This is a genomic window from Collinsella sp. LCP19S3_B6, from assembly GCF_052121815.1.
Classification (GTDB): Bacteria; Actinomycetota; Coriobacteriia; order Coriobacteriales; family Coriobacteriaceae; genus Collinsella.
In genome coordinates, this window is the sequence record NZ_JBQKDN010000012.1 from 1 (window position 1) to 57671 (window position 57671).

Consider the following 57671-nt stretch of genomic DNA (forward strand, 5'->3'; position numbering starts at 1 on the left):
GGACATGTCGAAGCTGGAGGAGATGGACGAGCTGAGGGGAAAGGCGGAGGGCTAGAAGAGGACGGGGCCGGAGACGGCTAAATCAATTTGCGAAAGAATCTTGACGGTACCATACACAATCGCATGGCGATTGTCGCGCACGGCCTTATCAATCCACTGCTCGGCGAGGTCGGTTTTTACCTCCTCGATGGGACCGGGCAGCTCGCTTTTGCTTCTCCAGACGATGTCGAAGGAGATGTCGTTACGACGAGGATTGCCCAGGAACGTCTTGCAGTTGCCAAGCTCCAGGTCAGCAATCGTATGCGAAACGACATCATCGCGCCCGCCGTAGACAGCCGTGGCAGTAAGGCAAAAGATTGGAAAGCTCATACCGTTTTTGCGGAGCTTAGACAGATACGGCCCCAGATACCAGTAGTCCGGGCGGAAATCTTTACCCCAAGAGGTAACGGTATGGACCTCGTCAATGACGACAAGACCGAGCTCGCGACCGTTGAGAATCGCCTGGACCGAGGACTCCAGCAAGAGCTCTGGCGACAGGTAGATGATGGAGGCCTCGCCGCTTTTAACACGGTCGAGGGATTCAAGCCGCTCACCATAGGGAATGTCCGAGTTAATGGCAACAACATTCTTAACGCCACGTTTCCGCAAGTTGGCAACTTGGTCGATCATCAGGGCCTTCAGCGGCTCAATAACCAGCGTGACCAGCTGATATTTCCGAGCAAGATACAGCGCCGGAATCTGGAACAGAATGGACTTGCCCGCACCCGTGGGCGCCGTTACAAACACATTCCTGTAATCGACGGAGCCCGCATGGGCAGCCTCGGCCTGCTTTACGACAAACTCAGAGATAGCACCCTGAGATACCGTTTCCATTTCGTTATCAAAGTCGGGGTTCTTATAAAAACGAAGCTTCCTAAACGAGGCCTCCTTGCCCCAGTAATGTTGAAGCACCGGAAGCAGGCGGCCCGATTCCTCAACCTTTTCCTCTTGGTCTTGCTGTACCACAAAGGAAACGGATAGACCCAGCGCATGGGCAACAGAAGCGACCGCCTCCAGAGCGGACCTATAGCCCTCAAGTTCCCGAGCGTTCACCAAAACAGAAGCAGGGCCAGCCGTGCCATTTAGCAAGCCCAGACGGTATTCCAGAAACGCAGTCGACGAAACAGGGACGACGCCCTCAGAAATTGCCGAAGCATCACCCAGCGCAAAAGAAGCACGATCAAACAGATCGACAACTTCCCACTCAGAAAACTCATCCGGAATAATCGGCGTTACAAGGTGCGCACTTCCAACCTTTACGGATTTGGCATAGTACTTAGAAAGCCCCGTCGTATCGGGTGTCATATCGTCAAAAGATGACTCAAAGTCGTTAAGCAGCTCAGGATCAACGGGAGAAGGAACGCCCTCGCTATCAAGGAACAGGTTGTTCCGCACAACAACGACCTTGCCATCGAACAGTTCGTCAATCGTTCCACGCAGCTCAAGCAGCTGTTCAAACAGCATTAAAACTGGACCATCCGCCGAAAGAATCTGAGCCACGGCCATCCTCTTTTGACGAGCAAAGTCAGAAGGAGAAAAGAACGGGGCGACATCGCTGGCTATAACCCCGGGGATCGAGTGCTCATAACGCGCGACGAATTCTGCGAGACGGGACGACAGGCCGCAGAAAGCAAATATTGTCGGTTGCGAACAATTCCACAAGAGTCCGTCGATTTTACTATCGAGCGTCAAACTATTGCCATCGCAGTACTCGGTCATACTCTCCTCCTCCAACCAAACAATGCAATCAACTTAGCCCATCAACCTCGCCATTTGTTGAGCAACAAGTGTGAGCGGTTGATATTGAGCTACGACCGTGACGGCGGAACAAATGGGACATAGATTAGTGCTGCACTCATCGAATGCAATCGGAAGACGCAAACAGACTAGAAGGTCCAAAGCTGATTCAATTAGCTTGATTTGGCATCGATTCGACAATTCCCATGCAAAACTCACAGCGTCGCTACATAAAAATAGAGGGCGTCCCAATACGAGAAGCCCCCTGCAAAACAGTCGAACCGTTTTTCGTTCACCTAAGATTTTACATCAAGAGATTCGGAAGACTAGAGACCTTTGGCGCATCAGAAATAGCAACTGATTGCCTAATGCCAGGAACCTCCTTGGCAAAATCATCATTAGGCCTCCCGTTGCTGTCCAAGAAATACTTCTCAACCACATCCTATCGTCCGAAATTAGTCGCGATCGCGAATCACGAGAAGCCCTTGTCGATCCGGACGAATACTCATGACAATCATTGGTGCCAACCTGGATACTCTGAGAAAAGGGCAGTTCAAAATATCCTATGCGTCGATGAGTTGAAACAGAGAAGAAGGCAGCACTGTTTCAATAACTGCAGCATCAAACTGGCTCAAAAAGCATTGCTCCATGACATATAAACCTCCAAGAGCATGAATGACATTCTTAAGGTTAGCGCTTTCATACTCAGACTTTTCCGGCTTAACGAGCTGCTTCCGTCGATGTTTTACGGAGTTATAGGCACGCCACCATTCAGGACTCTCCCCTTCAGGAGACGAATCCTTCGTATAGCGAAACCTAATTGCATTTTAGCGTCAACATACTGCTCTGTTCTGAATTTGGCCCAGGGACAATATGCATTCTCGATAGGAGTTTGGACTTGGATGCAATTCATATCGGGAATCACTCTTTGAATATAAAATCCCCACTTCTGTATATTGCACTTATCTAGATCGGGACACGCATCTGAAACTTCAGCAATGGCTTTCCCACAAACATCAACCTCGCTGCCAATCAACTGAAGCAACGTCAGCAATTCATTTGAATAAACCAACCCGTTAGATTGCTCAAAGGAAATATAGTGCGAAAGCGAGGCAAGCCGCTTTTCGAGTTCATCATAATAGCCACAGAATTCGCGAACGAAACGTTTCTGGATGCACGGCTGAATGGTCATGACAGTCGCTCCCCTAACAAAGCGGATGACGTTTGAAATCCATCGAGGTTTCAGACGAATCCCAGTCTTGATTTGAAATTGAGATGCATTCATCAACTAGAGGAGAGCCCTCAAGCTGATCGCAGCCGTTCAAAAGAGGCAAGGCCTTAACATCTTTGACCTGAAGATTCAAAGTGGGATTAAGCGCATCGAGACACTGCTGGGCAATCTTTGAATTTAAGAATGCGAGCCAGACGTTTAGGTGTTTTCCCAAACGACAAATTACCGGTCCAGATTTATCCCAGATGCAGCCATCGTCGATATAGCGGAAACAAGCCTTGCCAGAAGTAAGCATCGTATAGGTTATGCCACCCTGGTACCAATATCTCTCAGGCAGCAACGTCGAGGTCTTGTTGTCTAAGTAAAAACGCCTAGCCGGTTCGCTCCAATCAATTACATGAAACAAGTTGCCATACCAGCGTCTAAAATCACCGCCCTTTGAATAGACCTTCCATTTTGAGCCCCTATCCTTCTTGGAAATCTCCCAATGCATACGAAGATACTTATCGTTGTCACCAGTAATATTCGGGCTACCCGTATAGTCGGAATCTTCATCAACAGAACGACCCTCAACAAAGGCATTAAAGAGAGGATGAGGGAACCAGTAGGCGATGGGGGTGCCGGGGATCTGCTTGAAGGTCTCGGCGTCGCGGCGGTAGAACCAGCCGCAGTCGGGGTTTTGGATCGCCTCGAGAAGGGCACCGGCCTTTTCCGGGATACGATGATTCAGTTTGAAATAGCTGCCCTCATACCCATCGAGCCGTCCGTGACGGAGCACCCAGATGGCGTTTGCGTCAAAGACGTCAGGGTGTGCATTGGTTCCGCGCGTGTCAACAAAGGTGAGAATCGTGTTGTTCTCGACAAGTGAGGTCCTCATCGCGACGAACGAGGAGAGATACATGCATGTGTCGGATGTGACTAGGGACGCAAAACCACCCACCTTGGCAAGCGAAAGGTTGCGCTCGATGAAGCACGTGCACAGGTCGCTCTTGACGTCGGGGTAGCTCTTCTTGACCCACTTGGACATGAAGGGGCCGAAGCTGGAGCTGCCCATGTAGGGCGGGTTGGCCACCACGCAGTCGTGGCGGCGGGCCAGGGTCTCGCAGGTGGAAAGGGCGCGCTGGAGCCTCTCCCTCGAGCTGCTGCCGAACAGGCCGTCGGAACCGGTGAGCTCTATCGCCTCGCGGATCGCGGCGAGGTCGCCCTCGCCCGGGGCGAGCAGCGAGCCCGCCTCGTCCAGGTGCGCCAGGGCGTCGAGGAGGTCCTTCCTCTTCTCGAGCGCGCTGCCCTGCGGCACGTCGCCCTCCCCCAGCGCCACCGGGGCGAGCACGGCGATGTCGGCCTGCACGCCGCGGCCGAAGAAGCGGCGGTCCAGCCCGCGGGCGCACATGGCCAGGGCCAGGCGCGCGATCTGGGCGGCGCGGGGGTCGATCTCCATGCCGTGCAGGTTCTTCGACAGGACGAGCCCGGGGATCTCGCGCTCGCGGTAGCCGCGCTCCAGGTACATCTTGGCCAGCAGCTCGAAGGCGTAGACCAGGATGTGGCCCGAGCCGCAGGCCGGGTCGCACAGGGAGATGTCCTCGGGGCCGCCGATCCTGATGAAGTCCTCGTGCGTCTCGTCGGGCTCGATGTAGTACTCCATCTCGTCGCGAAGCGGGCTTCCGGGGTTGTTGAGCATCCATAGGCGCCCCAGCGAGTTCTGCACCATGTAGCGCACGATCCAGTCGGGCGTGAACAGCTGGGTGGCGGGGCCTATGGTGTCGGGGGTCTCCTTGGCCTTGGAGGCGAAGAAGGCGTCCTTGACCTCGGAGTTGTAGTACTGGTACATCCATCCCAGGATCTGGACGTCTTCCCAGTCCTCCTCGGGGATGTCGCCCACCATGCGTCCGATGACGCCGTCGGGGTCCATGAGGTTGGCCGGCAGCAGCAGCGCCATGCAGGCGTCCACGGGCTGGAACACGCCGGGCAGGCACCCTGAGAGCTCGGCGCACTGGGCCAGGAACAGGTAGCGGAACAGCGGCCCGTCCTCGCCGGCCTGCTTGAGCTCGGCGACGCGCACCGGGTCCGCCCCCTCGATCTCCACGTCGAGCGCCTCGTCCGCGGCCTGGCTGCCCAGCTCCCAGGAGCCGTCGGCGGCGGGGCGGGTGAACATGCGCACGCGGGAGGGCAGGAAATCGTGAACCTCCATGTAGCGCACGGCGGCGATGCGGTTGAACCAGGTGTAGGCGGCGCGGTCGCGAAGGTGGTCGAAGCCCTCCTCTGCCGCGGCTCGCAGCAGGGCGTCGCGCCACCCGGTCTCCTCCGGGGACAGGGCGCGCCCTCCCACCGCCGTCGCGCCGGCGGGCTCGGCGCCCTCGGCCACGCCGTAGAGCCTCATGCGGGCCTCGACGCCGGCGATGAGCTCGTTGCGGGCCCAGATGCAGTAGTTCTTGATGGCGGTATCGTTCATGACGGTCTGCCCTTCCCCGGTGGTTCTTGGTTAGCTCAGGCGGATGGCGTCGTTGCCCTGCAGCTCGGCAAGCAAGCGCACGCGGAGCTGGGCAAGATAGGCGTCGATGTCGCTTTCGCTCTGTAGCTTTTTGCGCTCGCCCAGGTCGGCCAGGCGCAGCTTTTTAATCCTCTTGGGAGCAGGAGCGGGTGCAGGCTCGACGGTCGCCGTAGCATCGTTGCCCGGGTCTTTGATCGTAGTAACGGTCTCACCGTTGGGCGTGACTTCTACGAATCGGCTCTCACGCTGCTGGCGGGCCTTCTCCTCATCGATAGCTTTATCGATGTTCTCGCATGCGCGATCGCAATACTCAATCAGCTGCTGCTTCAGCGCGGCAAGCTCGCTCGCCTTGGTGGCAGCGTGAACGCGGCTCTCAAACGACTTAGCCATACGGCCCGCGTCCTCAATGGCGCGCTCGGCCAGCTTGGCATAGCCGTCCTGGCTCTGGGCATATTCGTGCACCTGGGCCATCTGTGCGGTTATGTCGTCCAGCATCTCCTTGCGCTTGGCATCGACCATCTGCTTATGGGCAGCCATGACGGGCTCCATCAGGTCATGGAGCTTGCAGATCTCGCGGTACGGACGCGGACTCTTAAGAATCTGCTCAATACGCTTGTTGGCCTCAACCGCCTGGGCGTTAGAGTCCATGTAGAAGCCCTCGTCCTTCATAAGGCCCATAAACGCAACGGCCTTATCAAAGACGGGCTTTTGGCTCTCAAAGAAGAACACGACCTGGTCGTAGCCCTCTTTCCAATCGTCCAAATCGTCTTGTGCCTTTACGAAAGCATTGAAGAGCGCCTGGGCATCGTTCTGGTTGTCCAGCAGGCGCGTGGTCAGCGTAATGCCATCTTCCAGCACCTTTAGGCCCGGGTACGGGTAGGCTGGGGCCAAGCCCGTAAAGTTGTTGTTCGTGAGCTCCACGCACTCGTTCTTGTAGCCCGTAAGCGTTTCGACCACCGTGGCGGTAAGCTCGTCCTCGTTGGAAATATCACGCTTGGCATCGAAGGTCTCGCGCAGCACCCTGTTGACCTTCTTGATGAGCTCATCGCTCATCTTAACGCGCTCGCGCACCTGGGCCTTGTCAGCATCCTTGCGCAGGAAGGTAACCATACGCAAATCTGCGGGGGCAACATTGGCGCCGGCAGCCGTAATGATCGCACGCTGCGAAACCACCAGCTGTGCCACCACGTTGGCAATGTCGATTTCGCGCCAACCATAGGGGGCACCCTGGAACTTACGCTGCAGGTCACCCATGGTCGTATTCAGCGACAGGCGCGTCTGGGCATGCAAAAAGTCCGCGACCTCCTTCTCGGCGCGGGCGTTCTGGGAGCTCTGACCGTCGAGCGCCACCTGGTTGGCACCGCGCAGCGTGGCGCGAATGTCCTCGTCGGTCTTGGCGGGGTCGGCGATGTAGTCGGCCTTGGTAAAGATGGCATCCGTCAGCTTTGACAGGGCCTGGTCAAACACATCGGCGGGCTTGGTGGCGCGAATGTTAACCATGGAACCATTCACAGCCACACGGGCATGTAGCACGGCCTCCTCCAGCAGTTTGGCTGCCTCTCGCTCAACGAAAGTAGCCTCTTTCATCTTTGCCTGGATAATCTGCTGGGTCGAAGGCGCCAGGGCCTCGGTATTGATGGTCTTGCGATACTTGCGGATCTTAGCCACATTCTGCAGATCGTCGAAGTAGTCGATGTCGTCTGCCAGCACCACCAGCGCGATATTGGCCGACTTGACGGCGAGCTCGGCATCGTCGGCACGCGAGAGGTCATCTGCCACCGTGACTACGTTGAGCTTCATGCCGCCCTGGGCCACACCATAGACCGAGTCGTCTACATAGCGGTCGAAGGGAAAGTCGTTGGCGCCCACGCGCAGCTTGGTAGCCGTATAGATGCCGCTAAAGAGCGATTTTTTAATGCCCTCGATAATCAGGGCAGCATCTACCGGCGTCTCGCTAATAGCGCGCGAGATATCCTGCTCCTCGTCGGTAAGGAAGTTGTATGTGTCGCCCTGACGTGCCACGTAGTTTTCGCGTACCAGACGGTTGAGCGACTCCTTAACGCGGTCCTTAAGGGCGGCCTTGTCCACGTCCATGCCGTCGACCATAAGGATGGAGATGTTCTCGACGTTGGACTTGATGTAGTCGATATAGCGGATCAGGTACAGCAGCTTTAGGACCTTAACGTCCTGGGCCTTAAGGCCACGGCCATCCTCGGCCGCACGCTCGGCACGCGTGACCACCTGGATCACGCCGTGCTCTAGGTCCTTGGCGATGGTATCGAAGAAGCGCCAGAACGGCACCAGGGCGCCTACCTCTTGGTCCTGAATGGCCTGGGCCGATTCCTGGAAGGCCGAGAGCATGGAGCGCTCGCCCGTAGACATGTGCTTGGCCTTGACGCCGTGCTTGCGCACCTCGGTCATAACGTCGGGCAGCACCTTAAACTGGTAGTTCACAAACGGGTAGCTATCCGTAAAGTCCTTGCGGCTGGCATAGCCAATCAGGTCGCCGCGCGAACCGTCAAAGGAGAATACGTTTTTGAGCACGGTGCTCTGGGCCTCATAGTCTTGCTGGAGCTTTGCCGAGGCGGCATCGTTCTTTTGCAGCACGCGGCGCTGGATAACCTCGTCCACGCTGGAGCTGGAGAGCGAAAGGCGCGTGTTAAAGCGACCCTGAATCTTGGAGAAGTCGTCGCCCACGATCATGGCGACCTCGTCGATGGCCTCCTGGCTGGTCACCATAACCCACACGCGGCCACCGCATCGGCTGCCCAGCTCCTCGACGAGCGTCTGCAGCGACAGCATAAGGCTGGTGCTCATGTCGGCATCGGAGCCAATAAACTGACCCACCTCATCGGCCATGAACAGCAGGCGGAACTCGCCGCCGCACTCTTCGGCGCGCTTGTCGGCATACTGCTTGACCATATTGGCAAAGGTATCGGCAGCGATGGCGTCGTCCTCGGTACCGTCGAACCAGTGGCGCGCTGCCTGCTCGCTCATACCCAGCACCTCTTGCAGGGCCTCGACGATGTCGTCCTCAAAGTAGCTATAGCTCTCGCGGTCCTCGAGCCAGTTGCCGCCGCCAATGCGCTCGTAGGCAGCGCGGAACTCCTGCGTCTTACCCTTGCTGTCGATATGCTGCTCCAGGCGCGCGAGCTTAAGGTCCTCGCCAAAAAAGCCCAGGTGCTCAAAGAACACGCGCTCAAAGGCGCGCAGCAGGGCCGTGCGCGAGGTGTCGCCCTCTTTCCACTGGCCACCCTTGCTGTCGATGTTAAACAAGATCGCCTCGGTGGGAACCTCGCAGCAACGACGAACCCTGGCGGCCACGATGGGATCGGAGATCTTGCCATCAAAGTAGTCGACGGCGCGCTTGCCGGCAATCTCATCGTTTTGCAGCAGATACGAGAGCATCTTAAGGAAGTGCGATTTACCGGAGCCAAAGAAGCCGCTGATCCACACTCCCATATTGTCGGTGGGAACGTCGAGGGCCTTGTCGTACGCCTCGAAGAAGTGCGCAAAATGACCCTGCAGCTCGCGCGTCACCACGTACTCGTCAAGCTCCTGGCGCACCGATTCGTCGCTGGCGTCCTGCACCTTAACGACGCCGTTGATGGAACGGTTGATGTCCTTGGAAAACAGGTCTTGGATAATCATCTGTCGCTCCTAAGAAATATCGAACGCGCGGTAGTAGTTGCTGGCGTTCTCTTTGTTGAACAACTTGAGCTGGCGGCCATCAAAGCTGCCGGGATACATGACGACGACGGGCACGGTGCCAAAATCGGCAAGCATGTCGTTGAGCAGGTTGTGCACGCGCAGTAGCGGAAAGACCTCGCCCACACCCGTGAGCAAGATCACGTCGCCGGGCCGATGTGGCTGGGTATGCTCCAAGAGGTACTGGGCAAAGCTCTTGGAGCTACAGGGCTTCTGGAGCTCTTTAATCTGGGCCTCCGAGCCGACCTTTGCCTCGCGCCGGGGAATCGCACGCAAAATACGGCGCTGCTCGCAAATCTCGAGCATCACGTCGTACAGGTTAAAGACCTGCAGATTACACGGCAGTTTGCCGGCCTGGGCATCTGCTTTGAGCTCGTCCACGTAGGCGCGGCACTCAAACTCCAGCGAAGGATCGTAGCAAAACGTGTAGAAGCCAATCTCGTTACCGATGCCCTTGTTGACCAAGAAATCCTGGTCTTGCAGGCGCTCGCGCAGCACCTCGCGGCGATGGTCAAAGTCCTCATGTATGCGCTCGGCGCGGTTGCGCGGGCGAATGTGCGGCTGGTTCATTGCCATGTCTACATCACCTGCCCGGTGAGTGCGGCCAGGGCGTCCCTGTCGCCCAGGTCACGGATGGCCTGTTCCACGTCGGGGTCCAACAGCAGGGGCTGGAGCGTATCGGTTCGCTGCGATGCCTTAAAACCGGCGCTGCGCAGAATCTGGCGCAGGGTGCTTTTTATACGTCCCAGCGTAGCATCGGACCATTTGACGGCCTCGGCGTGCTCAACCTGAAAACGGGTGACAAACGCGTTAAGGTCAACGTCGGTAAAGTTGTAGTCGAAGCTGGCCATGCGCTCGCCAATCTCCACCTGGATGAGCTCGCGGACCATGGTGTAGCGGCACATCATGGCAAACAGGTTGGCTTGGGCCGCCTGGTCGGGCATGCCGTTGGCGATGAGGTCCATGATGCGCGTGACCGCTTGATCGGCGGTGTCTTTGTCGATACCGCGGGCAGCGCACTGCGCCTCGTCGAGCGCTACGGCATCAAAGCGGCGCAGGCACACGCGGGCGCGGTCGGCCAGCATGCGCTCGGTGGGATACTGAAACAGGTTGTCGTGCTTAACGCGCGCAATGATCTCGTCGTCGCTCACGCCATCAAGACGCAACGCGGCGACGATACGCATCTCGGGCAGCAAAAACTGCTCGCGCGTGAGCACGCCTCCCAGTGATATTTTTTCGGTGTTATCCACAGGACACACTCCAAGGGTTCGGGCCTTTTTATTTGCATCGGGGCGATGCAAACATGTTTCCAATCATACCGTTTAAGTACGGGGTCGTGAGGGTTGTTGCTGCCTTACTGACCCAGTTCCTTGAGCGCTTGCAGCGACGCTGCGCGGGTCTCGGCGTAGGCAAGGCGCGCGTCGCGGAGCTGTTCGTCGAGCTGGTCGATCTGGCCGCTCAGCGCATCGATCTGCCTGCCGATTTCTCCCATCTCGACTATCGTATTCCAACCACGCTGATTGGAAAGCTGCTCATGCTTATGGCGCAGCACAAGCAGCTGGTTGAGCAAAGCAACACGTGCCTTGTCGAGCTCTTCCATCTTGTCGCGCGCGGCCTTTACCTCCCTTGCGATGCGCAGCTTTTCTTGCTCTTTTGCAGAGGGCTTGGGAGCAGGTTCCGGTGCAGGCTCTGGCTCTGGCTCAGGCTCGGGCTCGAGCTCCCGTTCAACGTCGAGCGCCTCCTCGGGTTCGGGCTCCGCGGAAACCGCATCACCCATCTCCAAAAACGCGCATATGCCAGGCTCCGTTGCCGGCCTTGCATCGAACACCGTGGCAACCGATCCGTCGCTCAACATAGTGCTCTGCGAGCAAAGCGACTCGACAAAGCTCGCCATAAACAGGCCAAACCCGGAAATCTGCTGCGCCAGACGCTCGTCGTAGGTAACGCGAATCTCGCCCTCATTGCCTTGACGCACCGAAAGCCAGTCGCCCACACATATGAGCTGCACCAGCGTAATCGGCGTCAAGTCGCCCTCAAACAGCAACTGCAAACGGGGCGAAACAACGTCGCGGGGAACAACCGGCTCGGCATGCTTCTCGAGCTCTTCTAGCGTGGCACCGACGTATTGGCACAAATCGATGTTGCTCGGAACATCAGTAAAGTGCTCGCGCACATGGCTCAGGAGCCGCTCACTTTTGTCGGCATTGATACGAATACGCTTAACGGCGTGCGACGATCCATCCCACGTCACATCGGAATGCGTTAAGAACAGCCAGCCGTCACAAAACAGCTCCATAACAAAGATGGGAAAGGCTTTCTGCATCGTTATATCTCCTTGGGTTCTTGCATATCGTCCGCGATGCCTTGATCGCTAACCTCGCTCCGCTGGCCCTCGTCGTCAAACAGGCCCTTAAACACCAGTTCCAGATCGCGCTCGTCGGTATAGCCGGGCTCCAGCGTACCGCGGTCGATCGAGTCGAGCATGACCCGCTCCTTGTACTGCAGGCGCTCGTAAATGTTGCGGTCGAGCGACCAGGTCCCGCCACGGCGCTCGTACACGGCGCGCAGGTAGTGGTACTGCGTGTATTGCTCTTGCGGCAGGCCCAGGCGGTGGATGCGATCCTTGGACTGCAGCAGGTGCACCAGGTTGTAGCTGCACTCAAAGTAGACGGCGTCGTGGCACACGCCGTGGAGTGAGACCGACTCGGCCAGTGTGTGCGGGTTGGTGACCAGCACGCTCGTCTCCCCCGCCTTAAACGAGTCGATGATGCGGGCGCGCGTGGGCATATCGGTCGACCCGCTAATGGCACGAGCCGTAATGCCGCGCTCGTGCAGCTCGTGCACCACATTGCGGATGCTGCGCTTAAAGATGCACCACACGATGACTGACTTGCCCTGGGCTACCAGCGATTCGACCAGGTCCAGGCAGGCGACCATCTTGGCTGTGGGCCGGTCATCCACCTGCAGACCTTCCAGCGCTTTGCCCGCCCCCGTCTGCACCTCGCCATCGAACAGGTCGGCATAGTCGCCGGCGCTCAGGTCCTCGGCCAGCATGCGCGGATCGGACGAAAGCTGCAGCAGGCGAATGATCATCTCGAACGGCTCGCCCGAAAGCGTACGCAGCACCTTTTGGAGCAGCTGCTGCTCCCAGCGTTCCACCGGCACATCGACCAGATGGTCCTCGTTGGCCTGCGGCACGCCCAGCTGATGCTTATTGGTGCGGCAAAAGAACGGCGCGATGGACTCGTTAATATGCTCAACGTCGTCCTCACTCGTCGACTTAAGGGCATTGGCGCTCATGCCAAAGTACCAGTTGTAGTCGCGCGGCCATAGGCAGTGGAGCAGGTTGTATAGGTCCTCAAACGAGTTGGGAATCGGCGTACCGGTAAGCGCGATAAAGTACGGCGCCGCCGCGGCAATCTGCACCGCGCTTGCCGCGCGCTTGCCGCCCACACGCTTCACCTTGTGCACCTCATCAAATACCACCAGGGCGCGATCGGCCGCAATGCGCGCTGCCGCCTCCCCCAGCGCGACCGACTCGTAGTTGAGCAGGATCATGTCGTAGCGCTTGTAGTCAAACAGCAGAGTGCTGTACTTGTCGCGCGTGGAACGACCGCGAAACTCGGGGTCGTGAAAGCACAGCGAACGCAGCGGGCGGTCGGCGCCAAAACAGGCGGCCCACTCGTCGCGCCACGAGCCAAAAGCGTTTTTGGGCGAAAGCACGATGATGCGGTCGACCAGGTCGCGCTCGCGCAGGTAGGCAAAGGTTCCCAGGACCGACGCCGTCTTGCCCGAACCGGGAACGGAGAAGTTGGCACTGCGGCCCATGGCGCTCATAAAGAACGCATCCCACAGCTGACGGTCCTTAAGCGGGCGCTGCATCAGGGTGTCCTCGGCGCGGCGGAACTCATCAAAGCGATCGGCCACCGATTCATCGTGCGCCTTGATCAGCAGGCCCACGCGCGCCTTCTCGCGCAGATAGTCCTCACGCGCCGTAAGGCCTCGCAGCAAGTCCGGGTCCACCTGGCACTCCACGCCAAAGCTTGCCGCCTGCTGCAGCAGCTCGACGATGCGCTTGGCGCCCGGGTCGTCAATCGCCAGCGGAAAGAGCACGTCCGCCTCTCGATAGCTCGGCGCATAGCGGCGCAGTGCCGAAAGCCGAATCTTCCAGACCGGCTCGCGACGCAGCTGCTCAACTGTCATGTCGAGCGGCACGACGGAAATGCCGTCGCTATACGAGAGGCGCAGTTTCATTTAGGCCTCCTCGCCGCCCATCTTGTACGCAATCTTGTCTTTGATCATATGCACCCTTGCCTCGAGCTTGGCGACCTCGGCGGCGATATTGGCAATCTCGTCCGCAGGCAGCAAGCCAAAGGTCGATTCCTCCACCTGATCAAGATCCCTGATGGCGCGAATGATCGAGAGCGAAGGCGACTTGAGGGCCTTGTTCATCTTGGTGGTGTTTTCGGCCGACTCCATAACCTCGCGGAAGGCTGTCGCCAGTTGAACATCGTCGCGAATCTCGGCGATGTCGGTCGAGGTCACGATCTCTTTGTTCTTCAGGCGCTCGGCAACCTCAAAGGCCAGCTCGTTTTCGCGCTCGATAAAGCGATCCGCGTCGGGGCCTTCCAGAATCGGCTTCATCTTGCGGACAAAGCGCACGATGTCGCCCTGCGGCTCGGCAATCATGTTGGCAAAGACGATGTTCTTAACGTCCTCTTCCTGATCGTCGCTCTTGCACTTTTTTAGCACGCCCTGCAGGTCGTTGATAACGCCGGCAACCTTGAGCTCGCGCGCCAGGTGGAACTGGTCCTTGGCGTTGGCAAACTCCAGGAACTCGTTCATATAGCGGGCTTTTACAATCTCCTTCTCGAGCTCCTTGGGCTCAACGCCAATGCACTGGGCGTACTCTTCCTTCGAGAGCAAGTTGGAGCTGATGATGTCGTTGTAGATGCCCACCAGGCGGTCGACCGGGTCGTAGCCGACCTTCTCTTCCTCGCCATGCTGAATCGAAAGCTCCAGCATCTTGATCTTCTTGGAATCGTTACCCAGACTCTCAGGCAAAATGACAGCCTCAAACCAGCCAAAGCTTGGGTTTTCGGCGGCAAGACGACGCAGGCAGGTAAAGCGACGGTTGCCGTCGACGATCAGGCCGTCGGCCAGCACCACACCGGGACGCTCTTGCGAACGCAGGGCAATGCTACGCTGCGTCTTTTCGATAGCATCCTTGTTGCTGTCGACGATAAAACCCTCAATGATGTCGTTGCAGGCCGCGACGTCCAGCTCATTAAACGCACCCTCGCCATGTTCGGCCTTATAGCGGCTAATCCACGAGGCGATGCGGTCGTTTTGCACGTTATAGCGCAGGAACTCAAGCTTAATGCTGTAAACGGGATACATCTCGGGCTTGCCGTCGATCACGATCTTGTGGTTGGCACCGGTCGGCTTAATGTTGACGCCGTCGCCGATCATCTCGAGCAGGTTCATGTTGACTCCTCCTATTGGTTGTTTTTGATATACAGCTCGCGCAGGTATTCTGCGTTCATCCTTTTGCTGAGCATGACCATGTCGAGGTCCTCGTTGTAGAACAGCCCCTTGTCCTGGACGGCTCGGTTAATATCGGCTGCGGTTATTACGACGCCGTAGTCATCCTGGAACGCATCGATCAGGTCCCCCACCTCGATAGGCCCCTTTTGCCTCACGACGTATTCGACCGCGTCGCCCGACGAAAACGCCCCCTCCTTGCGACAGAACATGTAAACTCCGCTAAAGCGGGTACGCCTTATTTGCTCATGAGCCAGGCCGTACAGAACGATTGAGTCATAAAACGTATTGTCAAAACCACATTCATCGACCACGGCATGGAGCTTATGCATAAAGCCCTGCTTACGCAGGCTCGTCACCGTAAACGGCACGTCAGGCTCTGTGCAGGCAAACAGGGAATACGCGTAGCTGCCCAGGTCAATACGTCGAATACCTGTCGATTCGTTCAGCCGCTTGAGCGAAATAAACGAATCGTGGTTGCACTCGATAAAGGTAAAGTTGCGCAGCAGCGGCGTAATGGCATTCCTAAATTCCGGATGGTTGATGACCTCGTCGCCAAAGCCCGGGGAACCGTAGGCAAAGCTGTCGCGTGACATAAGCAGGTTCGTAAACGACTGACGCAGGTCCACGCCTTCCTTGACTATCAGGTCCCTGGAGATTTCCAGACCAAGAGGCGCCAGTGACTGATCGTTAATGAGTCGCCCGGATGCGGTACCAAACTTGGCAGCAAAACTCGCTGCGACATACGGTAGCGAGACGTAGTCCTCGGTCACCATATCTTTGATGAACTGCTGCTGCTCGTCCGTAAGGTTGCTCTCGACATACGAGTAGCGGCCGTTGCGCAGATATGCGTTCATGTCGCGCAGGTAGTTGCCGCGGACCGTCCTCGTTTCCACGCAGTACTTGTCCGCATAGCGCTGGGCAAACTCCTCGCGCGACAGCTCGGTGCCCGCGTCGCGCAGCACATCGAGCATTTGGTTTTTACGGTCCGTTTTGCCGAGGCGAATCAGCGGCATCGAGCCCATTTCCAAGCCGGGCACCGAACCCGGACGCACAAATGAGCGGATAATCTCGTAGAGCTCCTCGTCGTCGCGAACGTCGTAGAGGTCACACAGCTCCTGATTCTCGCGTAGGATGAGGCCCGCGCCGCACTCGATATTGCGCCCCACGGCGAGCGTCAGGATCTGACGCAACTCGGACGTAAAGCGGCTGTCGACCTTGTAGGCGCGGATCTTATTGGCGCGCGCCACCAGGAACATGTGCGTGCCACGCAGCTCGTTAAGACATCTGATGTCCTCGGAAGGCAACGAAAGCATCTGTTTGTAACCGCACTTGTTGTCTTCCAAAAACAGCTGGTACCTGTTGCGGAAATCTTTAAGGTCGTGATACTCATCAACGGCTCCAGACTCGGCAAAGGCACGCAGCGCGACGCTGCGCGTGGAGAAGTTGCCCAGTTTTTTACGCGCGATCTGCTCGAGCTGGGAGGTGTTGTCCCTCTCGACACTTACGGGCGTTCGGAGCACGCCGGCAGAAGAATGACGATTCAGCTGCGCCGCCCTATCACGCCATTCCTGCGGCAACGAGTGATCGTTGGCGGCAAGGCGGAGGCTAAACTTGTTCGATACCTTAACGGCTTTCAGGTAGCCAAAAGTCATCGGGGATGCCTGCGTGATCTTGCAGAACGCATCCTCGGTAAGGTCATAACGCTGGTACAACGGGGCGAATTTGTCCTCGTCGAGGTGCGGCCGATTACACAGCAGGTCGGCACGACGCTGGCGAAGCGGACCAAGACCGGCGGGCTTGTGCGGGTAATCCATAAGCGGCTTATCGCTAAAGATCCAGCGCAACAGGTCGGCATCATCGCTGGGCAGCAACGCCAGCCACGCCTCGATGGACATGGGGCCTTTCTTGGTAAGGTCTTCGATTTTGCTGGTGAAGGGCTTTGCCGGTTGTACCGGAGCCGGGGCGGGAGCGGACTCGGGGGCAGCGGCGATCTTGGGCGACGGCTCGGACTCGGGCACTAGTGAGGGGGTCGGATCAAGCTTAGAAGCCTGCGTCGACACGGCCTTAGGTTCAGGCTTTAGCACTGGCTTGGACTCGAAAACGCGTTTTGTTTTGACCTCTGGCTTGAAAGCCGGAGTTGCAGCGTATCGAGCAAAATTGTCTCTTTGTTCTACATGGCAATTATTCTTTTCGGTTGCCGCAAAAGCTAAATACGCACGAACCACCTGACGAATGGACGGCTCCAGATCGTTATCAACCCCTGCGTATTTAAGCGGAATAACACCCTGCCCGTAGACACGAATCATATACAGGAAAGCAGGCTGAGCAGTCTGCGTTAATTCGTAAAACTCCTCGGCAGACAGTTCGTATGTCTTAAAGAGCGGACCAAATGCATCTATGTCAAATCGCGGACGCCCCGCCATGAGCAAATCAGAACGCTCCCGAATATACTCAGGAGACTTGTTAATGTTACCGACCCATTTTTCGGGCTTATCCTCAATGAGCATGTAAGCGAGAAGAATGCGGTCCTCGTACTGAAGGTCGGAAAACCACCTGTTAAAGTTTACCGCCCTACGGTCAAAGACCTGCTCGAGGGCTTCTTCCACCGTAATGTTCTGAAATTCGAGCTGGCCTGCCTTGCAAGAATGTCCCTCGAAACGGGGCTCGAGAGACCCGGCCGGCACAGTATTGGATTGAGCGCGAGTGCCCGATCCAATGGTAGTATCTCCGGGATTTTCATTCTCGCACGTAGATATTTCATTAGCCATATCAATATCTACGTGCTGGCAAGCCGACGCATAGTCCAGACGCTCAAACGTTTTAATAGCGGCATTATAGGCGGGGTATTCCCCTTTAAATGCCGCAAGCGTTGAGCTCGCAGCAGCCTCTTTATTTCTTCCTTCTGCGAGCTTCCCCGCTAGCCTGGTACAAAAGAGAAGGCGGAACGAGGGAATGTTCACGACCAAGTCTTCCTGCTGCAGGCGCACGATGGCCTCATCGGCAAATCTGTTAACTGTCTCGATGCGGTCGAATGGAGTTTGGGGTGCCGGGTACCATCCACCTATTGCCGACAGACGGGCAAGCTTCATATCGTGCTCGGTTTTCCCTAATTGCAAACGTCCCGATGACCAGTCATTCAAGGCATCGTTAATCGAATGTATCTCCTGTGTGACAAGACCGCCCGCTCGAAGCTCCACCCTGTTGTGCATGAGCAGTTCGGGAAGGTTATTAATCTTCAAATTCCGTTTTAATTTGCGCTGAAGTGTCGGCGTAATTGGAAGGTTCCACAGCGACAACGGTTCGCCCTCACTTGTATAGACCATGCTCAACGCTTCGGTGATCGGACCCTTAACGTTCGCATAGATGCGGCAGTCGCGCCCGATGCTGCGCAGGTTCCCAAATACATCAAACGCAAAATTGTCGTTGCCCGAAAGTTTGCCGAGCTCCGACGCTTGCGCGCGATACTGCGGAGAAAGCGGCAATGCAAATGACTCGAGCCTTTGCTCAAATGCAACGCGAAGACTCGCCCCCGACAGTCCTCCCAACTCTCGCACAAGGCCAAACACATCGCGAATATTCTGTTTATCGAGAAAGGCGACTTGAGTCTCGCTGTCGAACACGCAGCGCGGGTCATCCCAACCGCTCAGGTACTTGGGACGCTCGAGCTTGTTGACGGCGGCTTCAACGGGCTCAGCCTCTGGTTCGGGTTCGGGTTCGGGTTCGGGTTCGGGTTCGGGTTCGGGTTCGGAAACAGGCTCTTCAACAGGCGCAGGCCCTTCAACAGGCGCAGGCCCTTCAACGGACATGCGCCCATTTGCAGGCTCGAGCTCGGGTTCGAGCGAGAGCCCAGGCTGCACGGGCCCAGAGGCGGACTCGGGCTCAGAGACAGCCTTCGCAGCCTCAATGTTGTCAGAGAAGGAAATGACCAGCTGCTGGGGCTCAGAGGACAGCGCAAGCTCGGGACGCTCGACCTGTGCCGACTCCTGCTGCTCGTCCGCCACCTCTGCAGGCTCCGTCGGCAGTTCATATCCCATGAGGGACAAACCATCGGCCGGTTTCTTGTCATACGAAACACCCACGGCAACGGGAATAGGCCAGCTGCGCTCATTAACCTTCAACTGCACAAGGGTCGAATCTGCACGCAACGAGATGGGACCGTAAGCCTTAGGTGCAGAGTCCTCAGGAGTAACGGATTCAACCGCTTCGGGCTCTACAATATCGGCGTCGTCGGCCCACGGCGCAGCCGCCGCGCGCTCAAGTGTCTCAGGCTCTGCGGCTTCGGGCTCTTCGTCATCGCACTCAACGGCCTCAGGCGCAGCCTCTTCAGACTCAACGTTTTCGTCATCAACAACGGTGCCGTCAACATCCTCGTCCCCAGTGTTTTCGCCCTCGGCACCTTCGCTTTTAACAGCCTCAAGCTCAATGGCATCAGCAGCCACCGGCTCCCCTGCGGGTTCCGCCACCTCCTTGGCCGCACCGGGCGCCATGCTGTACTCGCCGTTAGCGTATAAAAGTTCGCCGTTCATAACTAGTTGGGCTAGTGCACGTTCGTATGAGTCATTGATGGTGCGATACACGCTCGAGCGCACCAGCGCATCGTGCAGTGGGGCATCGGCCTGCGCGACCGCATCCAGAATGAGCGACTCGTAGTACGCGTCTACGTCCATTGAAATGTTTATTGCACTCACAGCATTGTTGTCCATACAGAAACGACCCCCGATATTCCCCAAACAACCCACTAGCTGTATTGGAAAAAAAGGAAGAATTATGCCAATGATTACTTCATACGCCACTTGCGAACGTTTTTGTTTAGCAACATTTTGTTGTGCAATAAATCAACTGTGCATATGCAGATGAGCGGCAGCTTTAATCGGTGAACGGCGATCGCGCACGCCTGAAGGACCTTTCATTTTCCTTGGCACCAAGGCAATTAAAATGGACCTGTCGCGCGGACGCGCCACGCATCTCACGCGTCTCAACTTGTCCGCACATCTTCAGGAGTCCGTAATGGCAAGACCGTTTAGCCCCAGCTGACCTTGTCAACGGCCGCATGCGTCCTTGGAAACAAGCAAAAGCAGAGGCAGATCGGATGCGAGCCATCAGGTAAGGTCACCCCTCCCCCATGTAACCATCCTGTAAATCATAGCGGCGCAGTCGAGTTTTACCGTGATGCGGTCGCGCCTGGCGCTCCACTGTGCTAAAGTATCCCGAACGTTCAAACGACTACGAGGGGAACTAGAAGATGGCACGTATGCACAACTTCTCAGCTGGCCCGGCCGCGCTGCCTACAAGCGTGCTCGCCGAGATCGCCGACGAGATGATGGACTACCGCGGTTGCGGCATGTCCGTGCTCGAGATGAGCCATCGATCTAGCATGTACCAGCAGATCATCGACGACGCCGAGGCAACCCTGCGCCGCCTGCTGAGCATCCCCGACAACTACCGTGTCCTGTTTTTGCAGGGCGGCGCCACGCTGCAGTTTGCGGGCATCCCCATGAACCTCATGCGCCGCGGCCGCGCCGGCTACGTCGTGACCGGCAACTTCGCCAACAAGGCGTACAAGGAGGCCGCCAAGTACGGCGAGGCCGTGCTGCTCGCGAGCTCCGAGGACACCAATTTCGACCGCATTCCCGCCATGGCCGACATAAACGCGCGCATTGCCGCCGAGGCCGCGGGCGACGGGCTCGACTACGTCTACATCTGCCAGAACAACACCATCTTTGGCACCATGTACCACGAGCTGCCCGCTTGCGGCGATGTGCCGCTGGTCGCCGATGTCTCGAGCTGTTTTCTGTCGCAGCCGCTCGACGTTGAGCGCTACGGGCTCATTTACGCCGGCGCGCAGAAAAACGCCGGCGCCGCGGGCGTGACCGTGGTTATCGTGCGCGACGACCTCATCGCCGATGGCCCAGCCTTTGCGCAGACGCCGCAGTACCTGGACCTTAAGACCCAGGCCGCCAAGGGCTCGATGCTCAACACGCCCAACACCTTTGGCATCTACGTATGCGGCAAGGTATTCCGCTGGGTGGAGCAAACCGGCGGACTAGCTGCCATGGCCGAGCGCAACTGGGCCAAGGCCAACCTGCTCTACGACCTGCTCGAGCACAGCGAGCTGTTCCATGGCACCACGCAGGCCGGCAGCCGCTCCATCGCCAACGTCACTTTCCGCACCGGCGACGCCGATCTCGACGCGGCCTTTGTCGCAGGCGCGGCCGAGCACCAGATTCAAAACGTCAAGGGCCATCGCCTGGTGGGCGGTATGCGCGCGAGCGTCTACAACGCCGTAACCATGGAAGATGTGAAGGCACTGGCCTCGTACATGAAGGACTTCGAAGCGCAGCATAGTTTGAGTCCGCGATCTAACTAGCCCGCAACCCGCGGGCCGACCAGCCACTTCAAACCACTTGTTATAAACAAACCCGCTAAGGAGTTTTTCATGCGCAAGATCAAAACCATCGACGACATAACCAAAGACGGCAAGGTCGAGTTTGGCGAGGGCTACGAGTTTGTGGGCACCGCCGAGGAGGCCGACGCCATCCTGATGCGCTCCACCGACCTGCACGGCTACGAGCTGCCCGAGGGCATCCGCGCCATCGCCCGCTGCGGCGCCGGCGTCAACAACATCCCCGTCGAGGAGTACGCCAAGAAGGGCGTCGTCGTCTTTAACTCCCCCGGCGCCAACAGCAACGCCGTCAAGGAGCTCGTCCTGGGCATGCTGGTGCTTTCGAGCCGCGGCGTGGTGCAGTCGATGAACTGGGTGCGCGACAACGCCGACGACCCCGAGATTCAGGTCGATGCCGAGAAGGCCAAGAAGGCCTTTGTGGGCCGTGAGCTCAAGGGCAAGCGCATCGGCGTCATCGGTCTGGGCAACGTGGGTTCCAAGGTCGCCAACGCCTGCGTCGACCTGGGCATGGACGTCTACGGCTACGATCCGTTCATTTCCGTCGAGCACGCGTGGGTGCTGAGCCGCGAGGTGCAGCGCGTGGGCACGCTCGAGGACCTCTGCCGCGGCTGCGACTACCTCACCGTGCACGTGCCCAGCAAGGCCGACACCATCGGCATGATCAGTACCGAGCAGATCGACCTGCTGGCCCCGGGCGCCGTGCTCATCAACTACGCGCGCGAGACCATCATTGACGAGGACGCCGTTGACGCCGCCCTGCGCGAGGGCAAGCTGAGCTGGTTTAGCTGCGACTTTGCCACGCCCAAGACCGTCAAGATGCCCAATACGTTTATCACCACGCACTCGGGCGCCGGCACCGGCGAGGCCGAGGCCAACTGCGCCGATATGGCCATCAGCGAGCTCAAGGATTACCTGGAGAACGGCAACATCGCGCACAGCGTCAACTACCCCGCCTGCAGCATGGGCAAGGCGCGCGCCGCAAGCCGCATCGCCTGTCTGCACGCCAACGTGCCCAACATGATCGGCCAGATCACGGCCATCCTGGCCAAGGACAACGCCAACGTGCAGCGCATGACCAACGAGTCCGCCGGCGAGAACGCCTACACCATGTTCGACACCGACGAGCACCTGGACAGCAGCACCATCGAGGCGCTCAAGCAGATTCCGTCGATGTATCGCGTACGCGTGATCAAGTAGCGTCGGCGCCAAGCCTGCCAGACAAGCCACGAAGTCTATTCGCCCCCGTTTTAACGAAATGGGGGCGAATTTCGTTGTTCCCGACGGCTGGAAAAGTGCTACCCAGAACAAGTTATTTCGGATAATCGACAGTCATGCCCAAATCACTGAGCGCACCTACTCTGATAAACAGCTTTATCAGTGGTTTTAGTAGGTAAAAATCGATCTCTATATGCCAAATTTAAGTTGACTGTCCATTTTCCGAAATAACTTGTTCTGGGTAGCGTTTTTAAAGCCTATTTCAAAGAGCAACTGAAGCCTTTTCGTAACCAAACCCTAGCTCACGCGACCGTTTTCCACCCGCACGGCTACATTCCCGCCCAATCGATAAAAATCTCCTCACGAAGCCGCCGTTCGAGCTCCTGCTGCCGCGGCGTCTTGTCTTTCAACGGCACATCGAGATAGGACATGATGAGTTCCATCACCACGCGGAAGGCATCGGAGTCGACCAGCTGACCATAGGTCATCAGAACGACAGGATATCCCATCGCTTGAAGGGCCGTCGTTCGATCGGAGTCCGAGATCTTGGATTCTATGGATCCGTGAATGGCTTTACCTTGACATTCAACCAGGCACTCTCTGCTGCCGTCCTTATTTGACAGCAGGATATCGGCGTAGCGCCTATCAAGCCCCGAAATCAGGCGGGCGCTGCGCGTCATGCGAATCTCAACGTTATTGGTAAGGCGCAGCCCTTCGCCGCCGCGCAACCTCGTAAGGCCAAACAGCATCGAAGCCTGGACCTCGAGCGGCGATGCCACAACCCCCGTAATGCATTTCGCGGCACGCGTGAACGATTTAGCACCGCGGAGCCCCTGGATCTTATTGGCGAATTCTGTAAGTTCAGAGAGTTCAATCAAGGGAGGTCGCTTCCACAAGTCCGTTGGATTCCCCGAGGCATCCTTTACGTTTTCCCAGCCCAACCGTGCGTCACCCCACCGGCTCCCATATGCCTGCTCAAGTGCCGACTTTACCTGAGGCGCAATCTTGCACACGGCAAAGGTGCCGCACATCTCATACATGCACATGATCAGGCGCTCATTTGAGACCGAGGAAGCCATGGTCAGCAGGGTAAAGAGCGGGGACGCAACATCAAGGCCAAACTCTGTCTGTCGCACGGAGCCAAACGGCCTCTCCCCGTTCCAGACATGCCTGACAATTCGACCGCCCTTGCGCCCGCAGACGCCCTGCGCCAACACGTGTAGCGGAGTGCCCAGGAAATGCTTGACGAGCGGGTGCTCACAAAGATGCTCCCTGCGCGGATCGTCCGCAGAATCGGGCAGGTCCGGCATTATTGCCAAGACCTGTGGAGGTATCCGGTGATACCGAAAGGCAGATATGTCGCACAGCATGTCGTCCATAAAGGCTACGTACCCACTGCGCCGTTTGTGAGCCTGCCCGGCCGCCAAACGCGATGGCTCGGCCTGCGAACGGTTAATACTGCTACGCACACGTCGCGAATCTTCCAGGTGGCTTACAATCGGTTTTGGAAGCAAACTGATTGTGAGGTTGCATATGGTTGATGAGAACTTTGCCTGGGGGCTTACGCAGGAGCTCGTGAAGATTGATAGCTCGGACCCGGGCGCCTATGAGGGCGAGATCGAACACTTCATTAAGAGGCTCATTGAACAGCAGCTGGCGCAGCTTGATAGTCCTGCGCTCGATGCCGTCCAGTTTGCAGAGTTCGAAGTACTCCCCGGGCGCCGCAACCTTATGGTCACCGTACCGGGTGTGAGCGACGAGGCGCGGCTGGTCTATATCTGCCATATGGACACCGTCACCCTAGGAGATGGCTGGAACGCGGACACACCGCCACTCGGGGCGACCGTGCGAGACGACAAACTCTATGGCCGCGGCGCCTGCGACATGAAGGGCGGTCTGGCCTGCGCCATTGCCGCACTGGTCCATACGCTCGAGCGCGTGGCGGCGGATGGCGAGCTGCCCCACCGCGGCTTCTCGCTTATTTGCTCGGTCGACGAAGAGGACTTTATGCGCGGCTCCGAGGCCGCCATCGATGCCGGCTGGGTCGGCTCGCGCGAATGGGTGCTGGACACCGAGCCCACCGACGGACAGATTCAGGTGGCGCACAAAGGTCGCACGTGGTTCGAGATCGAGATGACCGGCGTCACGGCGCATGCGAGCCAGCCCTGGAAGGGCGCGGATGCCGTCGCCGCCATGGCCAAAGTCGTATGCTCGCTTCGTCGTGCGTTTGCGGCGCTGCCCGCACATGAGGAGCTGGGGGCTTCGACCATCACGTTTGGACAGATCGAGGGCGGCTATCGCCCCTATGTCGTGCCCGACCGCGCCAAGGTCTGGGTCGATATGCGCCTGACGCCGCCGACCGATACGGCCGCCGCGACGCGCATGGTAGAGCAGGCCATCGCCGATGCCGAAGCCGCAGTCCCCGGTTGCCATGGAAGCTATACCGTGACAGGCGACCGCCCCGCCATCGAGCGCGATCCGGTCTCTCCCCTTCTAGCCGCGCTCAAGCGTGCCGCCGATGACGTGACAGGCGCGGACGCGACCGTCGGCTTCTTTACCGGCTACACCGACACTGCCGTCATTGCCGGCAAGACGGGTAACCGCAACTGCATGAGCTATGGCCCAGGCTCGCTCGCGCTCGCCCATAAGCCCAACGAATATGTGCCCCACGCCGATATCGTTCGCTGCCAGCGGGTGCTGATCGCGCTCGCCGACAACACGCTCTGGGGCGCGAATAGCCAAGTTGGGGCATAATAAGCCGCAAACAAACCGACTCGCGCGTTAGGACTGTCCATGAAAGCTCTTCCGTTTCCCTGCATCCGCCCGGCTCAGGACCGTGTGCTCGAGGCGCTGCCGCAGATGGGCGACATCCTGAGCGGCAACGACGCCCTGCGCGGTGCGATTGCCGATGGGCTCATGCTCAAGGATCCAGGTGCGGCGTATTACGTGTACGAATGCTCCGGAGAGCCAGGGCGCGTGACGGGCGTTGTGGCAATTTGCCCGGTCGGCGTACTGACGGGCGGCGACGCAGCTTCCGCAGATGCGGCCGCAGCCGCCCGTACAATCGCCGAGCTCAAGGTGCAGCCGCGCCCCGTGTCGCTCGCCTACGAAGCCTCGCCCGTCATGGATATCATCCTGGGCGCCGCCAAAGAGGGCGCGTCGCTCTATGCCGTCACCGACCCCACCGGCATTACGCATCGCGTATGGGAGGTCAAGCGCGAGGACGCTGTTGCCGCCATCCGAGCCATGCTCGATCAGGCACCGGAGCCGGCACTGGCCGACGACCCCGCCTACGCTGCCGCGCTGGCAGGGGCGGCGCAGCTGCTGGCCGATGAGGCCCGCGCAGCCGGCACCTACACGGGCAAAGAGCCGTTCAACTTTTCCGTGGCCGTGCTGTTCCCCGCCGCGCAGGTCAGCGGCGGCGCGCCGCAGGTTCCGACGGGTCTGCTCACCCACCAGATCGCACGGTTCTAACGGGGCCTAAACGCCCAGCACAAAGACTCGGCAGCTCAACAAGCAAGGGGCGGGGATACATGCGCATGCATCCCCGCCCCTTTCGCATCAAACAATTACGCCGGCAAACCGCATCGCCGCACCCGCGCTACCCACGCCGCGGGCCCGCTGCCGCCACGAGTGGCTCTAGCCCCAGCTCACGCGCGTAATCCTCCTGCGTAAAGACTTCGACCAGTTCAAACGTATCGGTTGCATCGTCAAACGCAAAATGCAGAACCGAGCAGTTGCCCGGCACGCGCTCGCGCTCGTCGGCCGCCGCTCCCCTAGAGTGATCCAAAAACTCCTTGATGGCCGAGGCATGGCTCACCGCGAGCACGCACGAATGGTCCGGGCGTCGCATAAGATCGGTCAACGTCGTCACCATGCGCTCACGTACCTGCATCTGGCCCTCACCGCCAAACTGACGATAAAAGTCACGCCACGGACGCTCGGGCATCAGCATCACGCGCTCGGCCTCAAAGTCGCCAAAGAACCACTCGCGCAGGCCATCCAGACGCTCGTAGGCAAGGCCCGGCCACAGGCTGGCGATAGTCTGCTCGGTGCGGTGCAGCGTCGAGGTGTAGGCGTGATCGGGCTCAACGCCACGCGCACGCAAGAACATGCCGGCACGCGCCGCCTGCTCGCAGCCCAACTGCGTGAGCGGCGAATCGCTCCATCCCTGAATAATGCGTTTAAGGTTGAATATTGTCTGTCCATGACGGACCAGATACAGATCTTTGTTCATAGGGGTCCCTTCGTTCGTTACCAATCAAGGAGCGAAAACGCCCCGTCGCAATAGCCAAAATGAAGAACGGCACCGTTGTCGGGCTGCTCTCCCCCGCCGGTCACGCATCTAAGAAACTCCTGGCAGGCAGAGCCATGAGAGACCGCAAGCACACGATCGTGCTGCGGTCGGGCCATAATACGGGACAGCGCCGCGACCATGCGCGCCCGAAGCTCGCCTTCCGACTCGCCACCAAAGGCCACCGGATAATCGCCCCAGGGCTGCGGCGGCATATCGCGATTTGATGTGCCCTCCAGCGTGCCCAGGCGCCACTCGCGCAAATCATCGACCGGCTCTATGGGAAGATCCTCGCCAACGATCAGCTCGGCCGTGTGGCGCGCCCGACCCAACGGAGACGAATACGCGTGGTCAAAGGAGATACCGCGCGCCTCAAACGCCGCGCGCGTCGCCAGTGCCTGCTCGCGCCCGCGCTCCGTGAGCGGCGAGTCTTGCCAGCCCTGCAAAATGTTCTGCACGTTAAGCTCGGTCTGCCCATGCCGAACCAAATACAGATCGGACACACGCCCTCCCCTCGCACCACCACAAAGGGGACAGGCACCTTTGTGGTGGTTTGCCGCCGGATCGCGCCGCAACGACGCAACTACACCAGCACGTCGGCAAGCGGACGCTTGGGCACGTGATGCACCTGCGCCTCGTCGCGCCAGTAATTAATAGAACCGTCGGGGTTGGAATCGATCGCGTCGATAACCTGGGTCTCGGCCGACACGCCAAAGGCCATGATCAGCTTGAGCTCGTACTTGTCGCCGTCGAGCCCCATCGCATCGATCGCGCGGGGCGTAAAGGCCTTGAACATGCAAGCCGCCACCTCGGGCGTTGCGCTGCGCGCGGCGAGCATCATCGTCTGAGCCGCGATGCCCGTGTCGACCTCGGTGATAGGCGCGGCGGGCTTGCCGGGAACGGTGCGCTCGGCAAGAATTGCAATGTAGCCGGTCGGACGCTCGCCCTCGGCAGGACCCGGCCAGTCCTTGAGCGCCCCGGCCCATGCGAGCTCGTCAAACACGCGAGCGCAGTCCTCGGCACCGCTCACCACATGAAAACGCAAGCGCTGAGCATTGGCGCCACAGGGGACCAGGTGCGCCAGCTCTGCCAGCTCGAGCAAAAACTCGCGCGGCACGCGCATGGACTCGTCAAAACGGCGGCATGTGCGGGCGCGACGGACCAGCGCATCAAACGCATCCAGGCCAAGCTTTTCGCAACCCTGCTTTGCCATCGACTCGGCGCTCGACGGCACCACGGGAACTGCTTCTTTCATAGGGACCCCCAAAAAGCCAATTGTTCTTAGGAAAATCTAACCTAAAACGCAGGCAATAACGAACAGAGCTGCAATGTTCTACACCTGTTGAATAGAAAATTGCAACGTGGGGAACAACGGAAACAAATCGGGGCCTTTGGGTTACGTTTCGCCCTCCCCGGCCCATACGCCAGCGCCTTTAGGCGATACTGGTTGTAACGATCGCGGCTTACGCCGCACGGAAAGGAGGCCTCATGGGCATCTTTAAGAATGACGACCAGCAATCGAGTCTGTTTGGATTTGACGAGAAAAGCATGGCAGGCAAGGCGATTAAAGCCGTGCGCTGGATCTACGCCGCCACGGGTGTCATCGCACTCATCGCCGGCATCGCGCTGCTGTTTGCACCCGCTAAGACCCTCGTCTTTTTGACGACCGTACTGGGCTTCTACTTTGTGATCACGGCTGGCGTCAGGCTGTTCACCGCCATTTTTGAGCCGCTGCTGCCCGCCGGCTGGCGCGTCACGAGCATCCTCGCCAACCTGCTCATCATCTTGGGCGGCGTGGTGATCCTGCGCAACCAGGCGCTTTCGACCGCGACGCTCAGCACGCTTGTGGTGGTCGTGGCCGGCTTTGGCTGGATTGTCGAGGGCATCATGTCGATTCTGGAGTCCGAGCTTTCTTCCAACCGCGCCCTCGCCATCCTGAGCGGCGCGCTCTCCATCATCGCCGGCGTGTTCGTGTTCATCTATCCGCTGTGGTCGGCAAAGATGCTCGTCATCTTTACCGGCGCTGCACTCCTGGTGTTTGGCGTGACGCTGGTTATTCGCGCTATCCGCTTTGGCAAGCTGGTGCACTAGATGCCGCGAACGCTGTTTATTGATGCCGACGCCTGCCCGGTCACGCGTGAGTCGATCGACTGCGCGCGACGGGCGGGTGTTGCCGTGGTTGTTGCCGGTAACAGTACGCAAAACCTGGAGCGGCACATTCGCCGTGACGACCCGCGCGATGCCGAGCACGCGCGACGTGGCTTTTGGGTCACAACGCTCGACGTGAGCGTAGGCGCCGATAGCGCCGACTTTGCCATTATCGAGCGTCTGCAGGCAGGCGATGTGGTCGTGACGCAGGACATTGGCCTGGCGAGCATGGTGCTCGGTCGCGATGCCGCCGCCATCGGCGTGCGCGGGCGCGTGTACGACAAAGCCACCATCGATATGCAGCTGTTTATTCGTCACGAAGAAAAGAAAGTGCGCCGCGCCGGCGGTCGCACCCGTGGACCGGCAGCCTTCACCAGCGAAGACCGCGCCCGCTTTAAGCGCAACCTCACCGACCTGCTGCGCTAACCAAGGTAGATTTTTGGGACATGAATAAAAATCTACCTTTTTGTTTTGGCGATTGGCGCGCATCCAACGCCGGTCATGGCGGTAGATGTTTGAGGCATGCCCCAGTTTTTACGGAATACCTCAAACATCTACTTAGAGGCCAAAGGCGGAAAGGATAAGGCCCCAGCCGGCGCCGATGACGTACATCATGACCAGGAACACGGCGTTTTCGCGGGCGCTGCGGTTGGTGCGGAACAGCACCAGGTAACCCACGCCGGCAGAAATGAGTGTACCGGCGAGCATCGGTGCCAGCTGCAGCGCGCCTTCCAGATACAGCTGCGTAATGACCACGCTCGCCGAGCAGTTGGGAATGAGGCCGACAAGCGCCGAACCCAGGACGGCGAGCGTCTCGTTGCCGCGCAGGAACTGCTCGATCGCGGACTCGCCGAAGGTCTCGAGCACGGCGACCAGAATCAGCGTCACCAGGAAAATGAATACCGAAACCTGTACGGTGTGCGAAATCGCGCTGCGGATAATCGACAGGACAGGCGCGCCTTTGTGTGAGTGGGAGTGACCGTGGTGGTGTTCGTGCTCGCCCTCGTGTCCGTGGTCGTGGCCATGTCCGTGGTCACGCTCGTCCTCGTCTTCATCACAACCGCAATGATCGCGCTCGCACAGCTCATGGATGTGGTCGGCGCTCACGCCCGCCTCGGCCACCTCGTCGATGATGTCACCGCCGCTGTGATCGTCATGCGCGCAGTTAACGTGCGCCGGATTGGCAGCGGTTCCCAACACGGTACGGCGGATCGCCGCATGAGCACGGGCGTTGCGACGCAGGCCGCGAATGGCGGCATCCACGATAAAGCCCGTGACCAGCGCGATCAGCGCCTTCGAAGCCAAAAGCATCGCCATAGTCTGCACGGGAACCTGCTCGGCAAGTAGCAGTGGCAGCATCTCGTCGGAGGTCGAGAGAAACACCGCCACCAGGGTGCCCAACGTCACGACGCGACCGGCGTACAGCGTTGCCGCCATCGCCGAAAAGCCACACTGCGGCACCATGCCCAGCAACGAGCCAACCACGGGGCCAGCGGCGCCGGCACGCTTGATGGCGCCGTTGACACGATCGCCTGCCACATGCTCTAACGTCTCGAGGGCCAGATATGTCACCAACAAGAACGGCACCAGCGAGAGCGTGTCCTTGCCGGCGTCGAGCAAAATATCAATCAGCAAATCCATGACGGATGGAACCTTTCGTGTCTTTCGGCAGCATTGTAAAAGTCCTAGCGGTCAACTAGGGTATTGTAGTTGTCCTAGGCGTGATGCCAATAGTTGCCTGTGGTAAACTATCATCTCGCCACATCTCAATGACCCCGAGCCGCACGACGCGGCCCGTCCAAGGAGCAGTATATGAACGTTTCGCAAGCACTCGAATACGAGCGCCAGCCGTTTATCCCCATGTTCATCTATGGCGATCACGCCGCCATGGAGTCCGAGCGTCAAAAAGGCGAAGAGGCCCTCAAGGTGCTCGAGACCGAGTACTTTACCGCCGAGGGCGACCCTGGCTTCGACTTTGCCACCGTGCGCGACCTGGCCGACCGCAACCGCGACCTATGCGACCAGATTGGCGAGGCGCGCCTGCGCAACGTGACGCCCGCGACGCTTTCGCGCGGCCTGTCCGACGCCGATACCTGCGCCGCCATCGGCAAGATGCAAAAGCGCACCGCCGCGTCCGTCATGCGCGAGATCCGCGGCGACCGCGACGCGCTCGGCGTGGCGTACGCCCGCAAGCCCATCCAGGGCACGGTGCTCGGCATCGACATCGAGACCACCGGCCGTGCACCCGAGCGCGGTTACATCATCAACGTGGGCTGGGAGATCATGGAGCTCACCAGCGACGCCGTCCCGCACGACGCCGAGGCACACTACTGCGGCCTGCCCGATATCTACCGCGGCGAAGATGTGCCGCTGTCGAATATCCATCACATCACCTGGGACGACATCGACGGCAAAACGCCCTTCCGCGAGAACAAGGAGCTGCAAAAGCAGCTGCTCAAGCTCATGAAGAAATACCCGTACATGGCGCACAACGCCGCCTTTGAGGACAGCTGGTTCAAGATCCATCTGGACGGCTATGCCGAGGCGCGCCGAGCCGGCAAGATTATCGTCATCGACTCGCGCCAGATCTGCCGCAGCCTGGACGCCGACGTGCGCTCGCTCCCCCGCGAATCCGCACCCGCCGCGCTCGAGAACTGGGCACGCCGTCGCGGCACCCTCGCGCCCGACGCCAACGAGCAGCACCTGGGCCTCGACGACACCGACCTCATGCTCCGCACGGTGCAGGCCGAGTTCAACCTCAAGAACCTGTTTGCCAAGTAGATTGCCAAGCAGAGGCGCCATTCGCGAGCAACACTTGCCGGACCATAGCGCCCCACGCAAAAGCGACACGCCGAGGCGCCCCTCTCAAGCGACGCAAAAACGGGCCGATGTCCAAGCGGATATCGGCCCGTTTTTCGCGCCGTACAACATGGCCCTCCAGCCCCCGATGTCTAGCCGCCGCATAACCAAGAACTTCATCTGCGCATGTTCAAGCCAAATTGCACATTTTTGTTGACGCCGCCTTTGCATCAAAATGATGCTGACCAGCATCAGTTGTGGAGGTCTGCGTAGCCAGCGAGCTGCGACAATGCTCCAAATAGCATCTTTCTCCATCATTGGCGTCAAGCGCTTGGACAGCTTTTGTTATGCCGCGCCATTTTGCCTTGGCATTCATTGCGAACCCCGCCGCCTGGTCTGCCATGCTATCTGTATGAGTATCGTGCTTTCACATAACACGGCAAAAGCGGTCTACCAAGCCGCATACTCGGTATCCGCAATTGGCACCGAGCCCTGCAGCCCTGCCAAGATCTACGGGGCGCGCCCCAGCAAGGAGCTGCTCGACTCTGCCGCCGACTGGCTCGCCAGGCACAACGTCGCTCTGGATAACGACGCCCCGCTCGATACAACGGTGTTCGAGCGCGCAAACGTGCGCAGCATGACGGGCTGCAAGTGCCACGTATCATCCAAGCGATTCGCGGGCTCGCGCTTTATCAAGCTTGCCGACGACATCTATATTGTCGGCGTCGAACTCTGTGCGCTTCAGGCCGCAACCTATCTTCCCTTTCGAGAACTTGTGGAGTACTACTTCGAACTGTGTGGCGCCTATTCCCTTGGGCACGATGCCTCGACATCCTATACCGAGCGCTTCGCGCTCACCTCGACTTCGAGCCTTAAACATTTCTTTAACTCCCTCATCGACTGCAAGGGCCTCGAACTTGCCCGAAAAGCCATCCAATGCGTGCGGGACGGATGCCGATCGCCGATGGAAACGGCGTTTGTCATGATGCTCACGCTACCCAGGCGCGAGGGCGGTCTTGGCATTAGCGAGATCGAGACCGACTACGAAGTAAAGGTCACAGCTGCTGCAAAGAATCTCACGCGGCGCGAAAAGTTCTATATGGATGCATATCTCAAGCGGTCCCGAACCGACATCGAATACAACGGATTTTAGCACGATGCCGAAGAAGACCGCGCCATTGACGAAGAGCGCAAGAACGCGCTGGCGTCCATGGGCTACGGAATCATTACCGTCAGTCGCTATTCCTTTATGCACGCCAGCGCCTTCGCCAGGGTTATGGAGGCAATCCAGCGAAAGGAGGGCATTCGCCCATCGCGCCTGCCCAAAGATTTCGCAACCAAGCAAGAAGAGCTGCGACAATTTGTTCTCAGGAGATTTATCGAGGAAAAGAAGCGTATTGAGGAGCTCCTCCGTCAAGACGCAGCGCAGGATAATGCACTTGAGCTCGAGCGCGCAGTGCTCGAGGGCATCTCGCTGGACGACCCGACGATCAACAATGTCCCGGCCATCGACGACATGCAAGTCATCGAGCTAGATTGCCCGGAGTTCGCCCAAACAAGCACCTCCACACCCGAAGGCAGGGTGTACGGGGCCAGAACAGAGGCGGACTGACAGGGTGGGTACCCCGGCGACGTGCAAAAACGGGAGTTTTCAGCAGAGCCGAGTATCCGAGGGCGGCCGAATTGCCCCATTTTGCACCGAAGCCGCTGTTTTCGATGTAAGTTAGGCAACAGCTGGGGAATATCTATTGCCATTTGCACTCCAGTAAAGCCCTGTGGCGGCAAACGACGCCGTATCATGCAATAAATAACCCCTCGTCGATGCTGAAAACTCCCCTTTTTGCACGTCGCTAGGGTACCCACGTTGGCATCGGCGGCCTTATCAGCACCAACCAATGCCCTTAGCCGCCTCTGGGGCCAATCGACAGCAAAAAATTTTGCAAATTATATTGACATATGAACATGCGCTCATATACTCGGAAGTAAGTTATATGAGCACATGTTCATATGAAAGGATATTGCAATGAGCGAACACGCCGATGAAATAAGGACCGACATCGACACCGCCATCGTGCCCGACATCCCCACCACTTGCTCGCCCGAGGACCTTCCCGACGAGGAGCTGCTGTACGACCTTGCCGACTTGTTCAAGGTTTTCAGCGACACCACGCGTATCAAGATCCTCTACGCTCTCATGGGCCGCGAACTCTGCGTGGCCGACATCGCCGAGGCGACTGCGACCTCGCAGTCCGCGGTGTCGCACCAGCTGCGCACGCTCAAACAGTCGCACCTGGTTAAATTCCGGCGCGACGGGCGCAACATCCTCTACTCGCTCGCCGACGATCATGTCTACACCATGCTCAACCAAGGCATGAGCCACATCTGCGAATAGCGACCAACCACGGTACCAGCGCGGTCTGCACCCAAGCCGCAAATACAGGGAAAGGAACCCATCATGAAAAAGCAGTTCAAGCTCGACGAGATCGACTGCGCCAACTGCGCGCGTAAGCTTCAGGACGAACTCGCCAAGCTCGAGGGCGTCAAATCCGTTTCGGTCAACTTTATGACCCAGAAGCTGACGCTTGAGGCCGACGACGCTGAGTTCGACGAGGTCCTTGATCGCGTCGTGGAGTTCACCGCCGACGCCGAGCCGGACTGCGAGATCATTCTCTAGCCTGCGCATACGCTGATACGCAAGGCCGCGCTTGTCGCGGCCTTTGTCGCGATGTTATATGAGCGGGTGTTCATACATTCAAATGGGAGGATACGAGTCATGGCCACCGCCGACCCCAAGAAGAAAAAGAAGAAGCGCAAGAAAAAAGAGTCACTCGAGCATAAACGCAACCGCATCCTGGTAGCGCTGGGTATTTTTGTCGTGGTGTACGCCCTCGATGAGCTCGGCGCCCTCACCGCCACATTCGGCACCCCAGGCAACATCTACGCCAGCTTTGTGCTGTTCCTCGTGCCGTTTTTGATTGCCGGCTACGACGTGCTCCAAAAGGCATTCAGTAACATCCGCCGCGGCAAGGCGTTCGACGAGAGCTTTCTCATGGCCGTCGCGACCATCGGCGCGTTTGCCATGGTGCTCTTCCCCGATACCGATCCGCACATGGCCGAAGGCGCCGCCGTTATGTTGTTCTACCAGGTCGGCGAGCTGTTCCAGGCCTACGCCGTGGGCAAGAGCCGCAAGTCGATCAGCGCCATGATGGACATCGCGCCCGATTACGCCAACGTTGAGCAGGCTGACGGCACGCTCGAGCAGGTCTTTCCCGATGACATCGCTGTCGGCACCGTCATTGTCATCAAGCCCGGCGAGCGCGTGCCCATCGACGGCGTTATCGTCGATGGCGAGACACAGCTCGACACCGCCGCCCTCACCGGCGAGTCAGTCCCCCGTACCGCCAAGACCGGCGACGATATCATCAGCGGCTGCATCAACATGACGGGTCTTATCCGCGTGCGCACCACCAAACCCTTTGGCGAGTCCACCGTCGCGCGCGTCCTGGAGCTTGTGGAAAACGCCAGCGAGAAGAAAGCACGCACCGAAAACTTCATCACACGGTTCGCCCGCGTCTACACGCCCGCCGTCACCGGCGCGGCAGCGGTGCTCGCGCTCGGCGGCGGCCTGGTGACCGGTGCCTGGTCCGATTGGATCCTGCGCGGCCTGACCTTCCTCGTCGTCAGCTGCCCGTGCGCACTCGTAATTAGCGTGCCGCTGAGCTTCTTTGGCGGCATCGGCGGCGCGTCCAAGCTGGGAGTTCTCATCAAGGGCTCCAACTACCTCGAGGCGCTCGCCGATGTGGATACCGTCGTCTTCGACAAAACCGGCACGCTCACCAACGGCACGTTCTCGGTCGTCGCGGTGCACCCTGAGGGCGGCTATACCGAGCAATCGCTGCTTGAAGTCGCAGCCCTCGCCGAGTCGTTCTCCGACCACCCCATCGCGCAGTCGGTGCGCGCCGCCTTCCAGGGCCAACTCGACCCCAAGCGTGTATGCGAATCCGCCAACGACGCGGGCCACGGCGTGACGGCGAACATCGACGGCAAGCACGTCGTCGTCGGCAACGCCAAGATGCTCGCCGCGTCCGGCGTTGAAACACCGGACTGTGAGGTCGTCGGCACTATCCTCCATGTGCTGGTCGATGACGTCTATGCCGGTCACATCGTAATTGCCGACACCGTCAAAGCCGATGCCGAGCAAACGATTCGCGAGCTGCACGCCGCCGGCGTCAAGCGCACCGTCATGCTCACGGGAGACCGCGAGGAAGTGGCCGCCGCCGTGGCAAAGCAGTTGGGACTCGATGAGTTCCACGCGCAGCTTCTGCCAGGAGACAAGGTCGAGCGCGTCGAGGCATTGCTGGCGACCGAATCGGGCAAGGGCAAGCTCGCCTTTGTGGGCGACGGAATCAACGATGCGCCCGTGCTCACCCGCGCAGACGTTGGCATCGCCATGGGCGCCATGGGGTCCGATGCCGCAATCGAGGCAGCGGACGTTGTACTGATGGACGACAAGCCGTCCAACATTTCCCGCGCGATCCGCGTGGCTCGCAAGACCATGACGATTGTTTGGCAGAACATCATCTTTGCGCTGGGCATTAAGTTGCTGATTCTGGTGCTCGCGGCGCTCGGCATCGCCAACATGTGGCTCGCCGTGTTCGGCGACGTAGGCGTGGCGATCATCGCCATCCTGAACGCCATGCGCGCGATGGGTGTCAAGAACCTGTAGCATGCGTGGCTGTCCGGCCGGGCGACGCGGCACACCACGCGCAAGGGGCGTCCCCAACTGCCGGCAGAAAAGGAACGTCCCCAAGTGCCGAGCCGCAGCTATAGCAGCCCAAAGTGCTTTGCGGCGTTGTAAATTCCGTCGTCGTCCACGGCGGTCGTCACGTAGCTCGCCGCAGCCTTTACCGTGTCTTGCGCGTTGCCCATGGCCACGCTCGTACCCACGGCGGCAAACATCGACAGGTCGTTCTCGCCATCGCCAAAGGCGATCGCCTCGCTCGCGTCGATGCCCAGACGCTCCAACGTCGCCGCCACGCCCAGGTCCTTGCCGCCGTCTGCCGGAATAATATCGCAGAACAGGTCGCACCAGCGCGTGGTGAGCGAATGCGACACGGCATCGGTCACGATATGCTCGTCGGCAGGATCCACAAAGGCGCAGAACTGGTAAACCGGCGCATCGAAGGCGTGCTCAAACGGCTCCTCGTGGTAGACGATTCCCGCGTTGTTGCCGGCCGTCACCACGCGCTCGGACAGGCGGTTCACAAACGAGTTCTCGCCCTGCATGCACAGTGAGTCATAGCGCCCCTCGGCCACCTGGTCCACAATCACTGCGACGTCGTCCGGATCAATCGGGCAGCTGCGGTAGACGCCCTCGGCATCAAAGCAGTGCTGGCCCGAAAGCGTAATATACGCATCCCAACCAAGATCGAACAGCCAATCGGGCATCTGGTAGGTCGGACGGCCCGTGGCGATCACGCACGCAATCCCCTGCTCGTGAAAGCTGTCGAGCACTTGCTGCGCCGACGCCGGAATCCGGTGCGTCTTAAAGCTCAATAGCGTGCCGTCGATATCGAAAAACGCGGCTTTGATCATCCTCGTCTACTCCTCGCCCTCGAGCTTCTCGCTTGCCTCGAGCCACGCCATCTCCAGCTCGTCCATAGCGGCGTGAGCCTCGTCGATCTTTGCCTGTTGCTCGCCCAGCGCCGTGTAATTGGTGGGGTCGGCCTGAGCCATCGCGGCCTCGGCCTCCTCCACGCGAGCGCGCTGCGTCTCCATCTTGCGCTCGAGCGAGCTCACCTCGCGGCGGAGCTTCTGGCGCTCGGCGTTGGAAAGGCCATTGGGCTGACCGCTCGCCTTGGGCTTTTCGGCCGCAGCTGCCGCGGCACCGGTGTCGAACGTGCCGGTCTTGGCGCTCGGCGCACCCACGGGCTCGCCCTCGGCGGTGGCATTGCACAGGCGCAGGTACTGGTCGACGCCGCCGGGCATGTGCGTCAGGTGGCCGTCGAGCAGCGCCCACTGCTGGTCGGTCACGCGCTCCATCAAAAAGCGGTCATGCGTTACCAGAATCAACGTGCCGGGCCAACCATCGAGCAGGTCCTCGACAATCGCCAGCATGTCGGTATCCAGGTCGTTGCCGGGCTCGTCCAGGATGAGCACATTGGGCTCGTCCAGGATTGTCAGCAGCAGCGACAGGCGACGGCGCTGTCCGCCCGAAAGATCGCCGATACGACTCCAGAGCTGCTGCGTCGTAAAGCCCAGACGCTCGCAGAGCTTCTCGGGCGAGGTCTCCTTGCCATCGATAACGTAGTACTTCTTGTAGTTGCTGAGCACCTCGCGGATCGTGTCGCCCATGTAGGGCTCGAGCTCCTCGAGCTGCTGCGACAGCACGCCAAAGCGCACCGTCTGGCCAATCTTCACGCGGCCGCGCAGGGGCGCGATCTTGCCCTGAATCACATCGAGCAGTGTGGACTTGCCGGCGCCGTTCTCGCCCAAAAGACCATAGCGGTCGCCCGCACCGATGAGCCAGGTCACGTCGGAGAGCACTTGCTTGGGCGCGCCGTCGGTATCGGCATAGCCGGCGTCCACGTCGACCACGTCAATAACCTGCTTGCCCAGGCGACTCACCGCCAGGCGCTTGAGCTCCAGCTCGTCGCGCACGGGCGGCACGTCGGCGATGAGCTCGCGAGCGGCCTCCACACGAAACTTGGGCTTGGTGGAGCGCGCCTGTGCGCCGCGGCTCAGCCACGCGAGCTCCTTGCGCGCCATGTTGCGACGGCGCTCCTCGGTAACGGCGGCCATGCGGTCGCGCTCTACGCGCTGAAGGATATACGCGGAGTAGCCGCCCTCGAAGGGATCGACCTGGCCGTCGTGGACCTCCCACATGCTGGTGCAGACCTCGTCCAAGAACCAACGGTCGTGCGTGACCACGAGCATGGCGCCCTGGCCGCGCTGCCAGCGGGCCTTTAAGTGGCGCGCGAGCCAGTTGATGGTGCGCATATCCAGATGGTTCGTGGGCTCGTCGAGCATGAGCACATCGTAGTCGCCGATCAGCAGGCGCGCGAGGTCCACGCGGCGGCGCTGACCGCCCGAAAGCTCGCCCACCGTGCCCTCCCAGGGCACATCGCTAATAAGGCCGGCCAGGATCTGGCGCATACGCGGGCTCGAGGCCCATTCGTACTCGGGCGTGTCGCCGACGACGGCATGATGCACGGTGTCGGTATCGACCAGATTGTCCTTTTGGCCGAGCAAACCAATCGTCGTGTCGCGGCGATGCGTCACGCGGCCGTCGTCGGGCTCCAGTGTGCCGGCGAGCACGCTCAGCAGCGTCGACTTGCCGTCGCCGTTTTTACCGACGATGCCAATGCGGTCGCCCTCGTCCACGCCGAGCGTCACGCTATCGAAAATATGCTTGGTGGGAAACTCTAGGCTGACGGAATCGCATCCCAAAAGAATCGCCATATGCCCTGCTCCTTCGTAGAAATTCAACGTTGTCCATGATAGCAGCGAGCCCCACCCCAAAACCTACCAAAAAGGGACAGGTTTATTTTGGCAGGTTTTATCTGGGCAAACGTCAGAGCAGTCCAAGGGCACTCCGTGGTAAAACGTTAAACCTGCCAAAATAAACCTGTCCCTTTTTGGTAGGTCGACGGCCGCACACGACACAAAAAGGCGGGCCATCTCCCGCAAGAGATGACCCGCCTCTCCAATCAGTCCCGCGGCAACCATGGCCGCCGCGGGCCTCAAGCATGTCCCGGACTAGGAGAACATGCCGGTGAGGTAATCATTCAGCCGCTTATCCTTGGGCCGTTGGAAAATCTCGTCGGTCTCGTCGTACTCGACCATATCGCCCATGTAGAAAAACGCCGTGCGGTTGGACACGCGCGACGCCTGCTCCATGTTGTGCGTCACGATGACGATGGCGCGATCGGCAACAATCGATGACATCAGGTCCTCGATTGCCAGCGTCGAGATGGGGTCGAGCGCCGAGCAGGGCTCGTCAAACAGAATCACATCGGGATTGAGCGCCAGCGTGCGCGCAATGCACAGGCGTTGCTGCTGGCCGCCCGAAAGCGCGTAGGCGCTCTTGTCGAGCTTGTCCTTGACCTCGTCCCACAGCGCCGCGCCGCGCAGGCTTTCCTCGACCATGCGATCGAGCTCGTCGCGGTCAGTAATGCCGTGGCGTTTGGGCGCAAACGTGATGTTGTCGCGAATAGACTTGCGAAAGGGGTTGGGCTGCTGGAACACCATGCCAATGGATCGACGCAGCTCGTAGGTGTTCTCGGTCTTGGTGTTCACGTTGCGCCCGCGGTAGTTGATCTCGCCCTCCACGCGGCAGCCGCGAATCTCGCGATTCATAAGGTTGAGGCTGCGCAAAAAGGTCGACTTACCGCAGCCCGAAGGCCCGATGAGCGCCGTGATCTCGCCCTTGTGAAAGTCGAGCGACGTATCGTGCAGCGCATGGTGGTCGCCATAGTAAACGTTGACGTCCTTGGTGGAAAGCACGACCTCGTCGCTCACGGCTTTGCCGCTTACGCGCACGCGCTTCTCGCTCTCCCCCACGCTCGACAAAAAGTCCTGGGTCTCGGACGCGGCCGCCTCGGTTGCGGGCGTTGCATTTATCTCGCTCATTCGGCCGTCATCCTCCTTGCCAGTTGCTTGCCCACGATACGGGCGACTACGTTAAACAGCAGCACGCAGATCATCAGCAGTGCCGCGGTGCCCCAAACAATCTGCTGTACCTCGGGGCTGCCCTCGCCGTAGATCTTATAGATGTGCACGGCGAGCGACTCACCGGGGCGGAACACGTTCCAGGCGCAAGTGGGACTCGACAGGTTAAAGCTCAAGAAGTTCAGACGCACCGGCGAGCTCATGCCCGAGGTAAAGAGCAGTGCTGCCGCCTCGCCAAACACGCGGCCGGCCGAAAGCACGATACCGGTCACGATGGCGGGCATGGCCTCGGGGATCAGGATGTGCAGCGTGGCCTCCCAGCGGGTGAGGCCCATAGCCAGGCACGCATCGCGCTGGGCCTGCGGCACGTCCTCGAGCGCCTGCTGGATCACGCGCACCAGGATGGGGATGTTGAACATGGTGAGCGCGACGGCGCCGGAGATGATGGAGTACTTCCAGCCCAGCTGCACCGAGAACACCAGAAAGCCGAACATGCCGACGACGATGGAAGGCAGCGAGGACAGCGTCTCGATGGCGGTGGAGGCGATGTCGCGGATGGGGCCGTCCGGCGCGTACTCAACCAGGAAAACCGCGCCGCCCAAGCTGATGGGCACGGAGATACCTAGGGTGATCAGCAGCAGATAGAACGAGTCGAACAGCTGATAGAGCACGCCGCCCTGGGTTCCGTTGGCGCGCGCGGGCTGCGTGAGAAAGCCCGGCTGGAACAGCGTCGAGATGCCCTCGAACAGAATATAGGCCACCATGGAGACGACGATGAGCATGACGATGGCGACGATTGCCGTCAGCACGCCCGTGGCGATGCGGTCCTGTTTTTGGACGCGCCTGAGTCTCGTCTCGTCGATATGAATGCGCGTGCTAGCCACGAGCCTTCGCCCCCTTGCGGCCGATAAGGTGGATGATCAGGATAAAGATGAGGCTCATGCCCATCAGCAGCAGACCGAGCGCCCACAGGACATCGTCTTGGGCAGAGCCCTCGGCATAGACCGCCATGGACGTGGTGAGCGTGGTGGTGATGGTGGAGGCCGGCGACAGCAGCGACGTCGGCATGGCCTCGATACCGCCGATAACCATGCGCACGGCGAGCGTCTCGCCAAAGGCGCGGGTCATGCCAAGGATGACCGCGGTCATGAGCGACGGCATGGCGGATTTGAGTACCACGTGCCAGATGGTCTGCCAGCGGGTGTAGCCCAGCGCGAGCGAACCCTGACGGTAGCTATCGGGCACGGCACGCAGGCCATCGACCGAAAGGGTGGTCATCGTCGGCAAGATCATGACGGCCAGCACAATGGCGCCGGGCAAGATGCCCAGGCCCGTGCTCACGTGGAAAACGCTCTTCATAAGACCGACGACCACGTGAAAGCCGACCAGGCCAAAGACGACCGAGGGAATGCCGGTCAAAAGCTCAATAAGCGGCTGAAACACCTTGGAGCCAAACTTAGGGCTAATCTCGACCGCAAAGATAGCAGAGCCGATGGCGATGGGCAGCGCGATAAGCGTGGAGAGCACCATGACCGCAAACGAGGTGACGATCAGGGGCAGGGCGCCGGTATAGGGCAGGCCGTTTTCGGCCGTGTTGGCCAGGTCCCACTTGGTGCCGGTAAAGAACTCGACGACCGAAACGCCGTCCTTGAGAAAAGCCGAGAGGCCCTTTTGGGCGACCATAAAGATGAGCGCGGCAACGACAAGCGTCACGAGCGCTACGCACGCGCCCGTGACGCCCAGGCCCACGTTCTCAAGGTCGCGCTTTGGCAGCTGTTTTGCCATTGCAAACCTTTCCGGGGCGATTACTTATTTAGCGGAGACCTTGCCGCTGGCGTCCTTGACGACCTTCATGGCAGAGACGGGGATAAAGCCCTGCTCCTCGACAAGTTTGCCCTGGACGTCGTCGGAAAGCATGAACTCCAGGAAGGCCTTGGTGGCATCGTCGGCGTCCTTTGCGCAGTACATGTGCTCGGTCGCCCAGATCTTAAAGGAGTCGTCGGTGACGTTTGCGCTCTTGGGCTCCACGCCCTCGACCTTGATGGCGTTGAACTTGGAGTCGTCGAAGTGCGAGAAGTCGAGGTAGGAGATGGCGTTGTCGGTGCTGGCCATCTGAGTCTGGACGTCGCCGGACTTGTCGAGCTCGGCGTCGCCCTTAAAGTCGACGGCCTCGTCACCAAAGACGGCGGCCTCGAAGGTGGCGCGGGTGCCGGAGCCGGCCTTGCGGTTGAGAACGACGATGGTGGCGTCGTCGCCGCCGACCTCCTTCCAGTTGGTGATCTGGCCGGAGAAGATGCCCTTGAGCTGCTCGAGGGACAAGTCGTCGACCTTCACGTTCTTGGAGACGACGGGACCCATGCCCACGACGGCGACCTCGTGGTCGACGAGGTTCTTGACCTGGTCGGCCTCGAGCTTGGTCTCGGCGAAGACGTCGGAGTTACCGATGGTAACGGTACCGGCGGCAACGGCGGTCAGGCCCTTGCCCGAACCGTTGCCCGAGCCAGAGACGGAGACGTCCGGGTTGGCGTCCATGAACTTCTCGGCAGCGGCCTCGACGAGAGCCTGGAACGAGGAGGCGCCGTCGTAGGTCACCTCGCCGGAGACGGACTCGGCAGCGGCGCTGCCCTTGTCGGCGGCGTTGGAAGCGCCTGCGCCGCCGCAACCAACGAGGCCGAGGCCCACGAAGCTGGCAAGACCACCAGCGAGGCCGAGGAACTGACGACGAGAATAAGCCTGATCGAGCATGATCTTCCTTTCATACATGCGACTCGCGGGCACCCTGCCCGCTTTGCTGTTTGGAAAGATACGGCCTCGATCGGGCGGTGCCCGCGCCAACTGCGGATTCTTACGGGCATTTGATAGACCCTTACCGCGAGCGCGACTCGGCTTTACAAACGAATAACAAACCCGCCCCCAAGCATGGCCCGCCTTTACACCAATAAAAACAAAGTTGCGGTGAAATAGTTCCTGCTTGGCCATCAAATGGCCCATTCTAGGAACTATTCCATCGCAACTTAGATTAGGAAACCGCGTAACCTTAAAGCTCTAATTCATTCAAGCGCAAAATCGCCACGATGTAGATCTTGAGCGCCTGCTTGAGCTGTTCCTCGTTGGCGCACTCGTTGGGGCCGTGCATCTGGCCGCCCCATGCGGGCAGCTCCAGGCCGGTTTCCTCGGGGCCAAACGACACGGCGCGGGCAAAGTTGCGCGCGTACGTGCCGCCGCCCATGGCAAAGGGCTCGGCATGCTTGCCCGTAAACTCGTTATAGGTATCAATAAGCGCCTTCACGGCCGGATCGTCGGCGGACACCGAGAACGGCACCTTTGCACGACCCACACGGCACGTCACGCCAAAGCGGCCCACGAGCGGATCGAGCTGCTCGCAGATGGTATCGGCGCTCGTGCTGTCGGGGAAACGTACGTCGATGACCTGCTCAATATGGCCATCCATCACACGGATAACACCGGGGTTGCACGTGAGCGGGCCAAACGCCGGGCTCGTCGCGTCGATACCCAGGCCGTGGCCATAGGCATCCGCATGTACAAAGGTCAGAAACTTGACAAACTCGTGCTCGGCGGGCGTCAGCAGGCGCTCGTCGCGTGCACCAAACGCGTCCTCGGCCTCGCGCAGATACGCCACGATGAGGCCGACGGCATTGATCGTTCCCTCGGGCATCGAAGCGTGACCGCCAATACCGTGGGCGAAAATCCGCGCATGCCCGTTATCGAGCGCCGTGATCTCCAGGCGGTCGGAGTTCTCAACGGGCGCCGGCAGCGCATCGGCGGCAATCGCGAGCTCGCAGATAGACTGCGACGGAATGGCGTTGCTCGCCTCGGCACCGCTCCACGATACGATGCGCCCGCCGTCGATCTTGGAGCTCACAAACGTCGCCCCAAACTGGCCCTTCTCGGCATTGCAGACCGGGAACTCGGCATCGGGCGTAAACAAAAAGTCGGGGTCTGCGTGGTTCTCCAGATAATGGTGAACGTCGGACATGCCCACTTCCTCATCGCAGCCCAGCAGCGCGCGGAAGGTATAGCGCGGCACAATGCCGTGCTTGATCAGGTAGGCACCGGCGTAGAGCGACAACACGGCCGGGCCCTTGTCGTCGATCACGCCACGACCGAGCAGCCAGCCCTCGCGGCGCTCCATCGCAAACGGGTCGGTGTTCCAACCGGGACCGGCGGGCACCACATCCACATGGCAGATGGTCGCAAGCTGCTTATCGCCGCGGCCGGGAATGTCGGCGATGCCCACATAGCCCTCGTCGTCGCTCGTCTGGTAGCCGAGCTTTTGCGCAATGCCGAGCGCACAATCGAGCGCATCACGGACCGGGCGGCCAAACGGCGCACCGGGCTCCGCATGGGCAGCAACGGCCACGGACGGATAGCTCACCAGCCGCTCGATATCGGCAACGACATCTTCCCAGATCTCGTCGACATACTCGGTAACGCTCTGCTCCACCTGATTCATGGACGACCTCCTTACCAATGAGCGACGGCCACACGCGCCCCTCGCATAACGTCATTAGATGGCGAAAAGTTTAGCAAGCTCGGCCACCGAGTGCACCACTGCATCGGCACCCGCCGCCTCGTGCTCGCCCGGCGCCGCCGCGCCCGAATAGATGCCAATGCACGGCACGCCCCTTGCGTGCGCGCCCTCCACATCGTTAAAGCGGTCGCCGATCATCACGGCATCGTCCGCCATCGCGCCGAGCGCCGCTAGGGCATCGCGAACCGAATCGGCCTTGGTCTCGCGCCCCTGCGGCGGATTCATACCGACCACCGCCTCAAACTGCGAAAGCCCCAGCTCGCCCACCATGTCGATGCACTTTGCCTCCATGCGCGACGTCGCCACGGCCAAGTGATGCCCCTGGGCGGCCAGGCCATCGAGCAGTTCGGGGATTCCATCGAACACGGGGTACTCTTCCGGTCCCAGCTCATCAAAAAAGGCACGGTACTCGTCGGCCACCACAAGCGACTCCTCGCGCGAGAAGCCGTAAAAGTCGTGGAAGCTCTTCCACAACGGAGGCCCGATCATACGGCGCAGGTCACCCATATGCGCCTCAGAAAACCCGCGCGCAGCCAGCGTTTTACGCGTCGAGGTCATCACCGCACGGCCCGTATCGGCCACCGTGCCGTCAAAATCAAACAGCACGACCGGCCGCTTGCATATCTCCAGTGCCTCCATCGACATCCCTCTTCCCCAGTTGACGATTTCCACACCGACACTTCAAACTGTTGACTATTCAACAATTGAACCTAGCAATGTGGAGCGACTCTACTATACTTGTCGCACTTTGCTCTCAGAAGGCGACGCGCAAGCGCCCCAACGAAAGGTGCAATTATGTCTTTTGCCATCATAACCGACTCCACGTCGGACATCTCCCCCGCCCGCGCCCAAGAGCTCGGCATTTACGTGATTCCACTTCATGTGATTATCGAAGGCGAAGACCTGCTCGACCAGGTGCAGGCCAGCTCACGCAGATGCTCAATATTCGCCTGACCGTTTCGCCGGGGTGGAAATCGGGCGAGATCAAGGCGATCAAAAAGGGTCGTGGCGCTAAGCGCATCGTCGCCAACCAATCCCTATTCCACCGCAACTTAGAAGCAGTTCATTTGGGACGGGGCCAAAAAGACTGATATCAAACGTTTCAGACCAGTCTTTTTAGCCCCGTCCCATTTTACCTACCCTACATCAGCCCGCTCAGGACAACATCGACGGCCTCGTTGAGGTCATCGGTGATGTGGACGAGGTCTGGATCGAGTGGGCTGATCATGCCGGCATCCATCACCGGGCCGTTGAGCCAGTCGAACAGGCCCTGCCAGTATTCGCTGCCCACCAAAACAAGCGGCATGCGCTTGACCTTGTGCGTCTGCACCAGCGTGAGCACCTCAAACATCTCGTCGAGCGTACCAAAACCACCGGGAAACACGATGGCACCCGAGCTGTATTTGACAAACATAGTCTTGCGCACAAAGAAGTAACGGAAGTCCATGCCGAGATTCACGTATTTATTGAGCCCATGCTCGTGCGGAAGCTCAATACCCAAGCCGACCGACTTGCCGTTGGCGCTCGCCGCTCCCCTGTTGGCCGCCTCCATAATGCCAGGACCACCGCCGGTGATAACCGCCACGCCGCGCTGCGCGATCTTGCGGCCGACCGTGCGCGCCGCCTTGTAGAGCGGATCGGTCTTGGGCGTGCGGGCACTGCCGAAGATGGTCACCGCGGGCCCGAGCTCGGCAAGCGCGCCGAAGCCATCGACAAACTCGGCCTGAATGCGCAGCACACGCCACGGGTCGGCGTGCAACCAGTCAGTCGAGTCCTCGGGCGCCAGCAGGTTGGCGTAGGTGTTGTCCTTAGGAATCATAGGGCCGCGCATAACCACGGGGCCGCGTCGGTACGTCTCGTTGTAGGCCGGCTCGCCCTCGACGTTCTCATTCTTAATCATGGGATACTCCTATCGAAAATAGAAACGGGCGGGGTCGACGCCATGCGTCAAACACCCGCCCGAACATCAACCATTCGGTATGGTACCCACGATGCATCAAGCGCTTGCAAGGCATCGGTCAGAGGTCGTGCAACCGATGCCGACGCATGCGATGCCCGGCGCCGGCTACGCACGGTCGATTGGCGCGTAGCCTCGACACCGCGCGAGCGCCCCCGTAAGCGCACCCGCAGCTCTTAGTAATCCACTGCCGCGGGGCTGTTCATCCAGTCGCTCACGAACGCACCGTAGTGGCCCTCGATAATGGCCTGGCGGGCACGCTGCATAAGGTTGAGCAGGTAGTAGATGTTGTGCATCGAAAGCAAAATGCCGCCGAGCATCTCCTTCTGCGTGACCATGTGGCGAATGAGCGCACGGCTGTAACCGCCCGTGCACACCGGGCAGGTACAGGTGGGATCGATGGGGCCGTCGTCGTGCGCAAAGCGGGCATTGCGGAAGTTAAGGCGACCCTCGCTCGAAAACGCCGTCCCCATGCGGCCGGTGCGCGTCGGCAGCACGCAGTCGAACATGTCGATGCCCACGCCTACACCACGCACGAGCGTCGTCGGGTTGCCGACGCCCATCAGGTAGCGCGGCTTATGTTTGGGCATGTACTCGCTCGCGAGCGGTGCCAGCGTCTCAAACATGGTCTCGTGGTCCTCGCCCACCGAGTAGCCGCCAATGCCGTAACCGGGGAAGTCACCGCACTCCTCCAGATGGCGCAGCGAACGCAGGCGCAGGTCCAGATGCATGCCACCCTGAACGATGCCAAAGAGCGCCTGGTCGTCGCGGGTATGCGCCTTATAGCAACGCTCGGCCCACATGCTCGACAGCTCAACGGCGCGCTCAACGTAGGCGCGCGTGGCGGGATAGCCCGGGCACTGGTCGAGCTGCATGCAGATGTCGGAGCCGAGCTTCATGGCGATTTCCATGTTGTCCTCGGGCGTCCAGAACACGTGGCGGCCGTCGTAGTCGTTGACGATAAAGCGCACGCCCTCGTCGGTGAGCTTGACGGCGTCGTTGTGGCTGAACACCTGGAAACCGCCGGAATCAGTGAGGATGGGGCCATGCCAGTTCATAAACTTGTGCAGGCCACCCAACTCGGCGATGGTATCCTCGCCGGGGCGCATGGACAGGTGATAGGTATTGGCGAGCACGATCTGGGCGCCGAGCTGCTTGACAGTCTCGGCAGGAATGCCCTTGACGTTTGCCTTGGTGCCCACGGGCATAAAGATCGGCGTCTCGATGTCGCCGTGCGGGGTGTGCAGCACGCCGGCACGCGCATGCGTCGTCGGATCCTCGGCGATCAAGTCGAATTTAAATAGGCTCTGGTCCATAAACTGGAACTCCTTGGTTGCGGTTCATACGCAAACCATTATAAAGACCGCGGCAGGCGAACGGCATAACGTCTTTCGGAGAAGGAAATGTCAAGCGCAAACTGAATATAGCGGCCGAATTTTTGCTATCCAAGCGAGCCATCGAACACGTTTTGAAACTTTGCTGCGGCGCGCGGGATGCCGGCGAGAGACTTTATCATAGGGTGACAATCAACGATGAGGAGCACATGCCTATGACAGACGAGCTGGACCCCCAGACTCAGCAGCATATTGATCATTCCGCAGACGCCGTCGACGACTGCAGCACTCCTACCTGCGTCGCCGCTTCCGTCGATGCATCCGCCGAAGATGCGCACGCCGGTGCGGATAAGGCAACAGACACAGGCGATACTGTCGAGCATGACGAAGGCGAGCAACCGGAGTCGAACGACGCCGAGCCCGACGCGGACCCCGTGTCACAGGCGGCAGGCCCCATCGAGGTGTCTTCGGAAGAAGAGCTCGATGCCGTCATGGACTCCATGATGGATGCCGTCAAAGCAATGAAAGACGCCGTGGCCGACGCCGATGTGGACGTCGAAGAAGAGAAGGCCGCCGAGGCCGCATCGACCTTCGTGCCTGGCGAGACCCCCGTTGCCGACCAAGGCAGCACCGTACCTTCGTTCTTACAGCTCGAGCACCCTACAATTGGCGCAGATGCAGTTGACCCGCACACTGCCGGATTTTCCGTGATCGAGGGTGGCACCGGCAATATCGCCACGTCGCAGGCGCCCGATGCGGGTACGGCCGACGCCGGTCATCCGACCGCTCCACACGCCCCTGCAGCCAGCCGCGATCTGGGAACCGCCGTCTCAAATACAGCAAACGCCGTAGGCACTTTTATCGCCCAGGGCGCCTCTGCCATGCGCGAGATGAACGCCGCAAAAAAGGCGCTCGCGGACGCTCGTGCCCACCTGGCCGAACTTGATCAGCGCATCGCCGATCAAGGCGAGGAGCTCGAGACGCGCCAGGATATCGCAGGGCGTTACGACCAGATTGTCGCCGACCAGCGCCAGGCAATCGCCACGGCTCAAAAGACCGCTGCGGCGGCAGAAATCGGCCGCGATACCCATGCCGCCAAGACAACAGAGCTCAAAGCGCAGCTCGAACAAATAAAAGAAGAGGACGACGCCACCGAGCGGCGTCTCAAAGCCGCACTCGATGCCGTCGAAGCGCGCGAAGCCAGCTCGCGCGAGACCGGTAACCGCCTCGTACGACGTCTCGAGGATTCCAAGCGCATCCGCGACAAGGTGAAGGCCGAGCGAGACGCCGGCATTGCGGCCGCACAACAAACCGTCAACGCCACGCGCGCCCAGCTCGAGACGCTGCGTCATGAGTATGCCGAGCTGCAACGCAATCCCTCGGCAAATCCCGCCAGCTATACGGTGCGCACCAGCGAGCTTTCGATGCAGATCTCCGACACGGCTGATGCCCTGCGTAAAGCCGAGGAAGATGTCCCGCGCATCACCGCCGATCTTGAGCACTCGCTCGCAGCTGCCGAGCACGCCGTCGAGCAGGCGCAAGCCCCCATCGCCGACGCCAAGCGCGCCCATCAGGCCGTGACGGCCGAGGCCGATGCCGCGCGCGACGAGCTGCAGACCGCAAAGGCGGCCGCTGCAACGCGCCAGCGCGAATTACGCGAGAAGATCGTCACCGAGGACAAAGCGCGTCAAGAGCAAGAGCAGGCTATCGCCAATGCCCAGGCGGACATCGCGCATGCGCAGTCGATCATCGAGCAGGCGACCGAGGTGCACAACCATCCCGAGATCACCGAATCGCTCGCGGGCTCCCTGGCTCGCGATAAGGCCGAGCGCGCCGAAACCGAGCGCGAAGTGGCTCAGCTCGAAGCCGCCGAGAACGACGTGCGCGAGCGCACCCGCGACTCACGCGTCAAATTCACCGGCGCAATCGTCTGCATTGTCGCCGTAATCCTCGTGATCGTCCTAATCTGGCTGTTCGCGAGCAAGTAAACCAGCTGCCAAAAAACACTCACCGCAACGTTTTGATTGGTGCAAAGGGGCCAGGCTACTTTGCACCAACTTGGTGCATATAAAGCAGTCCCCATTGCACCAACAACGTTTGCCCAGATAAAACCTGCCAAAATAAACCTGTCCCTTTTTGGCAGGTTGAACCACGGCAACGCCAATGTTTTGGCGAAGTCAGCGAAAACGCCCCTAAGCGAGCAAGGTGACGTGAAAGAGGAGGGCATTGACCTTCTGGTCATGCCCGACGATTGAACGTCAGATTGCCGCTTAGGGGCGTTTGCAGCGTCGGCCGGTCCGCCGTTCGGCAGAACGGCGGAACCTACAAAATGAGCATGGCGTCGCCAAAGCTGAAGAAGCGGTAGCGCTGCTCGATAGCAGCGGCATAGGCATCCATGATCTGGTCGCGGCTAGCAAGTGCGCTCACGAGCATCATGAGTGTGGAGCGCGGAACATGGAAGTTAGTGATCAGCGCGTCGACCACGTGATAGGTCGAGCCGGGCATGAGGTAGAGCTGCGTCGTCGCGTTCTCGCGCGCCACGATGTCACCACGGCCGAGCGTGTCGGCCCCGTCCTTACGGCCCTCAAAATAGCGCGCCGTCACAGCCGGATCGGACACCGGCGCGTCCGCGTCAAACGCACTCTCGAGCGAGCGGACTGCGGTGGTACCGACAGCAATCACGCGATGCCCCTCGGCCTTAGCCTTATGCACGGCGTCGACAACCTCCTGCGACACGTGATAGCGCTCGGTGTGCATCACGTGCTGCGTGGGGTCGTCCTCCTCCACCAGACGGAAGGTATCGATGCCCACCTCGAGCTCGACAGCGGCAAACTTTGCACCCTTGGCCTCGATAGCCGCCATGAGCTCGGGAGTAAAGTGCAGGCCCGCCGTGGGAGCGGCAGCTGAGTGCTCCTCCTTCATGGCGTAGACGGTCTGGTACTTCTCGGGATCGCCCTCGTAATCGGTAATGTAGGGAGGCAGCGGCACGTGGCCGGCAGCATGGATAGCCTCATCGAGCGTGCGCGGCTCGCCGGCGGCATTGCAACCGGCCGGCTCAAAACGCACCAGGCGGCCGCCGCGGCTATCGGTGACAAAGTCGACGACCTCGGCCGTCAGCACCACGGGCGCGCCCTCGGGCGCATGGGCACCACCGGCGCGATACTCAATCTGAGCGCCGGGCTTTAAGCGCTTGCCCGGCTTGACCAAGCACTCCCAAACGTGACCCAGCGGATCCACGTCCTCGCGGCGCTTGAGCAGCAGCGTTTCGACCACGCCGCCCGAGCCGGCCTTGCGACCGATAAGGCGGGCCGGCATCACGCGCGTCTGGTTGATGACGAGCACGTCACCCGGCTCGATATAGTCGATGATGTCGCGAAAGATGCGGTGCTCAACGGTACCGCCATGCTCCAGTGGCGTTCCCGCCTGGGAGCCCTTGCGATCCACCACCAGTAGGCGGCAGGAGTCGCGCGGCTCAGCAGGAGCCTGGGCAATCAGTTCCTCAGGAAGGTTGTAGTCAAAATCATCGGTACGCATAGACACGTCGAATACTCCTTATATAGCTAAAATCCGCTCTACATCCTAGCAGGCTGCCAGCCCAAAAGAACTACTTTTTGGCGGCTTTGCGCTCGTCGCGGATGCGGGCGCGGTCCATGGCCGCCTCGACGGCCGAGAAGCGGCAACCACAGTAGTTCTGCCGATACATGCCCAGCTCGCGCGAACGGCGTGTCGCCTCGGGATAATACGGGCGAAAATCGCGAATCACCGGGGTGAGACCATGTGCCGCCGCCAAGCGCTCCAACACATCATTGCAGGTGTCGAACAACTGATACGGCGAGACGGCGAGCGTCGTACCCACAAACTCAAACCCGCACTCCTGGGCCACACGGCATGCCTCGGCCAGGCGCAGGGCATAGCACGCACGACAGCGACGGGGTCGATCGGCGCCCAGCGGGGCCACGCCGGCCTCCCAGCGCTCGCGGTCCTCCCCCGCCTCGATGAGCTCGATGTCGCCATCGGCACACCACCGGCGCAGCTCGTCCAAACGCCGCTGCCATTCATCGCGCGGCTGAATATTGGGGTTGGTCCAGCAAATCGTGGGCTCAAACCCCTCCTCACGCAGCAGACGAACCGGCTCCAGCGAGCACGGCGCACAGCAGGCGTGCAACAGCAACGGCTTCATGGACATCTCCTCCCAATCTTTGCCCAGGGTAGTCTTTTTGGGACGGGGCTATTTTGACTACTTTTGACATAAAGCAGTCAAAAATACCCATCTCCAAAAAGTAGTCAAAATAGCCCCGTCCCAAAAAGACTACTGACCAAAAAAGCGAACGCCAAAGGACGTATCTTCGCAGGCGACAATGCGGCGGTCGCGCAAAATGGTCCGCACGTAATACCAGTCGCCCACACAGCCCGACAAATGCAAGCCGGCCGCCAGGTAGCACAGCAGCGGATAGCCCGAAAACGCAAACCCCAGGGTAAACGCTGTCGTCACGACAACCGTCGGCGCCAGACAAACTGCCATGTACCGCCGGCGCGAATACACAACGCCCTCGGCGCAGGCATAGATCATGCATGTCTCGAGGTTCGCCCCAAAGGTCACCTGCGCGCCCGCAGGAGCCAGCAGCTTAAAGAACACGCCGTGCACCAGCTCGTGCACGGCAAATGACGCCGCCGAAACCGCAGCCAAGCCAACTATCCAGCCCAAGACAGCCGTCCAGCCACCCGCGTCAGCCGCATCCAAGTCCGCGGGCCCGCCCAGCAGCATAAACACCGGCACCAGGCACACGGCAAATGCGCCAAGCACGGCCATCCCCCACACAAAGCAAGCGTGCAGGAAATCCTCGTCTTCAAACGCATGTATGTTGGAAATCTCATTCATAGCATCTTAGGATAGCGCCCCTGCCACGTACCCGTCCGCATGTGCGATAATGTCGAACGATATGCACGAATTGACCACCGCGTCGCCGAGCCCCGCGCCCGGCCACGCTCTCACCATATGCGAAGGAGTCCCATGGCATCCAAATACTCCATGAACGACCGTCCCAGCTGGCCTCGCCGCGCCATCGTAACCGCCGGCGAGCCCTATGGCAACAAGGGCCTTCACTTTGGCCACGTTGGCGGCGTCTTTGTCCCGGCCGACTTCTTCGCCCGCTTCCTGCGCGACCGCCTAGGCCGCGAGAACGTCATCTTCACCTCGGGCACCGACTGCTACGGCTCGCCCATCATGGAGAGCTACCGCAAGCTCAAGGAGAACGAGGGCTACGATAAGTCCATTAGCGAGTATGTCGAGTCCAATCACTCCCGTCAGGCCGCGACCCTCAACAACTACAACATCAGCTGCGACATCTACGGCGGCTCGGGCCTTGAGCCGGCGGCCCAGATTCACAACAAGGTGACCGCCGAGATTATCGAGCGCCTGCACGAGCAGGGCACCATCTCCAAGCGCTCTACCCTGCAGTTCTACGACGCCAAGGCCGGCACGTTCCTCAACGGTCGCCAGGTCATCGGCCGCTGCCCCATCCAAGGCTGCAAGTCCGAGAAGGCTTATGCCGACGAGTGCGACCTGGGCCACCAGTTTGAGCCCGAGGAGCTCATCGCGCCCAAGAGCCAGCTCACCGGCGAGGTGCCCGAGCTGCGCCCGGTCGACAACCTCTACTTCGACCTGCCCGCCTACCTCGACTTTATGAAGACCTACACCGCCAAGCTCGCCCAGAACCCGCAGGTTCGCTCCGTGGTCTCCAAGACCATGGAAGAGTGGCTGCTGCCGGCACAGCTCTACATCCAGAACAAGTTCCGCGAGGCCTTCGACGCCGTCGAGGACCAGCTCCCCGAGCACACCGTGCTGGAGCCCGAGGGCAACAAGAGCAGTTTTACCGTCACCTTCCCCAGCTGGAAGGAGCGCGACGACGCCCACGCGGTGCTCGCCAACGGCGGCGTGCGCTTCCGTAGCGGCAAGGCGCTCGTGCCCTTCCGCATCACCGGCAACATCGACTGGGGCGTTCCGGTGCCCGAGGTCGATGGCGTCTCCGACGTCACCTGCTGGTGCTGGCCCGAGAGCCTGTGGGCGCCCATCAGCTACACCCGCACCGTGCTCGCCCGCGATGCCCGCGCCGCCGGCGTGACCGAGGGCGTCGCCGCCCAGGATGCCGCCCTCATGGGCGAGCCCGCCGCCGATTCCACGCAGGTCCCCGCGCCCACCTACCAGCACAGCTCGCTCGACTGGCGCGACTGGTGGTGCTCGGACGACGCACAGATCTACCAGTTTATCGGTCAGGACAACATCTACTTCTACTGCATCGCGCAGACCGCCATGTGGGAGGCCCTGGGTTGGAACCTCACGCAGAGCACCGTCAGCGCCTGCTATCACCTGCTCTACATGGGAAAAAAAGCAAGCTCGTCCTCGCAGACGCCTCCCCCGCCGGCAGACGACCTGCTCAACCACTACACCTGCGAGCAGATGCGCGCGCATTGGCTGTCGCTCGGCCTGTCCGAGAAGCCGGTGAGCTTTAGCCCCAAGGCATACGACACGCGTGTGACCGGCAAGGACAAGGACGGCAACGAGGTACGCGCCTGCGACGACAAGCGCGTTATCGACCCGGCCCTTAAGGAGAGCGCGCTTTTGACCGGCGTGTTCAACCGCCTGGCCCGCAGCTGCTTCTACGGCGTCGCCGTCAAGGAGGGCGACGAGAGCCCCTACCGCAACGGATGCATCCCCGCCGGTGCCGCCTCCGCCACCGTGGTCGAAGCCGCCGAGCAGGCAGCTCTCGCCTTTGAGCAGGCCATGTACAAGTTCGAGACGCACCGCGCGCTCGCCGTGTGTGACGACTACCTGCGTGCCGCCAACAAGCGCTGGAGCGACGCCTCCAAAGCTGCCAACAAGCTCGAGGGTAGCGAGGCAAACGCCGCAATGACGCAGGCACTGGTCGACGCCTTTACCGAGCTGCGCGTGGCGACCGTCCTGATGCACGGCATCGTCCCGGCCGGCTGCGAGCTCATCTGCGAGTACTTCGACATCGATCCGGTCGCCTTCTTTAGCTGGGATAACATCTTTGCCTCCACGGATGAGTTTGTGGAGAGCCTGGGCGAGAAGCCCGGCGAGCACCGCGTAAAGCCGCTGCCCCCGCGCTTCGACTTCTTTAGCAAGCACGAGAGCCAGTACTAGACAAACGCCAAGGCAGAGTAGTCAATTTGGGACGGGGCTATTTTAGCTACCCCGTCCCAAATTTAACTGCAACGCCTGCCGAAACGGACGGGCAGCTAAAATAGCCCCGTCCCAAATTGACTACTTTTAATGGAATGGGAAGGAAAGACGGATGTCCAAGCCGCGTCGTCGTAAGCAGAAAAAGCAGGTTAAGCCCGAGCTCAAGCTTAGGCAGTTTGCCGCCACCGAGCTTTCCGACCAGCTTGCCGCCCAACACTCCGCCGCCGACCTGCCGCGCTTTATGGTCGACACGGTCGCCGGCGCCTATGCGCCTGCCGATGCCGAGCTCATGATCGAGGGCTTTGGCGCCGCAGCCACGCGCCCGGTCACGCTGCGTGCCAACACGCTCAAGGCAACCGCCGAGGACATCGCCGCCGCGCTCGACGCAGCCGGCATCGCCCACCAAACCGTTGCCTGGTACCCGGACGCTTTCATCCTGCCCGAGGCCCAGGTATCCGATCTGTGGGATCTCGACATCTACCGCAACGGCAAAATCTATCTGCAGAGCCTGTCGTCCATGATGCCTCCTTTGGTGCTGGGCGCTCAGGCCGGCGAGGATATCCTGGACATGTGCGCGGCCCCCGGCGGCAAGACGACGCAGATCGCCGCCCTCACCCAGGGACAGGCGCACCTCACCGCCTGCGAGATGAGCATTCCCCGCGCCGAAAAGCTCGAGGCCAACTTGGGCCGCCAGGGCGCCAAAAACGTGCCCGTCATGCGCATCGACGCACGCGAGCTTGACGAGTTCTTCCGCTTTGACCGCATCCTGCTCGACGCCCCCTGTACCGGCACGGGCACCGTCATCAGCGGCAACGAGAAAAGCCTGCGCGGCCTGACCGAGCAGCTGCTCTGCAAGTGCGCCCGCTCGCAGCGCGCGCTTCTGGACCGCGCCATGGGCGCCCTCAAGCCGGGCGGCACGCTCGTCTATTCCACTTGTTCGATCTTGCCGCAGGAAAACGAGGACGCCCTGCAAGAGGCCCTCGACAAACACATGGACTGCGAGCTCATTCCCCTCGACGGCACGCCGAGCGAAAGTGAAACGCGTCGCGCCCAGGAAGCTGGCGAAGAGCCACGCGTCGAGTTCAACGCCCTCACCGAGGCCATCGCCACCGGCCACGTCTCGACCGTCGCCAACGGCATGCCCGGCACGCTGACCATCCCGCCTAGCCGCGACTTTGAGGGCTTCTACATCGCTCTGATCCGAAAACGCAGCTAGCGCACGGACCAACTCAACAAGCTATCTCCGTGCGCGCCTGTCCTGCTGGTCACGGTGCTGCTTAAGTGCCTCGCGTTCCTTGCGCTCGGCCTTTTTGCCCTTAATGGCCGTAACCACAAAGTAGATGACCGCGGCGGCTACGATTGCGCCCACGCATAGGCCAATCGAGCTCAATATCGTCGTGATTTCCATACCGCGCCACCTCTCTTATAAACGGGACATCCAAGATAGCACCTCAAAACCTGCCACCACAGCTCCTTCACGTTCGCGGCCCTTCAGTCTAACGGATGGCGCGGCGGGGAAAAATCAACTCGTCAAACGTTTTAGCAACGTAGCGCCGGTCGCACGCTGCCGACCGCACATTATAGAAACGGACCGCAATGGATTCTCTCAACGATTTGAACGAGCGTGTTGACGCTTTTGTCGCCACCAGCTCCTTCGACACGCCCGCCGCGACGAACGGCCAAGCCCCCATCGATGTTCCCGCCGAGGTTCACGAGGACATCGTCGCCTCGGTCGATTTCTCAGAGGTTGAGCTTGCGGACGAATTTACCGAGCCCCAGGTGGCTGTAACCCCCAGCGGCCTTTTGCCCATGGAGCCGCTGCCCATCGACGGGCGCCTGCGCAAGGCGGCCCTCCGCATGCCCGATGAGATCGAGGAGGCCAGCGGCTTTACGCTCTTTGGACGCCGCATCAAATCGCTCATCTACACCACCGACGTGGCGGTCATCCGCAACTCCAATGCCGACGCCGTGTTTGCCGTCTACCCCTTCACGCCGCAGCCCGCCATTACGCAGGCGCTGCTGACTGTTGCCGAGTGCCCGGTCTTTGTGGGCGTTGGCGGCGGTACCACCACCGGTAAGCGCTCCGTGCAGATGGCGGCCGTCTCCGAGATGCAAGGCGCGGCGGGCTGCGTGGTCAACTCCCCCGCTACCGCCGAGATGGTCGAGCACATCACCAACATCGCCGACATCCCCGTCATCGCCACGGTCGTTCGCTGCGATGACGATGCCCACGCCAAGGTGCGCGCCGGGGCCAAGATCCTCAACATCGCCGCCGGCAAAAACACACCCCAGGTCCTACGCGAGCTGCGAGAGCACTATCCCAGCCTGCCGCTCATCGCACCGGGTGG

General features: G+C 60.1%; 46 protein-coding genes (1 of these 46 running past the window's edge). 17 read left to right on the forward strand and 29 right to left on the reverse strand.

Annotation, left to right across the window (positions count from 1 at the left end; translation table 11 throughout):
• Nucleotides 1-51: 51 nt before the first annotated feature.
• From ACTQWD_RS05740 to ACTQWD_RS05785, 10 genes are all read right to left on the reverse strand, one after another.
• Entirely contained in the window at nt 52-1539 is a 1488-nt protein-coding gene (locus ACTQWD_RS05740; protein WP_441559484.1) for a DEAD/DEAH box helicase, read from the reverse strand.
• A 982-nt stretch (nt 1540-2521) separates the two neighbouring features.
• The gene (locus ACTQWD_RS05745; RefSeq protein ID WP_441559485.1) at nt 2522-2968 is read right to left on the reverse strand and encodes a hypothetical protein; all 447 of its coding nucleotides are present in this window, start codon (nt 2966-2968) and stop codon (nt 2522-2524) included.
• Between the two features lie 13 nt (nt 2969-2981).
• Nucleotides 2982-5456, reverse strand: a complete 2475-nt coding sequence (gene pglX / locus ACTQWD_RS05750; RefSeq protein WP_441559486.1) for a BREX-1 system adenine-specific DNA-methyltransferase PglX — start codon at nt 5454-5456, stop codon at nt 2982-2984.
• 30 nt (nt 5457-5486) lie between these two features.
• Complete coding sequence (gene brxC / locus ACTQWD_RS05755) at nt 5487-9146, reverse strand: BREX system P-loop protein BrxC (protein ID WP_441559487.1); 3660 nt, start codon at nt 9144-9146, stop codon at nt 5487-5489.
• Nucleotides 9147-9155: 9 nt separating this feature from the next.
• Nucleotides 9156-9779, reverse strand: a complete 624-nt coding sequence (locus tag ACTQWD_RS05760) for a DUF1788 domain-containing protein (RefSeq protein ID WP_441559488.1) — start codon at nt 9777-9779, stop codon at nt 9156-9158.
• 2 nt (nt 9780-9781) lie between these two features.
• The gene (locus tag ACTQWD_RS05765; RefSeq protein ID WP_441559489.1) at nt 9782-10453 is read right to left on the reverse strand and encodes a DUF1819 family protein; all 672 of its coding nucleotides are present in this window, start codon (nt 10451-10453) and stop codon (nt 9782-9784) included.
• A gap of 104 nt (nt 10454-10557) precedes the next feature.
• Nucleotides 10558-11526, reverse strand: coding sequence for a hypothetical protein (locus ACTQWD_RS05770; RefSeq protein ID WP_441559490.1), 969 nt, complete (start codon nt 11524-11526; stop codon nt 10558-10560).
• Nucleotides 11527-11528: 2 nt separating this feature from the next.
• On the reverse strand, nt 11529-13457 hold the full coding sequence (locus tag ACTQWD_RS05775) for an SNF2-related protein (RefSeq protein WP_441559491.1): 1929 nt from the start codon (nt 13455-13457) through the stop codon (nt 11529-11531).
• Entirely contained in the window at nt 13458-14690 is a 1233-nt protein-coding gene (locus ACTQWD_RS05780) for a hypothetical protein (RefSeq protein WP_441559492.1), read from the reverse strand.
• 11 nt (nt 14691-14701) lie between these two features.
• Nucleotides 14702-19417 carry a hypothetical protein gene (locus ACTQWD_RS05785; protein WP_441559493.1) on the reverse strand — a complete coding sequence of 1572 codons (4716 nt, stop codon included), beginning with the start codon at nt 19415-19417 and terminating at the stop codon, nt 14702-14704.
• 575 nt (nt 19418-19992) lie between these two features.
• Between ACTQWD_RS05785 and serC the strand changes: the two genes are divergently transcribed.
• The gene (serC, locus tag ACTQWD_RS05790; RefSeq protein WP_441559494.1) at nt 19993-21117 is read left to right on the forward strand and encodes a 3-phosphoserine/phosphohydroxythreonine transaminase; all 1125 of its coding nucleotides are present in this window, start codon (nt 19993-19995) and stop codon (nt 21115-21117) included.
• A 69-nt stretch (nt 21118-21186) separates the two neighbouring features.
• Entirely contained in the window at nt 21187-22350 is a 1164-nt protein-coding gene (locus ACTQWD_RS05795; protein ID WP_427747440.1) for a phosphoglycerate dehydrogenase, read from the forward strand.
• Nucleotides 22351-22697: 347 nt separating this feature from the next.
• Here ACTQWD_RS05795 and ACTQWD_RS05800 read toward each other — a convergent pair whose 3' ends face one another.
• Entirely contained in the window at nt 22698-23747 is a 1050-nt protein-coding gene (locus ACTQWD_RS05800; protein WP_441559495.1) for a hypothetical protein, read from the reverse strand.
• Nucleotides 23748-23901: 154 nt separating this feature from the next.
• Here ACTQWD_RS05800 and ACTQWD_RS05805 point away from each other — a divergent pair, with 154 nt between their 5' ends.
• Together ACTQWD_RS05805 and ACTQWD_RS05810 are read left to right on the forward strand one after the other, a co-directional pair.
• Entirely contained in the window at nt 23902-25122 is a 1221-nt protein-coding gene (locus tag ACTQWD_RS05805; RefSeq protein WP_441559496.1) for a M20 family metallopeptidase, read from the forward strand.
• A 39-nt stretch (nt 25123-25161) separates the two neighbouring features.
• Nucleotides 25162-25842: a DUF1015 family protein gene (locus ACTQWD_RS05810; RefSeq protein WP_441559497.1), complete on the forward strand. Its 681-nt coding sequence runs from the start codon at nt 25162-25164 to the stop codon at nt 25840-25842.
• A 127-nt stretch (nt 25843-25969) separates the two neighbouring features.
• Here the strand turns inward: ACTQWD_RS05810 and ACTQWD_RS05815 are convergent, their stop codons facing one another.
• The 3 genes from ACTQWD_RS05815 to ACTQWD_RS05825 all read right to left on the reverse strand — a co-directional run bounded on the left by ACTQWD_RS05815 (nt 25970) and on the right by ACTQWD_RS05825 (nt 27917).
• On the reverse strand, nt 25970-26605 hold the full coding sequence (locus ACTQWD_RS05815; protein ID WP_441048236.1) for a histidine phosphatase family protein: 636 nt from the start codon (nt 26603-26605) through the stop codon (nt 25970-25972).
• A 17-nt stretch (nt 26606-26622) separates the two neighbouring features.
• Complete coding sequence (locus ACTQWD_RS05820; RefSeq protein WP_427747436.1) at nt 26623-27165, reverse strand: histidine phosphatase family protein; 543 nt, start codon at nt 27163-27165, stop codon at nt 26623-26625.
• An 80-nt stretch (nt 27166-27245) separates the two neighbouring features.
• Nucleotides 27246-27917: a nitroreductase family protein gene (locus ACTQWD_RS05825; protein WP_441559498.1), complete on the reverse strand. Its 672-nt coding sequence runs from the start codon at nt 27915-27917 to the stop codon at nt 27246-27248.
• Nucleotides 27918-28150: 233 nt separating this feature from the next.
• On the opposite strand from ACTQWD_RS05825, the gene ACTQWD_RS05830 reads away from it, so the two are divergent.
• Both ACTQWD_RS05830 and ACTQWD_RS05835 read left to right on the forward strand, forming a co-directional pair.
• Nucleotides 28151-28753 (forward strand): HdeD family acid-resistance protein, encoded by a 603-nt coding sequence (locus ACTQWD_RS05830; protein ID WP_118099399.1) that lies wholly within the window; start codon nt 28151-28153, stop codon nt 28751-28753.
• Nucleotides 28754-29236: a YaiI/YqxD family protein gene (locus ACTQWD_RS05835; RefSeq protein WP_154515742.1), complete on the forward strand. Its 483-nt coding sequence runs from the start codon at nt 28754-28756 to the stop codon at nt 29234-29236. It begins immediately after the preceding gene.
• 132 nt (nt 29237-29368) lie between these two features.
• Here the strand turns inward: ACTQWD_RS05835 and ACTQWD_RS05840 are convergent, their stop codons facing one another.
• Nucleotides 29369-30451 carry a putative manganese transporter gene (locus ACTQWD_RS05840; protein WP_427719556.1) on the reverse strand — a complete coding sequence of 361 codons (1083 nt, stop codon included), beginning with the start codon at nt 30449-30451 and terminating at the stop codon, nt 29369-29371.
• Nucleotides 30452-30622: 171 nt separating this feature from the next.
• Between ACTQWD_RS05840 and ACTQWD_RS05845 the strand changes: the two genes are divergently transcribed.
• The 6 genes from ACTQWD_RS05845 (at nt 30623) to ACTQWD_RS05870 (ending at nt 36335) form a co-directional block, all read left to right on the forward strand.
• Complete coding sequence (locus tag ACTQWD_RS05845) at nt 30623-31591, forward strand: 3'-5' exonuclease (RefSeq protein ID WP_441048241.1); 969 nt, start codon at nt 30623-30625, stop codon at nt 31589-31591.
• A 439-nt stretch (nt 31592-32030) separates the two neighbouring features.
• Entirely contained in the window at nt 32031-32762 is a 732-nt protein-coding gene (locus ACTQWD_RS05850) for a hypothetical protein (protein WP_441559499.1), read from the forward strand.
• A gap of 57 nt (nt 32763-32819) precedes the next feature.
• Complete coding sequence (locus ACTQWD_RS05855) at nt 32820-33221, forward strand: hypothetical protein (protein WP_441559500.1); 402 nt, start codon at nt 32820-32822, stop codon at nt 33219-33221.
• Between the two features lie 411 nt (nt 33222-33632).
• On the forward strand, nt 33633-34001 hold the full coding sequence (locus ACTQWD_RS05860; RefSeq protein WP_427747430.1) for an ArsR/SmtB family transcription factor: 369 nt from the start codon (nt 33633-33635) through the stop codon (nt 33999-34001).
• Nucleotides 34002-34064: 63 nt separating this feature from the next.
• Nucleotides 34065-34283, forward strand: coding sequence for a cation transporter (locus ACTQWD_RS05865; protein ID WP_195363207.1), 219 nt, complete (start codon nt 34065-34067; stop codon nt 34281-34283).
• Between the two features lie 99 nt (nt 34284-34382).
• On the forward strand, nt 34383-36335 hold the full coding sequence (locus ACTQWD_RS05870) for a heavy metal translocating P-type ATPase (protein ID WP_441559501.1): 1953 nt from the start codon (nt 34383-34385) through the stop codon (nt 36333-36335).
• A gap of 98 nt (nt 36336-36433) precedes the next feature.
• On the opposite strand, the gene ACTQWD_RS05875 is transcribed toward ACTQWD_RS05870, so the two are convergent.
• The 8 genes from ACTQWD_RS05875 to ACTQWD_RS05910 form a co-directional block, all read right to left on the reverse strand.
• A complete protein-coding gene (locus tag ACTQWD_RS05875) occupies nt 36434-37204 on the reverse strand; it encodes a Cof-type HAD-IIB family hydrolase (protein ID WP_441559502.1) in 771 nt (256 codons plus the stop codon).
• A 6-nt stretch (nt 37205-37210) separates the two neighbouring features.
• Nucleotides 37211-39070 carry an ABC-F family ATP-binding cassette domain-containing protein gene (locus ACTQWD_RS05880; protein WP_441559503.1) on the reverse strand — a complete coding sequence of 620 codons (1860 nt, stop codon included), beginning with the start codon at nt 39068-39070 and terminating at the stop codon, nt 37211-37213.
• Nucleotides 39071-39367: 297 nt separating this feature from the next.
• Complete coding sequence (pstB, locus tag ACTQWD_RS05885; RefSeq protein WP_427719562.1) at nt 39368-40240, reverse strand: phosphate ABC transporter ATP-binding protein PstB; 873 nt, start codon at nt 40238-40240, stop codon at nt 39368-39370.
• The gene (pstA, locus tag ACTQWD_RS05890) at nt 40237-41163 is read right to left on the reverse strand and encodes a phosphate ABC transporter permease PstA (protein WP_441559504.1); all 927 of its coding nucleotides are present in this window, start codon (nt 41161-41163) and stop codon (nt 40237-40239) included. The genes pstB and pstA overlap by 4 nt, the downstream gene beginning before the upstream one ends.
• Nucleotides 41156-42064 (reverse strand): phosphate ABC transporter permease subunit PstC, encoded by a 909-nt coding sequence (gene pstC / locus ACTQWD_RS05895; RefSeq protein ID WP_427719566.1) that lies wholly within the window; start codon nt 42062-42064, stop codon nt 41156-41158. Before pstC ends, pstA begins: the two co-directional genes overlap by 8 nt.
• A gap of 24 nt (nt 42065-42088) precedes the next feature.
• Nucleotides 42089-43024, reverse strand: coding sequence for a phosphate ABC transporter substrate-binding protein (locus ACTQWD_RS05900; protein WP_154515770.1), 936 nt, complete (start codon nt 43022-43024; stop codon nt 42089-42091).
• A gap of 292 nt (nt 43025-43316) precedes the next feature.
• Complete coding sequence (locus tag ACTQWD_RS05905; RefSeq protein WP_441559505.1) at nt 43317-44753, reverse strand: M20 family metallopeptidase; 1437 nt, start codon at nt 44751-44753, stop codon at nt 43317-43319.
• Between the two features lie 54 nt (nt 44754-44807).
• The gene (locus ACTQWD_RS05910; RefSeq protein WP_441559506.1) at nt 44808-45470 is read right to left on the reverse strand and encodes an HAD hydrolase-like protein; all 663 of its coding nucleotides are present in this window, start codon (nt 45468-45470) and stop codon (nt 44808-44810) included.
• Nucleotides 45471-45626: 156 nt separating this feature from the next.
• Here ACTQWD_RS05910 and ACTQWD_RS05915 point away from each other — a divergent pair, with 156 nt between their 5' ends.
• Entirely contained in the window at nt 45627-45785 is a 159-nt protein-coding gene (locus ACTQWD_RS05915) for a DegV family protein (protein WP_427719572.1), read from the forward strand.
• A 187-nt stretch (nt 45786-45972) separates the two neighbouring features.
• Here the strand turns inward: ACTQWD_RS05915 and ACTQWD_RS05920 are convergent, their stop codons facing one another.
• Nucleotides 45973-46731, reverse strand: a complete 759-nt coding sequence (locus tag ACTQWD_RS05920; RefSeq protein ID WP_441559507.1) for a TIGR00730 family Rossman fold protein — start codon at nt 46729-46731, stop codon at nt 45973-45975.
• Nucleotides 46732-46964: 233 nt separating this feature from the next.
• Nucleotides 46965-48104: a tRNA guanosine(34) transglycosylase Tgt gene (tgt, locus tag ACTQWD_RS05925; protein WP_154515785.1), complete on the reverse strand. Its 1140-nt coding sequence runs from the start codon at nt 48102-48104 to the stop codon at nt 46965-46967.
• A 233-nt stretch (nt 48105-48337) separates the two neighbouring features.
• Between tgt and ACTQWD_RS05930 the strand changes: the two genes are divergently transcribed.
• A complete protein-coding gene (locus ACTQWD_RS05930; protein WP_441559508.1) occupies nt 48338-50110 on the forward strand; it encodes a hypothetical protein in 1773 nt (590 codons plus the stop codon).
• 334 nt (nt 50111-50444) lie between these two features.
• Here the strand turns inward: ACTQWD_RS05930 and queA are convergent, their stop codons facing one another.
• The 3 genes from queA to ACTQWD_RS05945 all read right to left on the reverse strand — a co-directional run bounded on the left by queA (nt 50445) and on the right by ACTQWD_RS05945 (nt 53001).
• The gene (gene queA, locus ACTQWD_RS05935; protein WP_441559513.1) at nt 50445-51656 is read right to left on the reverse strand and encodes a tRNA preQ1(34) S-adenosylmethionine ribosyltransferase-isomerase QueA; all 1212 of its coding nucleotides are present in this window, start codon (nt 51654-51656) and stop codon (nt 50445-50447) included.
• A 70-nt stretch (nt 51657-51726) separates the two neighbouring features.
• The gene (locus tag ACTQWD_RS05940; RefSeq protein WP_441048256.1) at nt 51727-52302 is read right to left on the reverse strand and encodes an epoxyqueuosine reductase QueH; all 576 of its coding nucleotides are present in this window, start codon (nt 52300-52302) and stop codon (nt 51727-51729) included.
• A 129-nt stretch (nt 52303-52431) separates the two neighbouring features.
• On the reverse strand, nt 52432-53001 hold the full coding sequence (locus ACTQWD_RS05945) for a DUF3267 domain-containing protein (protein ID WP_427719827.1): 570 nt from the start codon (nt 52999-53001) through the stop codon (nt 52432-52434).
• A gap of 132 nt (nt 53002-53133) precedes the next feature.
• Here ACTQWD_RS05945 and ACTQWD_RS05950 point away from each other — a divergent pair, with 132 nt between their 5' ends.
• On the forward strand, nt 53134-55284 hold the full coding sequence (locus tag ACTQWD_RS05950; RefSeq protein WP_441559509.1) for a methionine--tRNA ligase: 2151 nt from the start codon (nt 53134-53136) through the stop codon (nt 55282-55284).
• Nucleotides 55285-55435: 151 nt separating this feature from the next.
• The gene (locus ACTQWD_RS05955) at nt 55436-56539 is read left to right on the forward strand and encodes an RsmB/NOP family class I SAM-dependent RNA methyltransferase (protein ID WP_441559510.1); all 1104 of its coding nucleotides are present in this window, start codon (nt 55436-55438) and stop codon (nt 56537-56539) included.
• Nucleotides 56540-56560: 21 nt separating this feature from the next.
• On the opposite strand, the gene ACTQWD_RS05960 is transcribed toward ACTQWD_RS05955, so the two are convergent.
• Complete coding sequence (locus ACTQWD_RS05960; protein WP_427795757.1) at nt 56561-56731, reverse strand: hypothetical protein; 171 nt, start codon at nt 56729-56731, stop codon at nt 56561-56563.
• Nucleotides 56732-56919: 188 nt separating this feature from the next.
• Between ACTQWD_RS05960 and ACTQWD_RS05965 the strand changes: the two genes are divergently transcribed.
• Nucleotides 56920-57671, forward strand: partial view of a hypothetical protein gene (locus ACTQWD_RS05965; RefSeq protein ID WP_441559511.1) — the 5' portion only. 340 nt of this gene lie beyond the right edge of the window; 752 of the gene's 1092 nt are visible here — the first part of the coding sequence; the start codon lies at nt 56920-56922; the stop codon falls past the right edge of the window.

Excerpts from the sequence above, each read along its gene's own strand:
- ACTQWD_RS05745 (WP_441559485.1), bottom strand. The coding sequence starts at position 2,968 with ATGACCATTCAGCCGTGCATCCAGAAACGTTTCGTTCGCGAATTCTGT.
- pglX (WP_441559486.1), bottom strand. The coding sequence starts at position 5,456 with ATGAACGATACCGCCATCAAGAACTACTGCATCTGGGCCCGCAACGAG.
- brxC (WP_441559487.1), bottom strand. The coding sequence starts at position 9,146 with ATGATTATCCAAGACCTGTTTTCCAAGGACATCAACCGTTCCATCAAC.
- ACTQWD_RS05760 (WP_441559488.1), bottom strand. The coding sequence starts at position 9,779 with ATGGCAATGAACCAGCCGCACATTCGCCCGCGCAACCGCGCCGAGCGC.
- ACTQWD_RS05770 (WP_441559490.1), bottom strand. The coding sequence starts at position 11,526 with ATGCAGAAAGCCTTTCCCATCTTTGTTATGGAGCTGTTTTGTGACGGC.
- ACTQWD_RS05775 (WP_441559491.1), bottom strand. The coding sequence starts at position 13,457 with ATGAAACTGCGCCTCTCGTATAGCGACGGCATTTCCGTCGTGCCGCTC.
- ACTQWD_RS05780 (WP_441559492.1), bottom strand. The coding sequence starts at position 14,690 with ATGAACCTGCTCGAGATGATCGGCGACGGCGTCAACATTAAGCCGACC.
- ACTQWD_RS05785 (WP_441559493.1), bottom strand. The coding sequence starts at position 19,417 with ATGGACGTAGACGCGTACTACGAGTCGCTCATTCTGGATGCGGTCGCG.
- serC (WP_441559494.1), top strand. The coding sequence starts at position 19,993 with ATGGCACGTATGCACAACTTCTCAGCTGGCCCGGCCGCGCTGCCTACA.
- ACTQWD_RS05795 (WP_427747440.1), top strand. The coding sequence starts at position 21,187 with ATGCGCAAGATCAAAACCATCGACGACATAACCAAAGACGGCAAGGTC.
- ACTQWD_RS05800 (WP_441559495.1), bottom strand. The coding sequence starts at position 23,747 with ATGGACGACATGCTGTGCGACATATCTGCCTTTCGGTATCACCGGATA.
- ACTQWD_RS05805 (WP_441559496.1), top strand. The coding sequence starts at position 23,902 with ATGGTTGATGAGAACTTTGCCTGGGGGCTTACGCAGGAGCTCGTGAAG.
- ACTQWD_RS05810 (WP_441559497.1), top strand. The coding sequence starts at position 25,162 with ATGAAAGCTCTTCCGTTTCCCTGCATCCGCCCGGCTCAGGACCGTGTG.
- ACTQWD_RS05815 (WP_441048236.1), bottom strand. The coding sequence starts at position 26,605 with ATGAACAAAGATCTGTATCTGGTCCGTCATGGACAGACAATATTCAAC.
- ACTQWD_RS05825 (WP_441559498.1), bottom strand. The coding sequence starts at position 27,917 with ATGAAAGAAGCAGTTCCCGTGGTGCCGTCGAGCGCCGAGTCGATGGCA.
- ACTQWD_RS05830 (WP_118099399.1), top strand. The coding sequence starts at position 28,151 with ATGGGCATCTTTAAGAATGACGACCAGCAATCGAGTCTGTTTGGATTT.
- ACTQWD_RS05835 (WP_154515742.1), top strand. The coding sequence starts at position 28,754 with ATGCCGCGAACGCTGTTTATTGATGCCGACGCCTGCCCGGTCACGCGT.
- ACTQWD_RS05840 (WP_427719556.1), bottom strand. The coding sequence starts at position 30,451 with ATGGATTTGCTGATTGATATTTTGCTCGACGCCGGCAAGGACACGCTC.
- ACTQWD_RS05845 (WP_441048241.1), top strand. The coding sequence starts at position 30,623 with ATGAACGTTTCGCAAGCACTCGAATACGAGCGCCAGCCGTTTATCCCC.
- ACTQWD_RS05855 (WP_441559500.1), top strand. The coding sequence starts at position 32,820 with ATGGGCTACGGAATCATTACCGTCAGTCGCTATTCCTTTATGCACGCC.
- ACTQWD_RS05860 (WP_427747430.1), top strand. The coding sequence starts at position 33,633 with ATGAGCGAACACGCCGATGAAATAAGGACCGACATCGACACCGCCATC.
- ACTQWD_RS05865 (WP_195363207.1), top strand. The coding sequence starts at position 34,065 with ATGAAAAAGCAGTTCAAGCTCGACGAGATCGACTGCGCCAACTGCGCG.
- ACTQWD_RS05870 (WP_441559501.1), top strand. The coding sequence starts at position 34,383 with ATGGCCACCGCCGACCCCAAGAAGAAAAAGAAGAAGCGCAAGAAAAAA.
- ACTQWD_RS05875 (WP_441559502.1), bottom strand. The coding sequence starts at position 37,204 with ATGATCAAAGCCGCGTTTTTCGATATCGACGGCACGCTATTGAGCTTT.
- ACTQWD_RS05880 (WP_441559503.1), bottom strand. The coding sequence starts at position 39,070 with ATGGCGATTCTTTTGGGATGCGATTCCGTCAGCCTAGAGTTTCCCACC.
- pstB (WP_427719562.1), bottom strand. The coding sequence starts at position 40,240 with ATGAGCGAGATAAATGCAACGCCCGCAACCGAGGCGGCCGCGTCCGAG.
- pstC (WP_427719566.1), bottom strand. The coding sequence starts at position 42,064 with ATGGCAAAACAGCTGCCAAAGCGCGACCTTGAGAACGTGGGCCTGGGC.
- ACTQWD_RS05900 (WP_154515770.1), bottom strand. The coding sequence starts at position 43,024 with ATGCTCGATCAGGCTTATTCTCGTCGTCAGTTCCTCGGCCTCGCTGGT.
- ACTQWD_RS05905 (WP_441559505.1), bottom strand. The coding sequence starts at position 44,753 with ATGAATCAGGTGGAGCAGAGCGTTACCGAGTATGTCGACGAGATCTGG.
- ACTQWD_RS05910 (WP_441559506.1), bottom strand. The coding sequence starts at position 45,470 with ATGGAGGCACTGGAGATATGCAAGCGGCCGGTCGTGCTGTTTGATTTT.
- ACTQWD_RS05915 (WP_427719572.1), top strand. The coding sequence starts at position 45,627 with ATGTCTTTTGCCATCATAACCGACTCCACGTCGGACATCTCCCCCGCC.
- ACTQWD_RS05920 (WP_441559507.1), bottom strand. The coding sequence starts at position 46,731 with ATGATTAAGAATGAGAACGTCGAGGGCGAGCCGGCCTACAACGAGACG.
- tgt (WP_154515785.1), bottom strand. The coding sequence starts at position 48,104 with ATGGACCAGAGCCTATTTAAATTCGACTTGATCGCCGAGGATCCGACG.
- ACTQWD_RS05930 (WP_441559508.1), top strand. The coding sequence starts at position 48,338 with ATGACAGACGAGCTGGACCCCCAGACTCAGCAGCATATTGATCATTCC.
- queA (WP_441559513.1), bottom strand. The coding sequence starts at position 51,656 with ATGCGTACCGATGATTTTGACTACAACCTTCCTGAGGAACTGATTGCC.
- ACTQWD_RS05940 (WP_441048256.1), bottom strand. The coding sequence starts at position 52,302 with ATGAAGCCGTTGCTGTTGCACGCCTGCTGTGCGCCGTGCTCGCTGGAG.
- ACTQWD_RS05945 (WP_427719827.1), bottom strand. The coding sequence starts at position 53,001 with ATGAATGAGATTTCCAACATACATGCGTTTGAAGACGAGGATTTCCTG.
- ACTQWD_RS05950 (WP_441559509.1), top strand. The coding sequence starts at position 53,134 with ATGGCATCCAAATACTCCATGAACGACCGTCCCAGCTGGCCTCGCCGC.
- ACTQWD_RS05955 (WP_441559510.1), top strand. The coding sequence starts at position 55,436 with ATGTCCAAGCCGCGTCGTCGTAAGCAGAAAAAGCAGGTTAAGCCCGAG.
- ACTQWD_RS05960 (WP_427795757.1), bottom strand. The coding sequence starts at position 56,731 with ATGGAAATCACGACGATATTGAGCTCGATTGGCCTATGCGTGGGCGCA.